Here is a 57,224-nt window from a genome sequence, read left to right as displayed (position 1 = left end):
AGCCATGCAAAACATGAATGTATTATTATTTTGTTTTCGTAATAGTAAATAGCCTTTAATCAGGATATATTGCCAAATAATAAAGGCTGCTAACATCATCGCTTGCTTTGGCTTATCAGAGAAGATAATGGCAAGCATCACTAATGTTAGAACGGCATTATATTTGCGCAACATTTTACCTTTTAATCCAGCTATAATAGTAGGTATTAATAAAATGCCCACTATGGCGAAAAAATAAAATGATCCGTATGCGGTCATGCTGTAACCTCACTCAATAATTTTTTGCGATCTACCTTTCCATTTGGTGTCATTGGAATAGAAGATTGATACATGAATTTTCTTGGAATCATGTAATTTGGTAATCGCTCATTGAGTTCTTTTTTGATTGCAGATGTTAATTTGAATTCTTTTTCAAACGAATGCTCTCCTGGAACAACAACCGCTAATAAGTAATCGTACTTCTCACCTTTTTTAATTGGAATGATGACAGCTCCTTCTACGTAAGAGCAGCCACGAAGGTGATGTTCAATTTCTTCTAATTCCATTCGATAACCATGTAATTTAATTTGGAAATCAAGACGACCATTATAGAAAAGAAGACCATTTTCTACATAGCCAGCATCCCCCGTTTTGTAGGCACGTTCACCATCAATAATTGTGAATGCTTTTTCTGTTAATTCAGGGCTTCCTAAGTACCCAACACTTACGCTTGGGCCAACAATTACGATTTCACCTTTTTCACCATCGGGTGCGATCGTACCATCTTCTTTCATAATAAGAATGCGGCAATCAGATTTACAATAGCCAACTGGAAGTGATTGATATGTATCAACAACTTCTTTTGTTACATGAATGCCTGTGACAGCTACAGTAGCTTCTGTTGGACCGTACGTATTCATAATTGTTGCTTTCGGGAACCGCTCAATTAGTTTTCTTGCTACGTCATTTGATAATACTTCACCGCAGAATAAGAATGTTTTCATGTTTGGTAGCATACCTTCAGAGAAAGATGGCTCCATTAAACACATTTCTGCAAAAGAAGGTGTGGATGTCCATACTTGAACATCAGATTGTTCTAAAGAAGCAAATAAGTCTTTTGGACGTGCAATCATATCTTTATCAATTGCCCAAAGCGTACCACCTGTTACTAAAGATGGGTAAACATCCATCACAGATAAATCGAATGAGAAAGGTGCTTGGTTTAAGAATACTTGCCCCGTTTGTAAGTTGAAGTCTTGGACAGCCCATTTTGTAAAACTGCTAAGACAATTATACGTAATTTGTACACCTTTTGGATTACCTGTGCTCCCTGATGTGTAAATAATGTAGAAGTTTTCATCATCTTTTACCGCATGAGTAGGGTTTGGTGTTTCTCCTTTATGAGTAAAGAGAATATCTTTTAAGTTGTTTTCAGATATAATACGAACTGGTAAATCAGTTACTGCTACTTCAGCTGGTGATAGAAGTAATTTCGCACCAGAGTTTTCAGCAATACGCTGTACACGATCAATTGGAATAGATAAATCTACTGGAATATAAGCGTGGCCAGCTTTTACACATCCTAAAAAGCTAGTGATCATCTCTGGCTGCATATGGCCATAAACCATAATTGGTGAGCGATCATCTGCATACTCAGAAGAAATCCAATGAGCTAATGCATCAGAGTCTTCCTTTAATTGTTTGTACGTAATTTTCGCATCTCGCCAAACGAAAGCGGTTTGGTCAGGAGTTTCAATTGCCCACTTTTCGATTTGTTCTAATAACTTCATAACGTTCCCACCCTAAAATTCATTGTAAATAAATGTGCTTGTGTTTGTATCATGGAAACCATACAAATAAAGCAAAGTAAATAAAATTGCAAGGTAATAAAAAGTTTTTGCAACCCATTGTACGAGTGGTCGAGACCATATCTCTTTTAATCTTTCCATGTCTTTCCCTCTCTTATGAAATAGTAACTATATGTAGGTATCTTATCCTACTTTGTTGTGAAAAAAACAAAATTCCACATTTTAGGTAAATGTAAGAAAAAAGGCCCTTTTTTGATAGTAGCACTAAATACTAAAAAAGAAAATCCCTAACTTAGTAATTATAGTACATTCTATATGAATTTGTAATGGATTTTTTAGAAGAATAAGGGAGTAAATAAAGTGTTTTTTTTGCAAATAAATATCTTACAAGGAAATGAAGAAAGGGTAGTGAAATAAGAAATGTAATGGATGAAAAGGGGGTATCAAGAATGGCGTTAAATAAAAGGTGGCGGGCATATGTTTTAGAGGAAAATATTATAAAGTGGCGGAGGCATATTCACCAATTTCCTGAACTCTCATTTCAAGAAAAAAAAACGTCACAATTTATATATGATACATTGTGTTCATTTTCAGCTTTTGAGGTGACGAGACCGACGACATATAGTGTAATGGCAAAGAAAAAGGGAAAGAATAGCGGAAAAGTAGTAGCAATTCGTGCAGATATGGATGCTTTGCCGATACAGGAGGAGACGTTTAAATCATATGCTTCCGTTACCTCAGGAGTCATGCATGCATGCGGGCATGATGCGCATACCGCTATTTTATTAGGTACAGCCGAAGCAATAGCGAATATGAATGAAGATTGGGACGGGGAAATTCGCCTTTTATTTCAACATGCAGAAGAAGTGTATCCGGGCGGTGGACAGGAAATGGTGAAGGCTGGTGTCATGGACGGTGTGGATTATATTATTGGCTTACACGTTATGTCTGGATTAGAAACGGGAAAGATTGGGATTGTATATGGACCAATGATGGCGGCTCCTGATGTATTTACAATAGAAGTAAAAGGAAGGGGAGGCCATGCGGCTAGACCGGAAGAAACGATAGACCCAATCGCAGTTGGTGCACAAGTTATTACAAACTTACAACATATTGTATCTAGAAATACAAGCGCTTTTATGCAAAGAGTTGTTTCTGTAACACAATTTCATGGGGGAGCAGCGGATAATATTATTCCTGATGCAGCATATTTAATGGGGACAGTTCGCACTTTCGATCAAACCTTGAGAAAAGAAGCAGAGGAAAAGATTGAGCAAATTGCTAAGGGAATTATAGAGGCGCATGGTGCCGAGTATACATATACGTATCGATATGGGTATGATCCGGTCATCAATGATACGTTTATTACACAAATAGTAGAAGAAAGTGCGGTAGAGTTGTTTGGAAAAGAGGGAATCGTAAAACTTGCTCCCTCGATGGGGGGAGAAGATTTCTCAGCATATTTACGAAAAGCACCAGGCTGTTTTATCAAATTAGGAACTGGTAATGAGAAAATCAAGACTTGTTATCCTCATCATCATCCAAAATTTGATGTGGATGAATCAGCTTTAATCAATGGGGTAGAGTTATTTTTACAAACAACGATGAAATTATTAAAAACGTAAAAGAGTATGTAGAACTTGTATGTCTTTATTTACGGAGAGAAGTTTTAAAATGATTGAAGTTTCATCTTACAGCGTACAAAAAAAGGCAACTGCGATTAACGCAGTTGCTTCTATTTCTTTCCGTTAGAGAGGGCTGAGAAAGAACTATGCTCATTTGTAGTATATGAATAGTTGACGGACAAGCTTGTACTTTTTCATTATTTTTTAAAAAATAATTATTGACTTTGATAATCACTATCAATTAACCTAATAGTATAATTGATAGTGATAATTATTATCGTTTATGTGAATGGATGGGGAAAATATTTCGCCTTGGACAAAGGAATTTAAAAATAAACATATAGAATGGCAACAGAATGTAATTCATGCTGAATATGTAGATGAGAAGAAAACAAATAAAACAGAAAAGATACATAATCAAGGGAGAGAGTCAGTTGAATAAATTTGTAATGATTTTTGCAAGTATGAGTGGAAATACAGAAGAAATGGCAGATCATATTGCTGGAGCAATTCGTGAAGCAGGAAATGAGATTGAAGTAATTGATATTATGGATACACCAAAAGCTTCTATATTAGAAGAATATGATGGGATTATTTTAGGGGCATATACATGGGGAGATGGTGACCTTCCTGATGATTTCTTAGATTTCTATGATGAAATGGAAGAAATTCAATTAGCTGGTAAAAAAGCAGCGGTATTTGGGTCGTGTGATTCTGCTTATCCGAAATACGGAGCAGCTGTTGATATTTTAGAAGAAAAATTACGAGAGCGCGGTGCGGAAGTTGTAATAAAAGGGCTAAAAGTAGAATTAACGCCGGAAGATGAAGATGTAGAGAAATGCCTTCAATTTGGTTCTGAGTTTGTAAAATATCTTTCTTAATGGCGAGAGGGAGATGAAGATGGGTGCAGGGGAAAATAGCAATTAAAACAATGACAGATTATCATTTATATGATTTTATGCGTTGTCCACATAAGTTTTATTTTCGTCATATAAAAAGAAGAGAACCTTCTTCCTTTGAATGGCAACAGATGGTGCAATCGATTGTAAATCAAATTATTTGTGAGTACTACAAATCACCAATTGAACAACAAACAACAGTGCGTTTGTTACAACTATTAGAAAGACATTGGGGGAAAGTACGTATTGGAATGTTTGCTTCGAAAGCGGAATATTATATTATTCTTGCCAAGCTAACAGATCATCTATTAAAGTTTGTAAAAGGTGAAGCGAGTAAGACACCGCCTTTATTTTTATATGAAAAGCTGCAAACTTATATGGAGGAGTTAGGTATACAAATTGCATTGACTTTTGAAGTAGGCGAGTGGTCTGAAAAATCATTTGTCATCAAAAAATATGTTGTTGATGCAAATGAAGAGATGCTTACTCTTTGTAAGAAGTTAACAGCTGTTTTTAGCTATAAAGCTTTTGGTATTCTTCCAGAAAAAATTGAAATTGTTAATTTAATAGAAGGAACTAGACATAGCTATGTTCCGAAAGAGCAAGATAGGATAGATGGGATGGACGATTTATATAGAATGAAAGAAATGATACAGCAACCCGAACAGTATACAGACCGTATATTTCGTTCTGAATGTATGGGGTGTGCTTTCCGTATTGACTGTAAAGTAGACGAGGTGCAAGAGGGGACGGAACAGAAAAAAATTATATTACACTGAGGGATGCAAAATTGCATCCTTTTTGTATTGACATGAAAAGCTTTTCATTATTTACGATATATAGGTAGGGGAAACTTCATAGTGGGAGGGTTAATTCATGACAAATGAAGCGAAGGTGTTTCAATGGTTAAAAGAACAAAAAGCTCCATTCTCTATTCAATTACAAATTTTGCAGGCGTTTCAGATGTATAAATTAATTGTAGAAATGGATAAAAAATTAATGCTATATGAGGAAATGGAGAATAGGGAAAGAAGTTAATTCGTTCCCTGAAGTATCATTTGTAATTTTCTTCGATTTTTTTGTATCTCCTGTTCATTATTGGCTTCAAAGCTATGAATAAGGTTATGAAGCAACGGACTGTATTGATAAAATTGTATGACTCGTTTTAAGAAAGATGAATCATGATGAGGAGTGAGGTTACAGTATTGTTTATATATGGCATCTGTAAATTTACTACCAAAGTCATTATATAATCCAGCGAAGTCAAAGGCAGGATCTCCAATTTGAGCATCACCAAAATCGATAATACCAGCAATGCTTCTCTTCTCCTCATCAAATAAAATGTGACGGTGTGTAAAGTCAGCGTGGATTATTGTTCTTTTGAAATCAGATGCATGCGTATGTTCAAAAAAGCCCTCGAATAAATAATCAAAAGTTTCTCTTTCTAGTGATGTAAGTGTGAGAGCGAGATAATCATGTAATTTCTTTTGAATTTCTTTCCAATATGAGATAGGCTTTTCAGAAGTAAACTTCCATCTTACAGCATCTTCTATTGGGATGGTGTGTAAAGAAGCAAGAAAAGTAGCAACCTGTATAATAACTGTTTCACGCTCTTGTGTAGTCAATTTTTCTATTACTTTTGTAGTTAATGGTTTTCCATGAATGAGTTTATAGTAACTGCAAACTGGAATGGAATCTGATTTGTTGTTATATAAAGTGTTGTACTGGGGGATTTTTAGCTTTTGTACGGATTGAGAAAGTACTTCACATAGCTGTTTTTCGCGAGGTATACGCTCTGCATACTCGGATTTACGTGGGAAGCGGAAGAGCCATTCATTATTAATAATAATCGCTACATTATCCCATCCGTTCTCATTTTGTTCATAAGAGTGTATGGTGGTATTCGGTAGTGCTTGTTGTATATATTGCCTGTAAGAGTACATATGATTTTCCTCATTTCTCCTTTAGATAGGTTAACTTTATAATAACAGAATTTTCTTTTTATGTGATAATATAAGGGAAATGATATAAAGAAAGGGTATATGATGCGAAATAAAAACAAGAGAATAGTAATGATGATATTATTCGTGTGTATTTTGTTTTTAGGAATTTATAAAATGCAAGTCTTTGTGAAATTTAAATCGAAAAGTGAGTATCAAATATCTGAAGAATTAAAGAGAAAAGAAATACAACAGCTCACTTTTGATGAAAAGAAAAGAATCGGAGAGTATCTGGTAACCGCTCAATTATCGGTCTTTGCTATTCATGATAAAGAAGAGATAAAAAGGATAGGTATAGAAATATTTTCGGGAGATTATACAGGGGATGGCTATGGAGAATTAATGAGAAATTATTACCCAAATCGTTTTCAAGATTTAAAATATAAATTTGTGAATAAAGAAATACGTGAAGAATCGGATGAAAGCTTTACGTACAGTGCTACAGCTCATGTTTCAGGTATTGAGAATGGAAAAAGAGATGAAATGGGAGTGGATTATAAACTAAAGGTTGTAAAAGAAAATAATATGTTTAAGATTAAGGAGCAGCAGCAACATGTAGAATAAAATGTCCCTAAAAAGTAGGGACATTTTTTGTGTTCTCACAGTTCTTTTAGAAAAGATTGAGGATTGTTTTTCCATATAAATCTCCATCCATTAAAAGTAGACGAATATAATGAGTACGAGTAATATTGCCCCGAAAATACTAATTCCAATTAAAAAAGAAGTATTTTTATATTGAGGTGGTTTATGAACATCTTGTCTATATCCAGGTGAGATTTCAGGAGCAAACTCTTCGTCATAGTGCTGCTTTTGTTTCTTTTCATCCATAGATTTACACCTTTCTTTTTCCTTATGTTACACGTTTAAGGAGGAACTATGCATGAAGAAAAAGCCACTTTAATTAGTGGCTTTCTTGTGATGTATATTTACGTTGTACTTGAAAAAGACGAATAAGTAAGAAGGTAGCTCCAAATGCAAGCCCGATAATAAGACCAATCCAATAGCCTTTCGCTGCCCAAGAAGTATAGGTTGCCAATATATAACCGAGTGGTAGACCGATAATCCAGTAGGCAATAAGTGTCATAATGAGAGCCATATTCACATCTTTATAGCCGCGGAGTGCCCCTTGCACGGGAGTAGCGATTGCATCTGAAATTTGAAATAAAATGGCGAAAATGAGAAATTCTTTTGCCAAATCATGAACAGCAATATCTGTTGTGTAAATAGAAGCAATTTGATCGTCAAAGACAAAGAGTAGGATAGAATATAATAAGGAAAAAGCAAGTGCCAAACCAATTCCGATAAAACTATATTGTTTGGCATTTGTATAACGATTTGCTCCAACTTCAAAACCAACCGCAATTGTCATAGCCATCGCTAAACTTAAAGGTGTCATATATAAAAGTGAAGCAAAGTTCATAGCTGCTTGATGTGCAGCGATTGTTGTCGTATTAAAATTACTCATCATAAGTGTTACAGCAGCGAAAATACTCGTTTCAAAAAAGATGGCAAAGCCGATAGGTACCCCAAGTTTTAATAATTCTTTCCAACTTGACATAGAAAGTCGGTATAGGTGCCTAAATATGTTGAAAGATGCAAATGGTTCTTTTGTACGGATAATAATAATCGTAATAAGTAAAATACACCAATAGGTTGCGGTAGAAGCAATTGCTGCACCAACGCCGCCTAGTTTTGGGAAACCGAAATTTCCAAAAATAAATACGTAGTTTAAAATGACGTTAATGGGTAAGGAAAGCAATGTAATAATCATTGTTGTACGTGTTTTGCCTAGTGCATCAATAAAACTACGTAATACAGTATAGACAAATAAAGGAATGATACCAATTGCAATAATACTTAAAAATTGAGCAGCAATGTGTTCAACCTGCTCCTCTAAATGCATGCCATTTAGAATTGGTGAAACGGCAAAGAAACCGACTAAAATAACAAGTAAACTAACTCCAATTGCTAAATATACGGCTTGTATGACAATGTGAGGAACCTGATCTTTTTGTTTGGAACCAACAAGTTGAGCAATAATAGGCGTAGTAGCTATTAAAATTCCTGTTAATCCAGTACTAACGGGAATCCATATGCTTGTTCCGATTGCGACGCCAGCTAAATCAGTAGCACTTGCATGTCCTGACATTGTTGTATCAAAAAAGCTCATTGCAAATAAAGACATTTGTGTTACAAAAATCGGAAAGAATAGTAATACAAATTGTTTTATTTTTTGTAAGAATGAATGGGTTTCTTTCATAAAATCTCCTTTCCATATAAAAACAAACTCTTATTATCATACAATTTAATCAAAAAATAGAAAAGAAATACGCGTATGTTCCTGTGAAATAGAGGAAAAAAAAGATGCACTTTGGAAAAGGATAAGGTATTATGATAAGGTGTGAAAAAAGTATATATAAGGTATTAAGGAGGCACTATTTGTGGCTGATTGGTTAATTGGTTTAATCATGGGAGCTGTTGAAGGATTAACGGAGTTTTTACCGGTTTCATCAACAGGCCATATGATTTTAACAGGACATTTAATTGGATTTGAAGATGATAGAGCGAAAGTATTCGAAGTCGTCATCCAATTAGGATCGATTTTAGCAGTCGTTGTTGTATTTTGGAAACGTTTATGGTCATTAGTTGGAATTGGAAAAGTAACAGAAGGGCCATCTTTAAATTTATTACATATCATTATCGGTATGATTCCAGCAGGAGTACTTGGCGTGTTATTCCATAGTACAATTAAAAAAGTTTTATTTGGACCAGGACCTGTTGTTATTAGTTTAATCGTTGGTGGTATTTTAATGATTGTTGCTGAGAAATTTTCAAAACCAAGTACAGCAAAAACATTAGATGAAATTACGTACAAACAAGCATTTACAATAGGGATGTTCCAATGTTTAGCCCTATGGCCAGGATTTTCACGTTCTGGATCTACAATTAGTGGTGGATTACTAGCTCGTGTATCTCATACAGCAGCTGCTGAATATACATTTATTTTAGCGGTACCGATGATGGTTGCAGCGTCAGGGTTAGATTTAATTAAAAGCTGGGATGTATTAAGTTCAGCAGATATTACATTGTTTGCAACTGGCTTTATTACAGCTTTCCTTGTAGCAATGCTTGCGATTGTTTCATTCTTAAAATTATTAGCTCGTGTAAAGTTAACACCATTTGCTTATTATCGCTTTATTTTAGCAGCGGTGTTCTATTTCTTCATTATGCGATAAAAAAACTGCCATTTGGCAGTTTTTTATTTTACGATTTTTTTAATCATATCTTCCATGACATGTTCCCAAAGTGAAGTGTCATCAGCTAATGTAGCACGGAAATTCGCATACATTTCTTTCTGTTTTTCTTCGAATTGTGGGTCATCTTTTTCAGGTAACGTAGCACGCATAGAAGTTACTAATTCTTGCACTTTTGGAGCGCGTGGCCCCCATACTGCTTGTTCTTTTCCATCTTTATCAATGAAAATAAAGATTGGAATAGCACGTGCTGTTCCGTTCGTTAAATATTGATCCATTAGTTCTAAATTTTCATCACGGATAAGTAAGCTCATTTCAATATTGGACACTTCACAAATACGCTTCATAACAGGTACGCAAAGAAGTGCATCTCCGCACCAATCCGCTGTTAATACAATAACGCGCCATCCGTCATTTTGGCGCTCTTCTAAAATAGGGAGCAATTCATTTGGAATTAAAAAGTTATTATAAATATGTAGCAATTCATATTGGTTTACAGTCATGTTATTTACGTATGCATCAAAGGACATGCCTTTATCAGCCCATTGTTGTAATGTCATATGTAACACCTCTTTCGTATATTATGCTGTTATTGTATCAATTTTCATAGAGAAAAGCTTGTAATCTTACTTGTTCTTTTTCTTATCATCAGGCCATATTTTATCCAAAATGAAAAAGGCAAGAATAATAAGTAGCTCTCCTTTATTTGAAATTGTAACACTTTCCATCCAATCATCTGCCGTATGAATTGCAATCCAACTAATTGAAATTTCTATAAGAGATAACACGGAAAAGGTTATCCATTTTGCTGTGTGTGTAAGTAAGGGGGTTAATAGTACTTTGAAAAATAACGTTAAGAAATTACTAATCCAATCTAGTATAAGAATTAATACAAAAAAGAGAAGTAGTGCAGTTCGCGATGAATATTCTACACCGATAAGACGGAAAATACCGACATAGACAAAGAAAATAAATGCGCAAGCAAGAAATATAAGAATAGCAATCGTGCTGATAGTAATTATTTTATCTTTTCTACTAAAATCGGAAAAATTTTTTTCATCTGCGTCCATAATAAACCTCCAAACTGTTTTATACATATAAGGGAAATATTCTCAATTCGTTATAACAATGTATGTTTTATTAGAAAATAAAAAGGGTGCGATAAATCGCACCCTTTTGTGGCTGATGTGAGTTTCAGCATGTGAAAAAAGCAACCGATATCATTTATTTCCAAATAGATAATAAATGATACCTAATCTAGCGAATGTGTTATAAAGGATTATATTGGGAAAAAAGATGACAAAATGTAAGATATAAGGTAATATAATTAATAAAGTTTTTATTTAACTATATGAAACAAAAAGGAGATGTCATCGGTGTCTCATAATCGTGAACAATTAATGGAAAATTTATCTGCAAATGTTTTTGCTATGTTTCGTTCATTGCGTAATGATATTGGAAAAATTTTTGGAGATTACATACCATGGAATGAATTTCTCGTACTCCGTATATTAAATCGTAATGACAAAGAGATGGTTTCTCGCGTTGCGAACGAATTGCATGTGTCAAATAGTCATATTACAGCTGTTACAGAGAAGCTAATTAATAAAGGCTTCGTGACGCGTTCTCGTTCTACATCTGATCGCCGTGTTGTGTATTTAGAAATTACGGAACAAGGAAAAGAGCTAGTTGCAAAAATGGAATTTGCGAAAAAACAGTATTTACAAGAAAGATTTTCGGCTTTATCTGAAGAAGAGATGCATGTAATGATATCTATCTCAAAAAAACTGATATAAAAAGAACTATGATGAACTATGTTTAGTAGAAAAACCTTCCTTGTCTTTGGGAAGGTTTTTTATTTGCTCACTATTTTCTTCATCTCCACTGCTTATCAACTCTTACGAATCGGACTTTTATGGACAGTGAATCTCCCGCTTAACTTCTTTGTTTTTGGTAGAATTTTGAGTCTGACGCTGACTCCCTTAATATAGCAGGATGAATTGAAAAAGAATTTCATGATTTTTTAAGAAGAATGTAATGTGTACGATTGAGATTGAAAAGACATACTACCAATAGGAAAGGAGGAAGGAAGATGACAAATCGTAATGGTAGTCAAGGAAGTGGAAATCAAGGATCACCCAAAACAGGACAATTTCAACAGGAGTTTAGTTCTGAATTTGTAACAGGTAATGATAATAAAGGGAAAGAATATCGTTCGAAAAAAGGAAGTAAATCAAGAAAGGAGTGAATATATTCACTCCTTTTCTTATGAAGCAGCTGAGCTATCCGTATTATATTTATTTTCTGATTTAGATACGATCATCGCGCAGATTGCATCGCCAGAAATATTAACTGCAGTTCTTGACATATCGAGAATACGGTCAACTCCAATAATTAAGGCAATGCCCTCTACTGGAAGATTTACTTGATTTAAGACCATCGTTAACATGACAAGTCCAACGCCAGGTACACCGGCAGTTCCAATACTTGCTAATACGGCTGTTAACACAACCATAGCTAATTGAGCCATTGTAAGTTCTACCCCATATACTTGAGCGATAAAGACCGTAGCAACTCCCTGCATAATGGCAGTGCCATCCATGTTAATGGTAGCGCCAAGTGGTTGTACAAAAGAACTAATTGATTTTGAAACTCCCAGTTTTTCTTGTGCGGTTTTCATAGCAAATGGTAAAGAAGCATTAGAACTGGATGTACTGAATCCAATCGCCATAACAGGTCCAAAATGCTTGATGAAGCGAACAATGCTTTCTTTAGCGAATACTTTTAATAAGCCTCCATATACAAATACACCATGAATGATAAGTGCCAGCATAACGACAATCATATACTTGAACATTGCAGCGACGCCTGCAAGACCCATCTGGCCGACGGAAGAAGCAAGCAACCCAAATGTTCCAATTGGAGCAAGTTTCATAACGAGATTAACAAGATACATCATTAATTCGTTGCCCTGTTCAAGTAATGAGTGAATACCTTGAACTCGTTTTCCAAGAATAGCAAGCCCAAGTCCTATTAATACGGCAAAGGTAATGATTTGGAGCATATTTCCATCTGCCATAGCTTTAGCTGGATTATCAGGTACAATATTGAGAAGTGTATCCACAATAGAAGTTTCAGCTTTTGCGCCTTTATAGGAAAGATCCTCTGTTTTAAATCCCCCACCTTTACCTGGTTGAATGAAGAGTGCGAGCGCAACAGCGATAGAAATAGCGACTGCTGTAGTTGTTAGAAAAAAAGAAATTGATTTTACACCGATTCTTCCAAGCTGTTTTGGGTCTCCAAGACCAGCTGCTCCAAGCGCAATTGAGATAAATACAACTGGAACAACGAGCATTTTAATAAGTCGGATGAATAGTTGCCCGATTGGGTTAAATACATATTGGTTTAAGGGTGTGAAGATAGATGGGGCGTATAAATTTAAGGCAAGACCGACGATAAGACCGAGTGCAAGTGCAAGTAAGATTGCTTTTGTTTGCTTCAATAAAATCCCTCCTTGTTTTTTGGAAATACTTTCTATTTTATTGTACCGAAAAAGTATGTTATTTGACAATATTTTCTGAAAATTATTAATATTATTTTTTTATTTCGGATAGATATATTGTGATAGACGTTCTGTTATTCTTGTTTGCTAATATATAGAAAAATATGAATATGAACTGTATTTTAGAATAAGAAATAGACCATCTTGCTGTTGCAAGATGGTCATGGGAGGGGACAATTTATGTCAATTTAAATTAGGGATGGAAAGCTGTTCGAGACACTGGGGAATGTCTCATAATTAGGGAGGAACAGCTTTGATAGTTTTAATATAAAAGATAGATGTGGCTTCAATGTGAACTTGAAGTGAAAGATGTGGGGATTTTAAACGGATCATAGGAAAAGTAGAAAATAGGTAATGAATTAGTAGGAGATCGATTAAGGTGAATAAAAAAATAGACCATCTTGCTGTTGCAAGATGGTCATGGGAGGGGACAATTTATGTCAATTTAAATTAGGGATGGAAAGCTGTTCGAGACACTGGGGAATGTCTCATAATTAGGGAGGAACAGCTTTGATAGTTTTAATATAAAAGATAGATGTGACTTCAATGTGAATTTAAAGTGAAAGGTACGAGGATTTTTTGATGAACTTAATTTGACAGAAACACATAATAATATTTTCATCGCGGTAAAAATAGAGCAAGAATTGTGTATGAAAACTTTTTCGGAAATGCATTTCAATAGGAAAATAAAAGTTGAAATCTATAAAAAAAAGGATTATGCTCAACTATATTATGAGAGTATAAAGATTCATTCACGGGAATGAGTTCCCTCTAGAAGGTGGGAAATTGAAAAAAATATATGATTAGCGCATAAATATAGGAGTTACTTCATTAAGGGAGTTAGTGAGATGGAAGCAACAATAAAAAAAGGATTGTACAATCGTTTAATCCGATTCAGTCCGCCTCAAATTTTAGCAATGGGCTTCTTTTGTTTAATTATTGCCGGGGGAATGCTATTAAAACTACCGTTTGCGACAAAAGAATCGATTAGTTGGGTAGACGCATTTTTTACAGCAACATCGGCAGCGACGGTAACGGGTTTAGGCGTTGTAGATACGGCAAGTACGTTTACAATGTTTGGTCAAATTGTCATTATGTTATTAATTCAAACAGGTGGGCTTGGATTAATGACGATTGCTATTTTAATTGTGTGGGTATTAGGAAAGAAAATTGGATTGCGTCATCGATTATTAATTGGAGAAGCATTTAACCAAACGAATATTGGTGGTCTTGTAAAGTTAGTGAAACGTGTTTTTATTTTTTCTATTTGTATCGAATTCATAGGGGTTGTTTTTTTATCTATTCGATTTATTCCGGAATTTGGTTTTGGAAAGGGACTATATTATAGTATCTTTCACGTTATTGCGGCTTATAATAATGCTGGATTTGCTCTTTGGCCAGATAATTTAACACGCTATGTAGGAGATCCTATTATTAATATCGGGATTTGTTCTTTAATTATTATAGGTGGTTTAGGTTTTACAGTATTAATTGATATATGGTATAGCCGTAGTTTTCAGAAACTATCACTTCATTCGAAAATTATGATTGTTGGAACAGTAGCTCTTAATGTTATTGCGATTATTGTCATTTTCTTATTGGAGTATAATAATGTGAAAACATTAGGACCTTTATCTTTAAACGAAAAATTATGGGCCTCATTCTTCCAAGGAATTACCCCAAGGACTGCAGGGTTTAATACAGTTGATTATGGGGGAATGGAAGAATCGTCAATTTTATTTACGATGATTTTAATGTTTATCGGTGCAGGAAGTGTTTCAACAGGTGGGGGAATTAAGTTAACGACATTTGTTATTTTAATTACATCGGTTGTAGCCTTCTTTAGAAAGAAAGAAGACTTTATTTTATTTCGTCGTACAATTAAAATGTCGACGGTAACGAGAGCATTGGCGATTGCTGTTGCTAGCCAAATCCTTATTTTTGTAGCCGTATTTTTGCTGATGTTAACAGAGGACTTTAGTTTCATTCAATTGCTATTTGAGACGATTTCTGCATTTGGTACAGTCGGATTATCAATGGGGATTACAGCGAAGTTATCAGCTATTGGAAAATGTATTATTATGTTTGTTATGTTTTGTGGATTAATTGGTCCGTTAACACTTGTTTTTTCTCTGGCGCGGCCAGCAAAACAAAAGATCCGTTATCCATCAGAAGATGTTTTTACAGGATAAGGTATCTCGCAAAGTGCGAGATACCTTTTTTCTTTAAAAGAGTGAAAATAAGAAGCCAATAATCGCCATACGGAATAAGAGTGCAACAAGTGCAGCAATACCACCTACAATAGCAGCGATACTACCAGTTACAGTAGCACCGCGATTATAAGCGTAAATGCCAAGTAAAACAGAAACAAGACCAAAAAGTGTAGGGAATGTAAAGAGAGATAATACAGCAAGAGCAAGTGCAATAAAACCAGCAGTTGATCCTGCTGTTTTTGATTTTACTTCGTCTTTATCACTATAGTTAATATGCTGAGGAGTAACCTCTGCTGCATACTCTTCTTTATAATCCGCTTCTTCAGTTCTATGTCGTTCATCAAATTTATCAGTCAAAATAATGTCTCCTTTCATAACAAGGTTCATTAATAGTATGTATATCTTTTTCTTTTTTATCCAGTTAAGAAACAGATCGTTTTGCCATTGTTTGATTAGGCCGGATGGGAGGGGATTTATCCTGATTTTATCCCGCTATTTGCGGGCAGTAAGACTCCCACCTCAAAATTCAGAGAGAACCGAGGAAGATAGGTGGGGGANNATTAAAGTTTCACTTTATCGTATAGGTTGAAGAAAGTTGATAGTAGATTGTTGTTTTTTATAAATTGTAAAACTTGGTATGAGTTCCTCTATTTTGGAAAGTATAAAAAAGAATTAAGAGGAAAAAGGTGGTTTAACTGATGGAACATCCAATTGAAAACTTAATGAAAACAGCAATGACAAATTTAAAAGAGATGGTTGATGTGAATACAATTGTCGGAAGCCCTGTTTCAACAGCGGACGGAAAAGTTGTTTTAACTGTCTCAAAAGTTGCTTTTGGGTTTGGTGCAGGGGGAAGTGACTTTAAAGGAGAACTGTCTGTAGGGAAAAATTTGTCAGGGCAAGGACAACAAAAAGAGATGAAACAAGGGCATCCGTTTGGAGGGGGAAGTGGTGCGGGAGTTTCCATCAATCCAGTCGCGTTTTTAGTAGTAGGATCTGGTGGTGTACAAGTGTTACATTTACATAGTGGTACACACTTGATTGAAAAGGCACTTAATACAGTTCCTAGCACTGTTGATAAGTTTGTAAACGGTCATTAAAAAGTGAACTTGCATTTTTTAGGAATTATGATATATTAGGAAAAGTGTGCTTAGGGCTAATGAATATAATTGAAATGTAAATATATATAGGATTTGTGAAATAAGGGAGAGGTAGTTATGATTAACATCAAGAATTTTACTGTCGGCTTATGTATGTTAGTAAGCGGATTTGTTGTTTATGTAGTAAAAGAAAAAGCACCATTCTAAAACAGACAGATCATGATGTCTGTTTTTGTTTTGTTAAAATAAACATTGACGAATTGGTTATTAAATGTTAATATTATATTTCGTGTCTCGGTCATATCTAGTATATATTGGATATTTCTTATAAATGTAACGTGAAAAGTTTGCGAAAGATCGGGTAATTTTATCAACAACTTTTGTGAACAAACCCTAAAAGTTATATTTATAAGCTTATACACATACTAGTGTATCAAGGAACGGTCAGAGGAACCGTGTTGATGAGAGAGAGGTAGGGCTTTCATCCAGTATATGTTACTTTCCCGTTAGGTGAATATAAAAAAAGAAGTCTCCTTTTTATTTAAAAGGAGACTTCTTTTTTTTGATAGGTTACATATAGTCGACGCGCTATATTTCATTAGTCGTTATATACACCAGTTAGCATTTGACTTACGAATTGATCGTTTAATTGATCTTGGGAAGATTCATCATTTGCTTGAATATCAATTGAGGCGATGAAGTTGTTGTTTTGTTGTTCGTTTGGATACACCTCTACGTAATTGTTAAATTTACATAAACCTTTCGTGTCCATTAAATCAAATAGTTGTAACATTTCTACTACCTCTTGTCTTGTTCCTTTAATTTGTACACACGCCATGTTATTTTCCTCCTTCATTTGATAATTTATTTTTTTACAATAGGATTATGAAAGTGACATGAAAAATATGATTGTTATTTTTATACAATGTTAGTTTGTTTTCCCCCCTCTGCCATCAAAATTCGTTTTTATTTCCGTATATACGAAAATGAACATGCGTTTATTGAATACAATAGATTCGCACCATTTGACAAAAATCCTTCTTCTAAACAAATATTTTTTAGAGTGAAAAATGACGAAAAAAAATTTTTTGACATTTTGTAAACGTTAACAATGTTGATAAATCAATATAAACGAGGATATGTATAAAATTAAAATTTAAAATTTTCTAAAAATTAACTTGATTTATTTAAAAAGGAGAGTAAACTAGGAAACAATAAAAAATTCACAGAACATAGGGGGCGCTTTTAAGTGAATGAGCAATGGATTTTCTTAAATGGAGAGTTTGTTCCAAAAGACGAAGCAAAAGTTTCAGTATATGATCATGGTTATTTATATGGTGATGGGGTGTTTGAAGGGATTCGTGTCTACAGTGGCAATGTCTTCAGGCTTAAAGAACACCTTATTCGTTTATACGAGTCAGCAAAATCCATTATGTTGGAAATTCCATACACGTTAGAAGAAGTAACAAATATTGTTGTTGAAACAATTCGTCAAAATAAGCTAACGAATGGGTACATCCGTTTAGTAGTATCACGTGGAGTTGGGAATCTTGGATTAGATCCTGATTCTTGTTCGAAACCGAATGTTGTTGTAATTGCGGAACAATTATCTTTGTTTCCGGCTGAATATTATGAAAAAGGGATACCTGTTGTGACGGTTGCGACGCGTCGTAATCGCCCAGATGTATTAACACCACAAGTAAAGTCTTTGAACTATTTAAATAATATTTTAGTTCGTATTGAAGCAAAACTGGCTGGGGTACAAGAAGCGCTTATGTTAAATGAGCAAGGTTATGTTGCAGAAGGATCTGGTGATAATGTTTTCATTGTAAAAGGAAATAAATTAATTACACCACCAAGTTCTGCTGGGGCATTAGAAGGTATTACAAGAAACGCTATTTTGGAAATTGGAGAAAAGCTTGGATATGACGTAAGAGAAGAATTATTTACAAGACACGATGTATATGTAGCTGATGAAGTGTTTTTAACAGGAACTGCAGCTGAAGTAATTGCCGTTACGACAGTTGATGGAAGAACGATTGGGTCTGGAAAGACGGGTTCACATACAAATCGTCTTTTAGAAGAGTTTCGCAAGTTAGTTGTAGAAGATGGGGAGAAAATTTACGAAGAAAATAAAGTTGGATGATAGAAGTGTAATGGATTATAAATTTGTAAAGCGTTGATAGGGAGGAGTAGTTGATTGTGAAGCCTCACAGAGAGTCGGTGGTTGCTGGAAACCGATGGTTCACGTCGACGAACATCGCCCTTGAGTGCTAAGCTGAAGCGTTTGTCTAGGCTTAGACGGTAGCTCCGTTATTAGCTAGACTCATCCCCTGAGTCACTGAGGCAAGAAGTATTCTTGCAAAGAAGGGTGGTACCGCGAAATCTTTCGTCCCTTCAGCACATAGCTGGAGTGTGGACGTAGGATTTTTTTATTGCATAAAAAGTTTTTAAGGAGGGTTAAAAGAGAGATGTCTTCGAAAACGGAAGAGAAAATGGCAACCGGTGCACAGCTGTTGTTAGAGGCGTTAGGAAAAGAAGAGGTAGAAGTTATTTTTGGTTATCCTGGAGGGGCTGTTCTGCCGCTATATGATGCGATTTATGACTGTGAAATTCCTCATATTTTAACGAGGCATGAACAAGGAGCGATTCATGCAGCAGAAGGCTATGCACGGGTTACCGGAAAACCAGGTGTTGTGATTGCGACAAGCGGTCCAGGGGCAACAAATGTGATTACTGGTCTTGCAGATGCGATGATTGATTCGCTGCCGCTTGTTGTTTTCACAGGTCAAGTAGCAACAACGTTAATCGGAAGCGATGCTTTCCAGGAAGCGGATATTATGGGGCTTACGATGCCAGTAACAAAACATAATTATCAAGTGCGCAGTGCATCGGATTTACCGAGAATTATTAAAGAAGCATTTCATATTGCACAAACGGGCCGACCAGGACCAGTCGTTATTGATCTTCCTAAAAATATGGTAGTAGAAAAAGGAGAACGATGTAGTGATGTGCAGATGGATTTACCAGGGTATCAACCAAATTATGAACCGAATCCATTACAGATTAACAAATTATTAAAAGCGATTAATGTTGCGAAAAAACCGCTGATTTTAGCTGGGGCGGGTGTATTGCATGCGAAAGCCTCGCAAGAATTAACAGCTTTTGCACGAATGCATTGTATACCTGTGGTGCATACACTTCTTGGACTAGGGGGATTTCCACCAGAAGATGAATTGTTTTTAGGAATGGGAGGAATGCATGGTTCGTATACAGCGAATATGGCCTTGTATGAGTGTGATTTACTCATAAATATCGGAGCAAGGTTTGACGATCGTCTTACTGGAAATTTAGAGTATTTTGCTAAAGGCGCTACGGTTGCACATATTGATATTGATCCAGCAGAGATTGGAAAAAATGTTCCCACAGAAATTCCGATTGTGGCCAGTGCGAAACATGCTTTAGAGGCACTGCTCGAGTGTAAGGAGAGAAAAGGAAATCATAGTACATGGCTATCACTTTTAAAAAGTAGAAAAGAACAGTATCCATTCTTCTATGATCAAGATTCTGAAGAGATTAAACCGCAAGCGGCAATTGATATGTTATATGAAATCACAAAGGGAAGAGCAATTGTCACAACTGACGTTGGTCAACATCAAATGTGGGCTGCTCAATATTATCCGCTTAAAGACCCAGATAAGTGGGTGACGTCAGGCGGACTTGGTACGATGGGATTTGGTTTTCCAGCTGCTATTGGTGCACAAATTGCAAAACCAAACGAATTAGTTGTAGCAATTGTTGGTGATGCGGGCTTTCAAATGACATTACAAGAACTGAGTGTATTGAAGGAACATTCCTTGCCAGTTAAGGTTTTGATTTTAAATAATGAAGCGTTAGGGATGGTAAGGCAGTGGCAAGATGAATTTTATAACCAAAGATATTCTCATTCGTTACTCTCTTGTCAACCAGATTTTGTAGCATTAGCCCATGCATATGGCATAAAAGGGGTGCGAATTGAAAATCCGTTACTTGCGAAGGAGCAGTTACAAGAAGTAATCAATTTGCAAGAGCCAGTTGTTATTGATTGCAGAGTATTACAGTCTGAAAAAGTTATGCCGATGGTTGCTCCAGGAAAAGGGGTTCACCAAATGGAGGGGGTGAAGGAACAGTGAAAAGGATTGTTACGGCGACCGTTCGAAATCAAAGTGGGGTTTTAAATCGAATTACAGGTGTTATGACTAGAAGGCATTTTAATATTGAAAGTATTTCTGTTGGACATACAGAGTCATCCGATATTTCACGAATGACATTTGTTGTTCATGTTGAAAGTGAACAACAAGTGGAGCAGTTAATAAAACAGCTTCATAAACAAATCGATGTGTTAAAAGTATCTGATATCACAGGAGAAGCAATGATTGCAAGGGAGCTCGCTCTTATTAAAGTAGCGACAACGAGTGTATCAAGGGCAGAATTGTATAGTTTAATTGAACCGTTTCGAGCCGCTGTAATAGATGTTGGGAAGGATTCCATCGTCGTGCAAGTAACAGGTACGCAAGAAAAGGTAGAAGCATTAATTGAACTCTTACGCCCATATGGCTTAAAAGAAATTGCAAGAACAGGCGTTACTGCATTTACGCGTAGTATGAAAAAACAAGATAAACAAATTATGTTAATTCATTAATCATTTAAATATAGGGGGAGAAAGAAAATGGCAAAAGTTTATTATGAGAAAGATGTAGCGGTAAATGTATTAAAAGGGAAAAAAGTGGCGATTGTTGGATATGGTTCTCAAGGGCATGCTCATGCACAAAATTTACGCGATAATGGTTTTGATGTAGTAGTTGGATTAAGGCCAGGGAAGTCATGGGAAAAGGCGAAAGAAGATGGTTTTTCCGTATATCCAGTTGCAGAGGCAGCAAAGTTTGCTGATGTAGTCATGATTCTACTTCCAGATGAACTGCAACCGGAAGTATATGAAGCAGAAATTGAACCGAATTTACAAGCTGGAAATTCATTAGTGTTCGCACATGGGTTTAATATTCATTTTAATCAAGTTACACCACCAGAAGATGTAGATGTATTTTTAGTAGCGCCGAAAGGACCAGGACATTTAGTACGTCGCACATTTACTGAAGGCGGAGCTGTTCCAGCTTTATTTGCTGTATATCAAGATGCTACTGGAACGGCAACTGAAAAAGCACTGTCTTATGCAGATGGAATTGGAGCAACGAGGGCTGGAGTATTAGAAACTACATTTAAAGAAGAAACAGAAACAGATCTATTTGGAGAACAAGCTGTGCTTTGCGGAGGTGTTACTGCACTTGTAAAAGCAGGATTTGAAACATTAGTAGATGCTGGTTACCAGCCGGAACTTGCCTATTTTGAATGTTTGCATGAACTGAAACTTATTGTTGACCTTATGTATGAAGGTGGACTTGAAAATATGAGATATTCTGTTTCTGATACAGCACAGTGGGGAGATTTTGTATCAGGACCACGCGTTGTAACAGAACATACGAAGAAAGCGATGGGTGAAGTGTTACAAGAAATTCAAGATGGTACATTTGCAAAAGGGTGGATTGCGGAACATAAAGCAGGTAAACCACATTTTCATGCAACAAATGCTAAGGAGAATGAACATCAAATTGAAGTTGTTGGACGTAAATTACGCGACATGATGCCGTTTGTACAACCGAAAGTAAAGGTGGAGGTTAAATAATATGAAACAGATTTTGTTCATGGATACGACGCTTCGTGATGGCGAACAATCACCCGGAGTCAATTTAAATGAACAAGAAAAGTTACAGATTGCCAGGCAGTTAGAAAAACTCGGAATTCATGTAATGGAGGCGGGGTTTGCGGCAGCTTCTGAAGGTGATTTCCATTCAGTGAAACGTATTGCAGAAACGATCAAAAATGCTTCTGTTATGAGTCTAGCAAGGGCAAAGGAAAGTGATATTCAAAGAGCATATGAAGCAGTAAAAGGTGCGGTATCTCCGAGATTACATGTTTTTTTAGCAACGAGTGATATTCATATGAAATATAAGCTTTGTATGTCAAAAGAAGATGTGTTAGATAGTATTCATCGCTCTGTCACTTTAGGGAAATCTTTATTCCCGACAGTGCAATTTTCGGCAGAAGATGCAACGAGAACGGCGCTTCCTTTTTTAGCAGAAGCTGTAGAAGTTGCGATTCGTGCTGGAGCGGATGTTATCAATATTCCTGATACAGTTGGTTATACGAACCCAGAAGAATACTATTCTCTCTTTAAATACTTACAAGAATATGTTCCTTCATATGAAAAAACTATTTTCTCTTGCCATTGTCATGATGACCTTGGTATGGCGGTAGCAAATTCATTGGCGGCTATTGAAGGAGGCGCACTGCAAGTAGAAGGTACAATAAATGGAATTGGAGAGCGTGCGGGCAATGCTGCTTTAGAAGAGGTAGCGGTAGCTTTGCATATTCGGAGAGACTATTATGAAGCTCGGCCTTCTATGGTATTGAAAGAGATTAAAACAACAAGTACATTAGTAAGCCGATTAACGGGTATGATCGTTCCGAAAAACAAGGCGATTGTTGGCGCGAATGCATTTGCACATGAATCAGGCATTCATCAAGATGGCGTATTAAAAGAAGTAACAACATATGAAATTATTGAACCAGAACTAATTGGTGAATCGCAAAATTTATTTGTACTTGGAAAGCATTCTGGTCGTCACGCTTTTACTGAAAAAATGAAGGAACTTGGTTATGATTTTACAGAGGAAGAGCGGGATATAGCATTTCGTGCATTTAAGAGATTAGCAGATCGTAAAAAAGAGATTACGGAAGAAGATTTACGCGCATTAGTGCTAGGAGAAACAGCATTTCTAGCGCAGCAGTATAACATTAAACAACTGCAAGTGCATTTTGTTTCAAACAGTACGCAATGTGCAACAGTTGCACTGGAAGATGCGGAAGGTAATCTATACGAAGATGCAGCAACAGGAGCAGGAAGTATTGAGGCAATTTATAATGCAATTCAAAGAATTTTAGGATTGGAATGTGAGTTAGCAGATTATCGTATTCAATCCATTACACAAGGACAGGATGCATTGGCTCATGTTCATGTTGAATTAAAAGAAGGAACTCATCAAGTTGCAGGATTTGGTGTTGCGCAAGATGTATTAGAAGCATCGGCAAGAGCCTATGTGCATGCAGCAGGGAAATTAAAGGCTTTGCTATTGCTTGCAAAATAATGTTTGAGAAGTGGGGGATCTCCCCCGCTTCACTTAATAAAATTCAGAATAATCAGTTAAATATAAAAGGGGTGCTGATCATTGGAAAAACGTATTGTTTGTTTAGCGGGTGATGGTGTTGGACCAGAGATTATGGAGAGTGCAAAGAAAGTATTAAACATGGTAGAAAGATTATATGGTCACCACTTTTATTTACAAGATGAACCATTTGGGGGATATGCGATTGACTCGTGCGGGCAACCGTTGCCGTCAAGAACCTTAGCTGCATGTTTAGCAAGTGATGCCGTATTACTAGGTTCAGTTGGTGGGCCACGCTGGGATGAAGCGAAAGAAAGACCAGAAAAAGGATTGCTGGCGCTTCGAAAAGGACTTGGTGTATTTGCGAATGTTCGTCCTGTCACTGTAGATGCAGCAACCGCTCATTTATCCCCATTGAAGGCGGCCGATGAGGTGGATTTTGTTGTTGTTCGTGAATTAACGGGTGGGATTTATTTCTCCTTTCCGAAAGAAAAAACAGAAGAGGTAGCAACAGATACGCTTACCTATCATCGTCATGAAATTGAGCGCATTGCTTCTTACGCTTTTCAATTGGCGAGTAAACGTCGTAAAAAGGTCACTTCCATTGATAAAGCAAATGTTTTAGAGTCGAGTAAACTTTGGAGAGAAGTAACAGAAGAAGTAGCGTTACGCTATCCGGATATTGAACTTGAACATATTTTAGTAGACGCAGCGGCTATGGAATTGATCCGTAACCCAGGAAGGTTTGATGTTATTGTAACAGAGAATTTATTTGGTGATATTTTAAGTGATGAGGCCTCTGTATTAGCAGGCTCGCTCGGGATGCTTCCATCGGCAAGTCATGCGGAGAATGGTCCTTCACTGTATGAACCAATTCATGGATCAGCGCCAGATATTGCAGGGAAAAACAAAGTGAATCCAATTGCGATGATGCGTTCAGTTGCGATGATGCTCGGACAATCTTTTGAATTAAGAAGAGAAGGAGAAGCAATCGAAGAAGCGATTTTCGCAGTCCTTCGATCAGGGAAATGTACAGCTGATATAGGTGGGAATGAAACAACATCTTCTTTTACGAAGTGTGTACTACAAGAAATGGAAGAACAAGCATTAGTAGGGAGAGGGAGATAATGACGAAAAGATTACTAGATAAGCTGTGGGAAAGACACGTTGTTACGACAAATGAAAATGGATTAGATTTATTGTATATCGATCTTCATCTCGTACATGAAGTGACATCGCCGCAAGCCTTTGAAGGCTTGCGGCTTGCAAATCGGAATGTTCGGAGGCCGGATTTAACATTTGCAACGATGGATCATAATATTCCAACAAAGGATGTTTGGAATATTACAGATCGTATTGCGAAGCAACAATTAGATACGCTTCGTGAAAATTGTAAGCAATTTAATATTCCATTAGCGGATATTGATGATGAAAATCAAGGGATTGTCCATGTTATTGGTCCGGAACTTGGACTAACGCAACCGGGAAAGACCATTGTATGTGGTGATAGTCATACGGCAACGCATGGAGCTTTTGGAGCGCTTGCCTTTGGAATTGGTACAAGTGAAGTCGAGCATGTACTAGCGACCCAAACATTGTGGCAAAGAAAACCAAAAGCAATGGGGATTGAATTAAAAGGGGAATTACCAAACGGGGTATATGCAAAAGATATTATTTTACACCTCCTAGCTACATATGGGGTAGCGGTTGGAACTGGATATGTGATGGAGTTTTACGGAGAAGCAATCACAAATATGGAAATGGAAGAGCGCATGACACTTTGTAATATGGCGATTGAAGGCGGGGCAAAAGCAGGGATTATTGCGCCAGATGAAAAAACATTTGCTTATGTAAAAGGGCGTGAGTATGCGCCGGAAGAATTTGATTTGGCTGTAGCGAATTGGAAGGAACTTTATACTGAGTCAGATGCAATATATGATACTCATATTTCGGTAGATGTTGCTCAATTAGCACCATATGTAACATGGGGAACAAATCCAAGTATGGGTATGCGTATTGATGAACAGTTACCGGAAACACGTGATGAAAATGATGAACGAGCTTTTGCATATATGGGGCTTAAATCAGGGCAAAGTGCATTTGAAATTCCGGTTCAACATGTATTTATTGGTTCTTGTACAAATTCCCGTTTATCAGATTTAGAAATCGCCGCAGCTGTTGTAAAAGGAAAAAAGGTAAAAGAAGGGGTGCGAGCACTTGTTGTACCAGGATCCAAAAGAGTGCGAAAAGCAGCGATGGAGAAAGGGTTGCACCATATATTTGAAAAAGCAGGATTTGAATGGAGAGAGCCTGGGTGTTCTATGTGCCTTGGGATGAATCCAGATCAAGTGCCAGAAGGAGAACATTGTGCATCTACTTCCAATCGGAATTTTGAAGGGCGACAAGGGAAGGGTGCGAGAACACATTTAGTTAGTCCTGCGATGGCAGCGGCCGCAGCACTTTATGGTCATTTCGTTGATGTGAGAAAGGAGAGTTATGATGGAGCCATTTCATATTCATAAAGGAACTGTTGCTGTACTAATGAACGATAACATCGATACAGATCAAATTATTCCAAAACAATATTTAAAGAGGATTGAACGAACGGGTTTTGGGGAATTTTTATTTGATGAATGGCGTTATAGGGATGATAGGAAAGAGAATCCTAGTTTCCCACTAAATGCACCTGAACGAAAAGGTGCAAGTATACTCATTACAGGTGAAAATTTTGGCTGTGGTTCATCACGAGAGCATGCGCCATGGGCACTTGCTGACTATGGGTTTCGTGTTATTATCGCGGGGGGATTTGCAGACATTTTTTATATGAATTGTACGAAAAATGGCATGCTACCAATCGTTATGGAAAAAGAAATGCGTGAAAAATTAGCAGCTATTGATTCAAGAGACGTCATCGAAGTCGATTTAGAGAATGAAGTAATTACAACTTCGTTACACCGTTTTCACTTTACGATTGAAAAGATGTGGAAAGAAAAGCTATTAAGCGGTTTAGATGAAATTGGGATTACACTTCAATATGAACGAAAAGTTCAAGAATATGAACAAAAAATAGCTCGCTAGTTTTTTAGCGAGCTGTTATAAAAAATACATATAAGGCTATAATTGTGTTTACATTCTGAATTTTGTGTTATATACTATGTGAAAATAAGAGGAGAAAGGGAGTAAAGATTATGTTTACATTACAATCTATTAATCTTACACAACTACATCATCATACATAAACCCTTGAACCTAGCGTGAACAACGTGTAGGTACAAGGGTTATTCCCGTTGTACCTACACCCTATGAAAGGGCCTTGTAGGTATTTTTTCTACAAGGCCCTTTTTTATTTTGTTCGCGATTGCTATGGTAGGCCATACACTAAAAGAGGAAGTGTACTCATGAGAGCTTAAAGGAGTGTGAATTGATATGACAAAATGGAAGCGAGCAAATCCAGATGGAACAAGAGATTATGTTTTTGAAGAGTGTACGTTAATAGAAGAAGTTGAACAAAAATTAAGACGTACTTTTTTAGAAAGGGGTTATGAAGAAATTCGGACACCCACAATTGAATTTTATGATGTTTTTGCTTTTCGTAACAGGCCGATAGATGAAGAGAAAATGTATAAGTTTTTTGATCAGCAAGGGCGGATTATCGTTTTGAGACCTGATATGACAATTCCTCTAGCAAGGGTAATGGGAACACTCAGAGAGGATTTGGCTTTGAAGCTAACATATAGCGGGAATGTATTTCGAGCAAATGAATCATTATCTGGGAAATACAATGAAATCATTCAAACAGGGATTGAAATAATCGGGATTGATAATATACGTGCTGAAATTGAATGTATTGTAAGTGCAATTCATGCTCTTCAAGCTGTAGGGATTCAGTCTTTTACAATAGAATTGGGGCAAGTTCAGTTATACAAATGTATTGTTAAAAAGCTGTCATTTGGAGAAGAAGAGGAGTCGCTCTTACGTACGTATATTGAAAGTAAAAATTATGCAGAGCTGTCTCGTTTTTTACAAGAAAAGAATTTAGATCGAAGTGATGAAACGGTACAGTTACTTGAAAAATTACCAAGATTATTTGGAAACCTTGAAGTGATTGAGGAAGCGGAAAAACTTGCTTCAAACCATGAGATGAAGCAAGCGATAGCCAGAATAAAAGAAATCTATAAAACGATTGAAAAATTAGGATATGGTTCATATATATCAATCGATCTTGGGATGATTCAACATTTGCATTATTATACAGGAGTTATTTTTAGAGGTTATATATATGATGTTGGAGGAGAAATTGTTAGTGGCGGAAGGTACGATGAATTGCTTAGTAACTTTGGAGAACCAATGCCAGCGGTTGGTTTAGCTGTACAGGTAAACCAAATTGTACGGACATTACAAGAGCAGCAAAAAACGTTCAATCGAAAAAAATTAGATATGATCATTCATTATTCATTGGATATGATAGCCGAAGCAGAAAGGCTATGTGGTTTACTTCAGAAAGATGGATGGAAAGTAGAATTATCTATGTTTGAAAATTTGCAAGATACGTTTTATTTTGCGAAGAAAAATGGAATTATAAAAGTAATTGAAGCGACTGGAAAAGCATTAGTGGAATATGTATGGAAGGAAAAATGGGTAATACAGAAAGAAGGGGAATCTTCATGCGTAACATTCAAATTGCGTTAACAAAAGGAAGATTGGAAAAGCATGTCATTCCACTCTTTGAAAAGATTGGGATCGACTGTACGGAGTTGATGGATAAAGGAAGAAAGCTTGTATTTCAAAGCGCCAGTATGAATGTTTCCTTTATTCTAGTGAAAGCAGTAGATGTTGCGACTTATGTAGAACATGGTGTTGCAGACATTGGGATTGTCGGAAAAGATATTTTAATGGAATATGAGAAAGATATATACGAAATGGTCGATTTAGAAGTAGGGTGTTGTAAGTTTTGTGTCGCCTCTATCCCAACATATAACCCGAAAGGTTATCGGAAAAAGAGAATTGCTACAAAGTATCCACATATTACTTCCAATTATTTTCGAGATAAAGGTGAAGATGTAGAGATTATAAAAATAGAAGGTTCTGTGGAAATCGCTCCATTGCTCGGTTTAGCAGATGCAATCGTTGATATTGTAGAAACAGGAAAAACATTACAAGAAAATGGGTTGATTGTATTTGAAGAAATGTATTCAATCTCAGCTCGCATGATTGTGAATAAAGCTGCTTTAAAAACAAAAAAAGACGAAATATTCGATATTATCAATAAGATGGAGTGTGCAATTACTTCAGGTACATGCAAAGGGGGATTGTAATGGAGATTATTTATGGAGAGTATACAGAAGTGTTGAAGAGAATAAAACAGTTAAGAGAACAGGCTAATATAATAGAAGAAACTGTACAAATAGGCGTAAGAGAAATTGTAGAGCGGGTAAGAAAAAGGAAAGATGAGGCACTATTTTTTTATACCAAAAATTTTGATGGAATTGAATTGCAAAAGTTACGTGTTGCAAAAGAAGAAGTTGAAAAAGCGAGTAAATATGTAGATATTTCATTTCTAGAAGCGTTGCAAGAAGCGAAGAAAAATATTATTTCATACCATGAAAAACAAAAAAGACAACCTTTTATAGATTGTGAGGACGAAGGTGTGATTCGTGGTCAGTTAATTAGACCATTGAAAACGGTTGGTGTATATGTACCAGGAGGAACGGCATCTTATCCATCTTCTGTACTTATGAATGTGTTACCTGCCAAAATTGCTGGTGTTCAGAAAGTGGTAATGGTCACACCGCCAGGGAAAGAGGGAGTAGATCCACATATTTTGGCAGCTGCTGAAATTGCTGGTGTAGATGAAGTCTATACAGTAGGTGGGGCGCAAGCGATAGCAGCATTAGCATATGGGACGGAATCGATTCCGAAAGTTGATAAAATTGTCGGTCCAGGGAATATATATGTGGCTTTTGCAAAACGTGAGGTGTTTGGAGCGGTTCATATCGATATGATTGCAGGGCCATCTGAAATCGTCGTGATTGCTGATACAACTGGGAATGCATCTTTTATCGCAGCGGATTTGTTATCTCAAGCTGAACATGATGTGAGAGCAACAGCGATTTGTATTACAACTTGTATCGAACTTGCAAAAGAAGTAGCAAAGGAAATAGAAGTGCAACTTCAGGCATTACCAAGAAGTGAAATAGCTCGAGAATCAATAGAAAGAAATGGAGCGGTTGTCGTTGTTCCTTCGCTAGAGCAGGCGTTTCAGTTATCGAATGAAATAGCACCGGAACATTTAGAGTTACACATCAATGAACCGATGAATGCATTGAGCTATATTAAACATGCTGGCTCGATTTTTATTGGTCCATATGCACCAGAACCGCTCGGAGATTATTTTGCAGGCCCCAATCATGTATTGCCAACAAGTGGAACAGCACGTTTCTTTTCACCGTTATCAGTAGATGATTTTGTGAAAAAATCAAGCTTTGTATCCTATACGAAAGAAGCATTACAAAACGTTCAACATCATATTACAACACTTGCGGATAAAGAAGGATTACATGCTCATGCAAGGGCAATCCAAATTCGGTTTGAGGAGGAGAAATAATGCGTGAGGCAAGTCAAGTGCGGGGGACAACAGAAACAAAAATTAAATTGAGTTTACAACTAGATGAAAGTGCAAATGTGTCTATTCAAACAGGTGTTGGCTTTTTTGATCATATGCTAACTTTATTTGCAAAGCATGGGAGATTTGGTTTGCAAATTGAAGCAGAAGGTGATGTGTTTGTTGACGCTCATCATACTGTTGAAGATGTTGGAATTGTACTTGGTAATTGCTTAAAAGAGGCACTGCAAAATAAAGAAGGTATTAACCGCTACGGAGCAGCCTATGTACCAATGGATGAGGCTTTAGGTTTTGTAGCGATTGATATAAGTGGGAGGTCTTATCTCGTTTTCCAAGGCGAATTAAAAAATCCTAAGCTAGGAGATTTTGATACAGAATTGACAGAAGAGTTTTTTAGAGCGGTTGCCCATGCAGCAAATATCACATTACACGCTCGTATTTTATATGGAAGTAACACGCATCACAAAATTGAAGCATTATTTAAGGCGTTTGGACGCGCACTGCGTGAGGCGGTAGATAAAAATGACAACATTACTGGTGTAAATTCTACGAAAGGACTGTTGTAATTGATTGCGATTGTAGATTATGGGATGGGGAACATTCGGAGTGTTGAACAGGCACTAACGCGTATTGGTGCAGGACATATTGTAACTGATGATAAAGAAAGAATATTACAAAGTGACGGTGTGATTTTACCTGGAGTGGGAGCTTTTCCAAAAGCAATGGTTGCCCTGCAGGGAAAAGGTCTTGTTTCAGTGATTCAAGAAGTTGGAGTGCAAGAGAAACCACTTCTTGGGATTTGTTTAGGGATGCAACTTTTATTTGAAGAAAGTGAAGAAATAGAGAGAACAAAAGGGTTAGGTTTGTTACCAGGAGTGATTCGCAAGCTGGAAGTTCCTTATAAAATACCGCATATGGGCTGGAACCAATTAAAGAAGAAACGGGAAAATGAGTTGTGGAATGGCGTTGAAGATGGTTCATTTGTGTATTACGTTCACTCTTATTATGCAGATTGTCCAAGTGAAGTTGTATGTGGTAGTAGTGACTATGAGATTGATATTCCAGGTTTTGTAGCAAAAGGGAATATGTTTGGAGCGCAGTTTCATCCAGAAAAAAGTGGTGATATTGGGATACAAATATTAAAAAATTTTAAAGGAGTGGTAGAATCATGGAAATCTTCCCAGCTATCGATTTAAAACAAGGACGGTGCGTCCGACTATATCAAGGAGAGTTTCAAAAGGAAACAGTCATGAATGAAAATCCAGTTGCGCAAGCGTTATTGTTTGAAAAATTAGGAGCAAGAACATTGCACATTGTTGACCTTGATGGAGCGGTGGCTGGTCAATCGATGAATCTTTCTGTAATTGAAAATATATGTAAAGCAGTTCGAATTCCGGTTCAAGTAGGCGGAGGAATACGTTCTCTTGAAACAATTGAAAGGTTATTGTCAGTAGGAGTAGAAAAAGTCATTTTAGGGACGGCAGCATTATACGATCGTTCTTTTTTAGAAGAGGCAGTTCGTTTATATGGAGAAAATATTATTGTTGGTATTGATGCGAAAAATGGTTATGTTGCAACGAGAGGTTGGCTTGATGTGTCTGAAATTTCTTACATTGAACTCGCGAAGGAAATGGAAAATACCGGTGTACAAACGATTGTTTTTACCGATATTGCAAAAGACGGTACGTTAGAGGGACCAAACTTTGAGCAATTGCAATTACTACAGAAGGCAGTGGACATTCGTATTGTTGCATCGGGGGGAGTTTGCTCACTACAAGATGTACAAAAACTAAAAAATATGAATGTATATGGTGTGATTATTGGAAAAGCGTTATATGAAAAAACAATTGATTTAGAAGAGGCGTTGCAGGTGACAAAGATATGTTAACGAAGCGAATCATTCCATGTTTAGATGTGAAAGGTGGCCGCGTTGTAAAGGGTGTCAAATTTGTAGGATTACAAGATGTGGGAGATCCTGTTGAGATAGCTGATTTGTACAATCAAGCAGGTGCAGATGAAATTGTTTTTTTGGATATTACGGCGACGCATGAGGGAAGAAAGACGATTGTAGATGTTGTAGAGAGAGCTGCGTCAAAGTTGTTTATTCCACTTACAGTTGGGGGCGGGATTTCAACTGTTCAAGATATGTACGCCTTGCTAAGGGCAGGAGCTGATAAAGTTTCACTTAATTCAGCTGCAGTGCGAAATCCAAAGTTAATTCAGGAAGGCGCTGAACATTTCGGTTCGCAATGCATCGTGATAGCAATTGATGCAAGAGAAGTACGTGGAAATAAATGGCACGTATATGTAAACGGTGGACGAATGGATACGGGAATGGATGCTATACAATGGGCAAAGCAAGTAGAAAAATTAGGTGCGGGTGAAATTTTACTTACGAGTATGGATGCAGATGGTACGAAGGACGGATATGATCTTCGTTTGACAGAAGTCATCTCTAAAAGTATTTCTATACCAGTAATCGCATCGGGCGGATGTGGAAATGCTGAGCATATCGTAGAAGTATTTCAAAAAACATCAGCAAGCGCAGCTTTAGCGGCATCTATTTTTCATTATGGTGAATCGACTGTTCCAGAAGTAAAGAAAAAATTACAAGAAGCAAAAATTGAGGTGAGATTATGACGCCTGATTTCTCAAAAGGATTGTTACCGGCTGTTGTGGTAGAAGAAAAAACAAAAGAAATTTTGATGCTAGCATATATGAATGAAGAGGCGTATCAAAAAACGTTAGAAACAAAGAAAACATGGTTTTATTCGCGTTCTCGGCAAACGTTATGGAATAAAGGAGAAACGTCAGGGCATGTGCAGCATGTGCAATCACTTTATTTAGATTGTGATCAAGATTCGATTGTCATTATTGTTAAGCAAATAGGACCAGCTTGTCATACAGGAGAGAAGACATGCTTTCATTATAAAATCATATAAGGGGGAACTGAAGGTGGAAGACGTACTGAAGTCTTTATATGAAACTATTAGACAACGTAAAGAAAATCCAATTTTAGAATCATATACAAATTACTTATTTACAAAAGGTGAAGATAAAATTTTAAAGAAAATAGGGGAAGAATGTACAGAAGTTGTAATTGCTGCGAAAAATGATAATAAAGAAGAGCTTGTAAAAGAAATGGTCGATGTCATCTATCACTGTTTTGTTTTATTAGTTGAAAAAAATGTTTCGTTAGACGATGTGTTAGAAGAAGTAAAAGAGAGACAAGGACAGCTTTCGAAAATAGGGGAACGAAAAGAAATTGATACATTGTAAGGGGGAAAGTAAATGAAAGTGGACTATCATCTTCATTTAGAAGAAGGGCCGTATTCAATAAGGTGGCTGGCGAAAATTAATGAATCACTAGAATTTTTTCAGCCTCTTAAAGAAGAAAAACATTCGATTGAATGGCTTATGAAAACGCAAGACCGTTTAAAAAAACGTGTGCAAGAAGGACCGTTTACAGCAGAATGGATTGATTTTTATTTAGAAGAAGCTGTGCGGAAAGGCATAAAAGAAGTAGGAATTGTTGATCATCTCTATCGTTTTTATGAGGCAAAAGAGTATTACGAAAAATATGTAGATATTAGTGATTCGAAGCTAGGTTATTTGCAGAAAGAATGGTTAGAACAAGTGCGAGTAACATCGATTCACGATTTTACAAAGGCAATCCAAGAAGCAAAGGAGCGCTGGAGAAAACGGGGAGTCGTGCTGCGTCTTGGGATTGAAGCGGATTATTTTATTGGTGGCGAGCAGGAGTTAGAAGGTTTGTTGGCATTAGGTGATTGGGATTACGTCATTGGTTCAGTACATTTTATTGATGGATGGGGATTTGATAATCCAGATACGAAAGAATACTTTGAAAACCATCAGCTACATACATTGTATGATGTGTTTTTTGCAACAGTTGAAAAAGCTGTTCGTTCGAGATTGTTTGATATTGTAGCGCATCTTGATAATATAAAAGTATTTAATTATCGATTAGATGAAAATGTTCAGATTCCATATTACGAAAAAATTGCTAAGGCATTAATAGAAACGAATACAGCAACAGAAGTAAATGCGGGATTATATTATCGTTATCCTGTTCAAGAGATGTGTCCAAGTCCGCTTTATTTGCAAGTATTAGCGAAATATCAAGTGCCAATCACTCTTTCGTCAGATGCTCATTATCCAATTGATTTAGGAAATTATGTCGAGCAAAATGTGAAAACATTACGTAATCATGGTATCTCTCATGTAGCTACATTTGAAAAACGAGTGAGGAAGATGCAACTGCTTGAAGTAGAAACAATAACTGTTTTAAAGTAAAAAATGATTTTGTGATGAAAATCTTTCTTTTTGTTCAAAATAAGAAAGAATGATAAAGGAGGGTTTGAAATGACAAAACAACAAAATAAACAGAACTTACAAGTGACGAATCAAAGCTATACTTCCCAAACGAACGAGGAAGTCAATTCTGTGACCCAAGAACAAATTAGTGATACGGTGGCAGAAGGGACAATTGATGCGAAACTTGGAAAACAATCGAGTGAAGAACAATAAGTAAAAAGGGGAGATAAATATCTCCTCTTTTCTTATGAGAAAAAGTGTCAGTTTTCAAAACTATAATCAAATTTCTTGGCTTTTTTAACTTAGATTTCTTACAATATACTATAGGGAAATTCCTATTTTTTAATAGAAGAGGTGCTTAGTAATGGCAAAAATATTAGTAGCAGGAAATATTCCAGAAATCGGATTACAGTTATTACAAAACCATGAAATAGAAATGTATGACAAAGAAGAATTAATTAGTAACGAAGAATTAGCAGAGCGTATTGCGGGTAAAGATGCGCTGTTAAGCTTACTTTCTACAAAGGTAACAAAAGAAGTCATTGATGCAGCACCTGATTTGAAAATCATCGCTAACTACGGTGCAGGTTACGATAATATTGATTATAAGTATGCGCTGGAGAAAGGAATCGCAGTTACCAATACACCAAAAGTTTCAACAGAAGCAACAGCGGAGTTAACGTTTGCTCTTCTTTTAGCGGCTGCAAGACGAATTCCAGAAGGAGATACGTTGTGTCGTACAGTTGGATTTAATGGTTGGGCACCACTCTTTTTCCTTGGCAGAGAAGTATATGGGAAGACAATCGGGGTTATTGGTCTTGGAGAAATTGGAAAAGCAGTTGCGAAACGTGCAAAGGCATTTGGAATGAATGTGATTTATACAGGCCCAAATCGTAAGCAAGAGGTAGAAGCAGAATTAGATGCAACGTATGTAACATTAGACGAGTTATTGCAAACAGCAGATTTTATTACAATTAATTGTGCGTATAACCCAAGTCTGCACCATATGATTGATGAAGAACAATTTAAAATGATGAAGAAAACAGCATATATTGTAAATGCAGCGCGTGGTCCTATCATGAATGAACTAGCGCTTGCTCATGCGTTAGAAACAAATGAAATTGAAGGGGCGGCTCTTGATGTGTTTGAGTTTGAACCGAAAATTACAGAGAAATTAAAAGGATTGAAAAATGTTGTTCTCACGCCGCATGTAGGAAATGCAACGTTTGAAACACGTGATGCTATGGCTGAAGTGGCAGTTCGTAATATTTTAGCTGTATTAGAAGGAGAAGGACCCGTAACACCTGTAAATCAAAAAGTATTAGTTACAAAATAAAGAAAGAGCCTTCNNGAAGGCTCTTTCTTTATTTTTCTTTATTTGCTCGTTTTTTATGAGAAGGTCTGTGCCTAATAAATTGAGATAACATATACAAAATATAAAGTGGGATGGCAATAAATAAAAATACTGACATGTTGCCAAAGCTTGTTCTATACATTGTGACAATAATTCCAATTAAAAAGAGTGTAACAATAATACTATATCGTGGAATTGGTACATCTTTTAAACTTGGGATGCGAATACGACTTACCATTAAAAATGCAAACGTTACAAATACTGTAATGAGGACAATTTTTGGAATGGTATGTGAAAATAGTGTTAAGAAGGCAACGAGTCCTCCTGCTGCAGTAATAGGAACGCCAGTGAAATACTTCATAGAAGTCGAGGAAGGCGTTACATTAAATCGTGCTAAACGATATGCTCCGAACAGAGGGAATAATCCTGCTATGTATAGTCCGATAATTCCATAGTTGGAAAAAGAAGTGTAGTACATTAAAACTGCCGGTGCAGCTCCAAATGTGACAACATCTGCTAGTGAATCAAGTTCTTTCCCCATTTGTGAATCCACGCGTAATAAACGAGCAACCCGACCATCAAGACTATCTAACATCATCCCGATTAGTACTAAAATAGCAGCTGATTTATAATACCCTAAAGATGCGTAGCCGATTGATAAAAATCCACTGTATAAATTTCCGAGCGTAAATAAGTTTGGAATTGCTGCTCTATACAAAATCTGATCCCTTGCTTTCTGTAATAAATTCTTAATTAGTGTATGAAAAGTTACTTATTTTATCATACCATAAATTTCTTACCACGTACGAAAAAATTACCATTTTGTGAAAGATTTCATAAAGTAAAACCTCATATAGTAATGTGTTTCATGAAGGTGAGTTTCAGGAGTAGTTTATCCTTCGTTTAGCTTTTTTATTTTGACTAACCTTGAGTCACAGGGCGAAAACACCCGCTTATGGAAATAAAAGGTGACTCGTACTTTCGATTATGAGATGAGTGTGTTTATCTGTACTTGGATACGTTCTCTCGTTTGAAAAGGAATGTATGAATTGTATTCATATAGATACGATGTGGATAAAAAGATAAAGATGTAGGTAAGAAAGAAGCACCTTCAAATTGTTAATATTCGAAGATGCTTTTAAGGTTATTCAAATTTAGTTATCATCGATCCTGTTTTGTATTTATTGTTAGGATCAAACCGTAATAAATCTCCATAAATAAGCTTATCAGAATAAGTTAATTCTGTTTTCGCTTTTTCAATATATGGCTGGCAAATTGCTAAATCAATTGGTTCACCTGTGCTCTTTTTATAGCACATATTTTTTGTGTAAACATAATCGTTTGTTACAAAACTACCATCACGCATAATCATAAGCGGGTCTTCGCTTTTCGTAAATAAATCAGTACCAAATTCAATAGATTGGTTTGTTTTAATACCGAGTAAATGAAGTAATGTTGGTTTTAGATCAATTTGTCCAGATACTTTGGAAATCGTTTTCCCTTCTTGACCGGGAACATGAATAATAAGTGGCACACGTTGCAGCTGCATCGAATCAAATGGCGTTATAGATTCCTTACCGAGGAATTGTGCCATAGCAGCATTATGATTTTCAGAAATTCCATAATGATCTCCATAAATAACAATAACCGAATTATCGTATAATCCTTCTTCTTTTAATTGATTGATAAATAGTTTAAGAGCTTCATCTGTATAGCGAACGGTTGGGAAATAACGATTTAATACATCGCTCTCAGAATTATACTCATTAATATATTGATCTTCTGGATTTAAAAGAAATGGAAAATGATTTGTTAATGTAATAAATTTTGTATAAAACGGTTGTGGTAAAGATTTAAGTTTTGGAATTGATTGCTCGAAAAATTCTTTATCTTTTAATCCCCAACCAACAGACATTTGTTCTGTTCCGGTATAATCATTTAGGTTAAAGTAACGATCATATCCAAGTGCTGGATACATTACATCTCGATTCCAAAATGTTTTATCATTCGAATGGAAGACAGCAGAATAGTATCCATGTTCCTTTAACTGCTCAGGAGTTGCTGTGTACTCATTATTTGCATGAGTAAAGAATACAGAGCCACGATCTAATGGGTAGAGTGAATTTTCCACAATAAATTCGGCATCAGATGTTTTTCCTTGTCCAGTTTGATGATAAAAGTTATCGAAGTAATAACTTTCTTTTATAAACTGATTTAAAAATGGAGTGATTTCTTTTCCATTAATTTTCTTGTTGATTACAAAATTTTGTGTTGATTCCATGGAAATTAAAATGACGTTTTTTCCTTTTGCAGCTCCAAATAAATTTTTATCAACTTTTGTATCTTTTGAGTTTACATAATTTTCAATTTCAGAAAAACCGTCTCCACTTGCAAATACACGCTCTGTAGAAGATTTAGACTGAAGTGTAAGATCAAATAGATGATAGGTGTATAAACCTAGGTTTTTCACAACAGTTTGACGGTCAAAAGAATGTGAAAACAACTGAGGCTTATGAACGACAGCCACGGTAATTTGCAATGCGAGTAAAGCTGTTACACCACTACAGAAGCTTCGTTTTTCAGATCGTGATAGCGGTGTGCTATCACAAAAACTTGGGAATTTACGCGAAAGGAACATTAGAATAATTGTATCTGTAAATAGAAGTAATGTTTTGTACGTAAATAGTTCTTTAATGCTTGTTCCTAAATCCGCCATATTATTTGTTTGGAATAGTACAGGAAATGTGACAAAGTCATTATAAAATCCATAAAACATCGCGTTTCCAAATAAAATAAATGACAGCAAAAAGCTGATGCCAATAATAAGGCGATTTCGATATTTTGTTGCAAATAAAGCTAGGCCAAAAAATAAAAGCAATGAAGCAATTGGATTAAATAAAAGCATCATTTCTTCGAAGAAGCTATCAATTTTAATATCGAAGGCTAGCTTGTACACAATATATGTTTTGATCCATAATAAAACGACTGCAACAAGTGCAAATCGTAATTTTGGAAACAAATGTTGTAACATAATATACTCCTCTCTTATACGTATGACAGTTCTAGTGATTGTACTTTCATGAATAGAAGTTTCACTTTATATATACGAACAGCCTTATATGTTTATGATTATTATACTACGTGTACTATTATACGAGAACAAAACGGAATTGTGGATGCTTTTTGTAACAATCGATTAGAAAAAGAGAAGTGGGAGACAATAAAGTGAAACTTTATTAAATGGATGGTCTGTATAATCCGTTGATTTAAATCGCACGATAAAAACGTTTTGTAAGGATATGGAGGTTGTAATGAGAAAGTTATTTTGTTTAGCACTATGTAGTGTTTTTATATTATTTGTTTCTCCAGCAGCGATGGCAGCACAATATGATGTGCCTTTGGTAGAAGATGCACTCTATTCTGTATTATTTCCGAAAATAAATGTTGCAATTGAAAAGCATTATGGAAAACTAAAGCCATATGATTGTCCAAAAATTGTGAGTCTAAAAAAAACCTACAGTGGTACATATTTATTTCAAGCTGTCATTGAAGTAACAAAATATGAGGCTGGGATAGGTGGGAAAGTACTTCCGCCATTTGAAAAAGTTAGTATTACATTTAACAATGATGAAGGAGAGTGGATTGTGCAAAAAATAGATATAAAGCGCTTACCAAATGGTACAAAATTAAATTGTAAAAAACCAATATAAAAAAATGTTTGACAAATAATTTATTCGTTTGGTATTGTTAATACCAATATAAGATGTTTGAAAATTAAATAGACTTACCTCATCTACTCTCAAAGGTAGAGGCCGCGATAGGAAAGAGTAAGCTATGGGAGATTCAGTGGAATCTTTGATCATAGATTGAAAGGGACTATTGCCGAAATATAAGAGTGACCACCTCATTCATATATTGGGACTACATTGAATAAATGTAGTACTGTCATAAGATTTTATTTTATGGAGAGCTATTTGGAGATGTTGATGCGGTTTCTTATTTGAGAAGATAACAACTCGTTTATTTTTTCATGATACATTATTCCTAATAAGAAACGCGTGTGAACATTGTTCCGCGCGTTTTTTGTTTACCTAAAAGCGTGCTGCAATGAATAGAAGAAGATTGGGGTTATGAGTTTTAGAGGAAATAAGGGAGGAATTCAAATGTATTTACACGGCACAAGCCGAATCAATGACCAAGGACACTTAGAAATTGGAGGATGCGATACAACGCAGCTAGCGAAACAATATGGAACACCGCTTTATGTATACGATGAGACTGCTATTAGGGAAAAATGTCGCGCATTTCATCGTGCATTTCAGGAAAGTGGGTTCTCTTATCAAGTAGCGTATGCAAGTAAGGCGTTCTTGTGCATGGAGATGTGCCGAGTGGCTCGTGAAGAGAATATGTCATTAGATGTTGTTTCTGGCGGGGAATTATATACGGCTTTGCAAGCTGGTTTTCCTGCATCACGTATTCATTTTCATGGTAATAATAAAACAGAAGAAGAGATTGTAATGGCACTTCAGGCGAACATTGGTTGTTTTGTTGTAGATAACTTTTTTGAGATGGAGATACTGCATGATTTAGCAGAACAGTATGGGAAAAATGTTAACATATTAATTCGAGTTACACCTGGAGTAGAGGCGCATACTCATGAATATATTACAACAGGGCAAGATGATTCGAAATTTGGTTTTGGGATTTCAACTGGTCAAGCAATGCAGGCAATTCAAATCGCACTAGAGAAATCAAATTATAATGTATTGGGAATTCATTCGCATATCGGATCGCAAATTTTTGAAACAGCAGGATTTGTTCGAGCGATTGAAGTATTGCATCATTTTCTAGAAGAGATAAGAGAACAGACTAGTTATGTTGCAACGGTGTTAAATGTCGGTGGAGGTTTTGGAATTCGCTATACGGAAGCTGATACACCACTTACACTTGAAACGTATGTGCATGCTGTAACTGAGGTTGTTAGAGAACAATTTACAAAAAATAATTATCCTCTTCCTGAAATATGGATTGAACCAGGGCGTAGTATCGTTGGGGATGCAGGAACAACAATTTATACCGTAGGAGCTGTAAAAGATATTCCAAGCATTCGCAAATATGTGTCAGTAGATGGTGGAATGACGGATAATTTAAGACCAGCTTTATATGGAGCGCGTTATGAGGCAATGCTTGCAAATAGAGGAAGAGAAAATGCTAAAGAAGTTGTCTCGATTGCTGGAAAATGTTGTGAGAGTGGCGATATGCTTATTTGGGATATAGAGTTGCCGCAAGTTATTTCGGGCGATCTATTAGCAATTTCTTGTACAGGAGCATATGGATATTCTATGGCTAATAATTATAATCGTATTCGCAGACCAGCTGTAGTGTTTGCAAAAGGCGGGACTTCACAAGTTGTTGTTGAACGTGAAACATATGAAAATATAATTGGGAACGATCGCATACGTATAAAAGAGCTTGTTTAAGTGATAAAGTGAAACTTTAATCAGTGGGGATCTTACTGTCCGTTAATGCGGGGTAAAAAGGAATTGTTCAAATTGAACAATTCCTTTTTAAAAAAAATATAAAATATATCGGAAAACTAGGATTGAAAAAAATCAGAATTATGATAAAATACAAATACAAAGCTTATCAAGAGAAGCGGAGGGAACTGGCCCGATGAAGCTCGGCAACCTGCTTATAGGAGCAAGGTGCTAAGTCCAGCAAAATGGCATCCATTTTGAAAGATAAGGTAAAATATATTACCGAACAGTCTTTTCGAAATGGAAAAGATTTTTTTTATGAATAAAAAGGGGGGCTGTTCGTGGGAGTGCGTGGACATTTTGACGAAGTAGCTGAAAAGGTTCAAGCGATGCTTGCTGATATGAAATATGGTTCTATTACAATTGTTGTGCAAGATGGAAAAGTGATTCAGCTTGAAAAAAGTGAAAAAGTACGCTTAAAGTAAAAAGCGCTGACTAGAAAAACTAGAGGCGGTTTTAATCTATTTTATTAGGTTAAAACCGTCTTTTTGCGTTACAGGGGGAAACGATATGTTGACGTATGAAGTGTGGAAAGAGGACTTTGTTTCTTTTTCTGAGGAAGATGAAACAAAGGGCGCGTTGCCAGTCTTAGAGTGGGCGTATAAACATTATGAGGATAATATTGTATACGCATGTAGCTTTGGTGTAGAGGGAATGGTATTACTGCATTTAATAAACCAAGTAAATCCATCTGCAAAAGTTGTATTTTTAGACACAAATGTTCATTTTCAAGAAACATACGATTTAATTAAACGAGTGCGTGAAAGGTTTCCGGATCTCGAAATTATCGAAAAGCAACCTTCGCTTACGCTTGAAGAGCAAGCAAAAAAACATGGAGATAAGCTGTGGGAACATAATCCCAATCTTTGTTGTAGATTAAGAAAAATTTTACCGCTTGAAGAATCTTTAGCGAATGGAAAAGCGTGGATATCAGGGCTAAGAAGGGAACAATCAGAAACGCGTAAATATACAAAATTTATCAATCAAGATCATCGCTTTCAGTCTATTAAAATTTGTCCGCTTATTCATTGGACATGGAAGGAAGTCTGGCGTTATGTATTCAAGCATCATTTACCTTACAATCCACTGCATGACGTCGGGTATCCAAGTATAGGGTGTGAAAAATGTACGTTGCCGGTAGGTGATGGAGGAGATTCAAGGGATGGACGATGGGCTGGAAAGATGAAAACGGAATGTGGGCTTCATGATCAATAAGGTCTAAATTCATTTTAATACATTTCAAAGAGGAGTGCCGGAAGATGAGTGAAACAAATATATTAGTAAATCGTGTTGATGAAACATATGACACTAAAAATATTGTAAAAGAAATCGAATTAGACAAAATTGCGTTAAGTGATTTAGAGCTTCTTGCGATAGGGGGTTATAGCCCGCTTACTGGCTTTTTAGGAAAAGAGGACTATCAATCTGTAGTAGAAAACATGCGTTTAGTAAACGGTGATGTATGGAGTATACCTATTACACTACCGGTAACAGAAGGGCAGGCAGAACAATTTCAAATTGATGAAGAGGTTCGTCTTGTTAAAGAAGGAATCACGTATGGTGTTATTCAAATAGAAGATATTTTTACACCGGATAAAGAGAAGGAAGCATTGCTTGTTTATAAAACGACTGATACTGCCCATCCAGGTGTGAAAAAATTATATGATAGACCGAATATTTATGTTGGGGGAACAATTACGCTTGTAAAGCGTTTTGAAAATGATAAGTTTTCTTCTTATCATCTAGATCCAAGCGAAACGCGTGCAGAATTTAAAAAGCGAGGCTGGAAAACAATAGTGGGCTTTCAAACGAGAAATCCTGTTCATCGTGCGCATGAATATATTCAAAAGTCTGCGCTGGAAATTGTAGACGGCTTATTTTTAAATCCACTTGTTGGTGAAACGAAATCAGATGACATCCCAGCTGATGTACGCATGGAAAGTTATGAAGTGCTTTTGAAAAATTACTATCCAAGTGACCGTGCCTTTTTAAGTGTTTTTCCAGCAGCGATGCGTTATGCAGGACCGCGCGAGGCGATATTTCATGCACTGGTTAGAAAGAACTTTGGCTGTACACACTTCATCGTCGGGCGTGATCATGCTGGGGTAGGAAATTACTATGGTACGTACGAAGCGCAAGAGATTTTTACGAATTTTACAGTAGAAGAGTTAGGGATTACACCGCTCTTTTTTGAACATAGTTTTTACTGCACGAAATGCGAAGCGATGGCTTCTACGAAAACATGCCCGCACAGTAAAGAGGACCATGTTATTTTATCTGGTACAAAAGTACGGGAAATGTTACGAAATGGAGAAATTCCACCAAGTACATTTAGCCGTAAAGAAGTCGTAGAAATATTAATTCGTGGGTTGCAAAAAGAAGTCGTTACAAAATAAGGAGAGAATGGGATGGGGACAAATATAACTTGGCATGCAGCATCTGTTTCAAAAGAAGAAAGACGAAAGAACGGTGGCCATCACAGTTTTGTACTTTGGTTCACGGGGTTATCAGCTTCTGGAAAATCAACAGTAGCAAATGCGGTTGCTAGGAAACTGTTCGAAAAAAATATTGGGAATTATGTACTTGATGGCGATAATATTCGTCATGGTTTGAATAAAGATTTAGGGTTTTCCGAAAGTGATCGAACAGAAAATATTCGCCGAATTGGTGAAGTAGCAAAGTTATTTGTGGATCAAGGGACGATTGTACTCACAGCATTTATTTCTCCATTTCGAGTGGATCGTCAGCAAGTCAGGGATATTCTTGAAAAAGACGAATTTATTGAAGTGTTTGTAAAGTGCCCAATAGAAGAATGTGAGAAGCGTGATCCAAAAGGGCTTTATAAAAAAGCGAGACAAGGTGATATTAAGCAGTTTACTGGTATTGATTCGCCATATGAAGAACCTGTAGAGGCAGAAGTAGTAGTAGAAACACATCTTTATTCAATCGAACAATGTGCAGAACAAATTATCGGTTACTTACAAGAGCGTAGCTTTATATAGGGGGAGTAAAAATGAGTTATGAAAAAGCATGGGCAAACAATGAAAAGTTAAATGCTACAGAGAAAAAGAAATTAGAAAAAGACGGCTTAGAGATTTTCAAAGCGATTCCGTACTATGCTGAAAATGGATTCGACTCTATTCCGAAAGAAGAGTGGGATTCCTTTAAATGGGCAGGTTTATATTTACAGCGCCCAAAAGAGGCAGGATATTTTATGATGCGTGTGAATATTCCTTCTGGTATTTTAACAAATGAACAAGTCGAAGTATTGGCTTCGATTGCAGAAGATTATGGTCGTGATGTTCTCGATATTACAACGAGACAGGCGATTCAATTTCATTGGCTTGAAATTGGCCAAATACCAGACATTTTTAATCGTTTAGAAAAAGTGGGATTATCATCAGCTGGAGCTTGTGGCGATATTACAAGAAATATTATTGGAAATCCGCTTGCTGGTATCGATGGTGATGAATTATTTGATACGGCGCCAATTGTAAAAGAAGTATATGAGTTCTTTCAGCATAATGAAGAGTTTTCGAATTTACCTCGAAAATTTAAAATGTCAATTAGCACAAATGTATATAATGCAGCAAATGCCGAAATTAACTGTGCTGCCTTTACTCCAGCTACAAAAGAAATTGATGGAAAAACAGTGGAAGGCTTTCATTTACGAGTAGGCGGGGGATTATCTGCTCGTCCGTATTTAGCGCAGGAGTTAGATGTATTCATCCTTCCAGAGCAAGTAAAATCAGTAGCGATTGCAATTGCGACAGTTTTCCGTGATTTTGGATATCGTGAAAAACGACATTTAGCACGTTTGAAATTTTTAGTTGCTGATTGGGGTGCAGAAAAATTCAAAGAAAAATTATTAGAATATACAGAGCCTTTACATGATAAAGGAAACGATGCTTTCAAAGGATGGAACGCAGGTTATTTTTACGGTGTTCATAAGCAAAAACAAGGTGATTTATCATACGTTGGCTTTAACGTACCTGTTGGTCGCCTGCATTCTGAGGAGTTGTTTGAAATTGCTAGAATTGCGAAGCAGTACGGAAATGGCGAGATTCGCACATGTAATTCGCAAAATTTTATTATTCCAAATGTTCCTGAGGAAAATGTTGAGGCACTTTTACAAGAACCATTGTTTGAATCGATTTCAGCAAAACCAAAATCATTCATTGGATATGCAGTTTCTTGTACGGGAATTGAGTATTGTAATCTAGCATTGGTAGAAACAAAAGCGCGTTTACGAAATATTGCCGACTATTTAGATACACAACTTGTACTTGATGTACCAGTTCGCATTCATATGACGGGATGCCCAAATTCATGTGGTCAAAGGCAAATTGCGGATATCGGATTACAAGGCGTGAAATTGAAGACGAAAGAAAAAGGAATTGTTGAAGCGTTTGAGATTTATGTAGGGGGTACTTTATTAGATGGTGGTGTCTACAATCAAAAGTTAAAAGGAAAGATTGATGGGGAAGACCTTCCAGATGTTCTTGTATCGTTTTTAACATACTTTAAAGAACATAAACTGCCAGCTGAAACATTTTTTGAGTTTGCAGAACGCGTTGGAGTAGAAGACTTACAATCTGTATTAAATACAATTTTAGAAGAAGTGATTGCATCTTAGGAGGGAGCAATATGGATTTGTATCGTTTTGAAGCAGTGTTGGTAAATGGTGTTGTTCCAGTAGTAGTTGTTGCCCAAAGTGAGGAGCAGGCATTTAGACTTGTTGAGGTAGAATTGGAAAAGTATTTTTTACCACTGCCAGAAGTGAAGGAAATCTCTCTGCATGAAAAAAAGAAGATTCGAAAAGGTGCAGGTTTTGTTATTCATGAGCAGGAAACACTGTAACAAAAAAATGAAACGGATTTGAATTATAACTTCCATTCGTAATAGGGATGGAAGTTTCACTTTATAGTAGAAATGAGGAGAAATGATGGGAAAAGTATATATTGTTGGTGCAGGGCCGGGAGATCCGGAATTAATTTCTGTAAAAGGAGTCAAATGTATTAAGCAAGCAGATGTTATCTTATATGATCGTCTTGTAAATAAAGAGTTACTTTCTTATGCGAAGCCAGATGCGGACTTAATATATTGTGGAAAACTACCAAACTATCACACGATGAAACAAGAAACAATCCATGCTTTTCTTGTTAAATATGCGAAAAAGGGAAAAATCGTAACACGTTTAAAGGGCGGAGATCCGTTTGTATTTGGAAGAGGTGGTGAAGAAGCGGAAGCGTTAGCAAAGCATGGCATTCCGTTTGAAATTGTACCTGGTATTACAGCTGGAATTGCTGCTTCGGCATATGCGGGAATTCCTGTAACTCACCGGGATGCGAGCGCAAGTTTTGCTATTGTAACAGGTCACCGAAAAGAAGGTGCTGAAGAAGAAGTGAAGTGGGAAAACTTAGCGAAAGGTGTTGACACGCTTGCTGTTTATATGGGAGTAAGCAACCTTCCTTATATATGTGAACAACTGCTGAAACATGGAAAAGGGGAAGAGACACCAGTTGCTATTGTGGAATGGGGCACTACATCATCTCAGCGAACGATTACAGGAACGTTAGGAACGATTGTAACGATTGCTGAAAAAGAGCAGATCCAAAATCCAAGTATGATTGTAATTGGAGAAGTTGTTCGTTTTCGTGAAAAAATCCATTGGTTTGAACAGCAAACGAACATTACGTATCCGGTAAGCGGAGTGTTATAAAATGAAAGCTGTATTATATGTATGCCATGGAAGTAGGGTGAAAGAGGCGAAAGAAGAAGCGATTAGTTTCGTTTCTTCTTGCATGAACCGTGTATCAGCTCCTATTCAAGAAATATGTTTTTTAGAACTAGCACAGCCTGATATTTCAGAAGGTTTCGCTAATTGTATAAGAAAAGGAGCGACAGAAATCGTTGTTATTCCGGTTTTCTTATTAGCGGCAGGACATGTGAAAGAAGATATTCCAAATGAACTTCAAAACATGCAAAATAAATATCCTCACATTACAATTACTTATGGAAATCCGTTTGGTGTGTCGGAATCACTCGTATCCGCTGCGTATGAGGGGAGCGGTATTAAAGAGTATGAAAGTGGAGTAACTTTATTGCTTGTGGCAAGAGGGAGTAGTGATCTTGGGACGTTACAAGATATGAAACGTATTGCTTTTTTGTTTGAAAAAGAGGAGAAAATTAAAAAGGTAGAAGTATGTTATTTAGCTGCGGCAGAGCCTAGGTTTGAGGAAAAATTAAAAGAAGTTGCAAAGCGAAAAGAGGAGAATGTTGTCATTCTACCTTATTTGCTATTTACAGGCTTATTAATGAGACACATTATGAAGGAGGTACGCGGATACCATTTTACAAATATATATGTAAGTCCTTATTTAGGGAAAAACCGTGTATTTCAAGAAAGATTAATTCAGAAAACGGAAGCAATATTAAGGGGAGATGAGTATGTATCCACTTACAGTAAGAATTGAAAAGAAACGTGTTGTTGTCATAGGTGGTGGCAAAGTGGCATCATTTAAAATCACTCCTTTACTGAAAGAAGGAGCAGATATAGTTGTAGTGAGTTTTGAATTAGATGCAAGTTTAGTAAAGCTTGTAGAATCTAAGCAGATCCGTTGGTTTCAGAAAGAATATGAAAAAAGTGACATTGAAGGAGCCTTTTTAGTAGTAGCGGCTACAAGTGACACAAAATTAAATGAATCGATTGCAAAAGATGCGTCATCCAATCAGCTGGTTAATGTAATTACCAATCCAGAAAGCGGAAATGTTCATTTTCCAGCAGCGATTCATCGAGGAAAGCTTAATATTGCCGTTTCTACTGGGGGGGCAAGTCCAAAACTTGCGAAAAAAATTAGGGATGATATTGCGGCGAAATACGATGAGGTGTATGAAATTTATCTTGATTTTTTATATGAAGTAAGAATGAACGTGAAGAAATTGTCTCTAGAAAAAAGAAAGCAGAATCGTTTATTACAAGAAGTATTGAAGTCTGAGTATATTCAAGATCAGCAAAAAAGAGAAAGATTTTTACAAGAGCTAGATGAGAGGTTATTTGTAGAATAGGGTATTGTTTGTTTTATCCTGCTATTCGCGGGCAGTAAGACCTCCACCTCAAGGTTCAGAGAGAAAGCAATGTCCAGCTGTAGGGGCTAAAATATCCAGCCGCTAAAGCTCCCTCGGACGAGGCAAAAAGCACCTCTCTGTTGGGAGCGCGGGCGGCCTACGATTTTGAACGAGCCGCTTCCGCTTTTCTAAAGAAGATAGGTGGGAGATGCCCGATTAATGGAGGATAATAATCAGTGGGGGATGAAGAAAACCCCACTGATTAAATTGTTCTTTACAAATATAGCAATCTGCTCTATAATCACAAGTAACTTCAATAGATGAAATCGATGAGCAAGAAGAGTACGTATATTTGATGCGTTCAGAGAGCTGGGGGAAGGTGTGAGCCCGGTACGATAAAATATACAGAATGGGCTTGCGAGAGGTATGCTGAACAGATTAGTAGGCAACCCGGGTTCCGCCGTTAAAAGGATAGGGTATCGGAATGTTTCCTGTACCTGAACAAGTGGGATTGTTTAATCCAATCGAGGTGGTACCACGGTATTCTATTACATATATCGTCCTCTACATGCATAGTAGCGTGTAGGGGACTTTTTTATTTTCTAAAGGAGGTGGGCGAGTATGAAATGAAAGTGTATAATTAAGAAAAATATAAATATTCAGAAAAGGAGAAATTACGATGAAAGAAACACAGCAATGGACATCGAAAATTGGTTTTGTACTCGCAGCAGCCGGAGCCGCAGTAGGACTTGGAGCAATATGGAAGTTTCCATACGTTGCAGGTAATGGCGGGGGAGGAGCGTTTTTTCTAGTCTTCCTATTATTAACATTATTTATTGGTATGCCTCTTCTTTTGGCAGAATTTGTTATTGGTCGTAGTACGCAAAAAGAAGCGGTTACTGCATATAAACTGTTAGTACCAAATAGTAAATTATATCCATGGATTGGTCGTATGGGGGTTGTCACTTGTTTTAGTGTATTATCCTTTTATAGCGTCGTAGGTGGATGGATTTTATTATATTTATATTATAGTGTGACAGGAAACTTTTGGAGCGGAGCGATGGAATACGGAAAATTGTTTGAACAAACAATTTCCAATCCTGCTAGTGCAGTAGGTGCACAGTTAATCTTTATGCTTTGCACTATTTTTGTAGTAAGTAAAGGTGTAGAAAAAGGGATCGAAAAGGCAAGTAAGTATATGATGCCTCTATTATTTATTTTGTTTATTGCTATTATTATTCGTGCACTTACACTTGATGGGGCATGGGCTGGTGTTGAATTTTTCCTAAAACCAGATTTTTCAAAACTAACAGCGGATACCATTTTGTATGCAATGGGACAATCATTCTTTTCCCTAACTGTAGGTGCGTCGGTAATGGTAACATATAGCTCGTATTTAAAGAAAGAAGAGCATTTAGCAAAATCTGCAACATCAATTGTGAGTTTAACAATTTTTATTACAGTGCTTGCGGGACTAGCAATTTTTCCAGCGATCTTTGCATTAGGAGTTAAACCAACAGAGGGACCAGGTTTGCTGTTTATTATTCTTCCAGCTGTATTTGCGAAAATACCATTCGGACAATTTTTCTTTATTATGTTTTTAATTTTATTCTTCTTTGCAACGTTAACTTCTGCAATTTCAATGCTTGAAATTGTTGTTGCATCTGTAGCCAAAGATAATGAGAAAAAACGTCCATCAGCATCATTTATTATTGGATTACTCATTTTTGCTGTTGGAATTCCATGTGCTCTATCATTTGGAGTTATGAGTGATGTAAAAATCTTTGGGAAAACATTTTTTGACTTAGTGGATTTTGTAGTAAGTAATGTATTGTTGCCGTTAGGGGTATTAGCAATTTCGTTGTTTGTACCAAATAAAATGAGTAAAGACCTATTAATGAAGGAATTAGAAGTGACAGAGACGAAAGGAAAGCTATTATTTAACGTGTGGTTTTTCTTACTGCGCTATATTATTCCAGTAACGGTAGTGATTGTATTTTTAAATGCAATTGGTGTGTTTAAAATGTTTACAAAATGAGCGGGGGATTTTTCCCCGCTTTTTTAATTTGTTTTTTGGTTTTGTAGTAAACGATTGTATGCTTTGAAAGCTACAGCTGCTGCAATAAATGAACCAATTAAAAAAATAGTCGAACCACCTAATGTAAATAAGCGCCCAATAAATGTTTCTCGTGCTTCTTGTAGTTCTTCATTCATGCTTATATCCCCCAGATGAATAGGCATTTTGTTTTAGTCTATGTAAAATGCCTACAAATTGTTAAAAGGAGATTACTTTTCAATAAAAAAACTCGGTATGCACCGAGTTTTTTTATAATCCGATATATGGAGAAGGGTCAACTGCGTTCGTTTTACCTACATTCCACTCACCGATATGAAGTTCAAAATGTAAATGTTGTCCGAAAGATTGACCGGTATTTCCCATAAATCCTAATTGTTCACCTTGTTTTATAGTTTGGCCATTGGATACAGAGCGACTGCTCATATGAGCGTATACTGTTGTATAGGTTGTGCCATTTATACGGTGCGATAAATATACGACATTTCCGTAACTAGATGACATTTCAGAGCGGATTACAACCCCGTCAGCAGCAGCGTAAATAGGTACTGTTCCAGAAGCGGCGATATCGATGCCTTTATGATTATCTAAAGAACGAGCGCCAAATCCAGATGTTTTTGAACCTGCGGCTGGTTTAATAAAACCGCCTTTGTTTGTAATATCTGCTGCAGAAGCAGTTGGAGCAGATTGTGTTTGTGCGGTTGCTTTTTTTGCTTCTTCAGCTTTTCGAGCCTCTTCAGCCTTACGAGCTTCTTCAGCTTTTTTCTCTTCTTCAATTGCTTTTTGAACAGCCAGGCGTTGATTTTCTAAAATGCTATTAGATTCTTCTAAACCTTCAATCTCAGAATCTACCTTTGATACTTTAGCGTGTAAATCGCTAATCAGTACTTGTTGGTCTTGTTGGTTTTTTTGAAGTTCTTGCTTTTTTTGCTCTAATTTTTGCTTAGATTCGTTTAGTTGCTGTTCTTTCTTTTCAACCGCTTCTTTTTCCGTTTTTACAGTTTCTTGATCAGTTGTTTGCTTTTTTACAATTTCCGTATCGTTGTTTAAAATCAAGCTAACAGAATACATATTATCAATAAGGTCTGCAAAATTGTTTGAGTTCATCAATACTTCAGTTACGATATTTGTTCGAGGTTTTTCTTGCATGGATTGAAGTCGTTGTTTAATGACGTCCTGACGAGTGTCAATATTTGTTTGCAATTGCTCAATACTTTTTTTCTTTTCTTCAATTGTTTGTTGTGTTTTGCTAATCTCTGTTTCTGTATCGTGTAAATCAGCTTCATTTTTATTAATAGAAGCTGTTAGCTCATCAATCTTTTTTTGTAAGTCTTGTATTTCTTGTTCCATTTGTTCTTTTTCTGCTGTTTTGTTTTGTAAATCTTGTTGATTACCCTCTAATTCGGACTGAATATTAGATAATTTATCTTGACTTGTTTCTGCATATGTAACTGAATGTAATGGAGAAACAAAAATAGCACTTGCTGCTAATACGCTGAAAGCGACGTATTTCTTTTTCATAGTTGTCTAGCTCCTTTCCCTATGATGTATATATCATAATTGGAAGAATGCTGTCTATTCTTGTAATCATAATGTAATGAAAGTTTTATAAATGTACTATGAATTGTCGGAAATGAGGTAATTTTTGTATATTATGTCGTGTAAAAGGGAGATAGAAGAGTCTCGCAAAAAGTAGGTATGAATAGTTAAGGGATCGTTTTCATGTTAGGTTTTCTGACATGGATTTTGTTTTTGTCAAGAAAATTATTTGCATTCACGCAAACTTATTTTGTTGTCAGATTTCGTTTTTTGATTTATGATTTTTAACAGGGACAAAAAATGTAGTGAATTGTCGAATAATATGTAATACTCTTAATTTCTTGGTTTTATAGAAAAAGAGAAATGTAGAGTTAGAGCATCTAAGAAGGGGGTTGCAGCAAGTATGAAAAGAATTGGACTTGCATGGCAAATTTTAATAGGGCTTGCGCTTGGTATTGCAGTAGGGGCGATTTTTTATGACAATCCGGCAGTAGCGAAGTACTTACAACCAATTGGTGATATTTTCATTCGATTAATTAAGATGATTGTTGTACCGATTGTTGTAGCAAGCATCGTAGTTGGTGTTGCTGGTGTAGGTGACATTAAGAAGCTAGGACGATTAGGTGGAAAAACGATTCTTTATTTTGAAATTATTACAACAATTGCAATTGTTGTTGGCCTACTGATCGCGAATATTTTCCAACCAGGAAAAGGCGTTAATATGGATGAGTTAACAAAGTCAGATATTTCTAAATATACACAAACGACAGAGCAAGTGCAGAGTCACTCATTTGCTGATACATTTGTAAATATTGTTCCGACAAATATTGTGAAGTCGTTAGCTGAGGGCGATATGCTCGCTATTATTTTCTTCTCAGTGTTATTTGGTTTAGGGATTGCAGCAATCGGTGAAAGAGGAAGACCGGTTCTTCAATTTTTCCAAGGTGTAGCGGATTCAATGTTTTATGTAACAAACCAAATTATGAAATTCGCACCGTTTGGTGTATTTGCTTTAATTGGTGTAACTGTTTCTAAATTTGGTCTTGCTTCATTAATTCCATTAGGTAAACTAGTGATTGTTGTTTACGGAGCGATGATTTTCTTCGTTGTAGTTGTATTAGGAATTACAGCGAAAATATTTGGTATTAACATTTTCCAATTCTTTAAGATTTTAAAAGACGAGCTTATTTTAGCGTACTCTACAGCAAGCTCAGAGACAGTTTTACCAAAAATCATGGAGAAAATGGAGAAATTCGGTTGCCCGAAAGCCATTACATCTTTCGTTATTCCGACGGGTTATTCATTTAACTTAGATGGATCTACGTTATATCAAGCAATTGCAGCCATTTTCTTAGCGCAAATGTACGGTATTGATTTATCAATCTCAGAACAAATTACATTATTACTTGTATTAATGGTTACATCAAAAGGAATCGCAGGTGTACCAGGCGTATCATTCGTTGTATTATTAGCAACATTAGGTACAGTAGGCATTCCGGCAGAAGGCTTAGCATTTATCGCAGGTATTGACCGCATTCTAGATATGGCTCGTACAGCAGTTAACGTAGTAGGTAACTCTTTAGCAGCTGTTGTTATGTCTAAATGGGAAGGTCAATATGACGATGCAAAAGGACAAGCTTATTTAAAAGAACTTTCCAATAAACAGCAAGCAGCTTAATTGCTAATGAATAAAGCCCTCACGATAGAGTGAGGGCTTTTCTGTATAGAGAAGGGAGAGGGAATAATGAAACGAAAGTATGGGGATGGTTCTTCTTGGAATCGATTAATAGAGAAAACATATGAAGTAAAGGCAATAGAAAAAGGTATGTTAGGTATATTGCGTATACAAAAGGTAAAAGAACCGAGTTATAAGAAATATAATGATCGAGAGCTTTGTATTGTAGATGCTGGTTATACGTGGGTGCAGTATTTTATAAGCGATAAGAACTTTGCTATCACAGCTATGCTAAATGAAAAAAAAGAACTCGTACAATATTATATTGATGTAGCTAAAAAGTTTAAAATAGATGGAAGTGGTATGCCTTATTTCGACGATTTATACTTAGATGTCGTATTACTATCTAACGGCGATCTATATTTGTTGGATGAAGATGAATTAGAAGAGGCATATGTAGCTAGGGATATCTCGGAAGAAGAATATAATGTAGCGTGGGATACGGCGAAGTGGCTTATCGAAGTAATTGAAAAAGACGAGTTTCCTTGGATTGCAATTTTAGAAAAAGAAATTCAAAAATTAAAATGAATATTTTTCGTTTGTGATGCTTGATTTATTCGTGTTTTTGTATAAATACAAAAAAATACCAGCTATTTTTGTATAAATAATAATTGACTTTTGATTTGTAAGCGAGTAAAGTTAGGGAAGAAATTATTATTAAAAATAAAATATGAAACCTTCTTATAAAGAGAGGCGGAGGGACTGGCCCTACGATGCCTCGGCAGCGGACTCATAATGGAGTGCTGTGCCAAATCCAGCAAGCGTGTGCTTGAAAGATGAGGAGAGTGTTTCTTATAGATGTATAGGACCTCTTCTTTTTTGGAAGAGGTCTTTTGTTATTCGTTAGAAAAGGTTTATAACTAGGGGAGAGATGATATTTTGAAACAAACGAGAGGAAACGGCTTAGCATTATTGCCACTTGTTATATTTTTAGCGCTATTTATTGGCTCTGGAATTATTACAGGTGATTTTTATAAATTGCCGATACTTGTAGCGATTTTAATTGCTGTGGGAACGGCTTTAGTGATGAATCGCAAGGAAAGTTTTACAGTAAAAGTTGAACGGTTTGCTAAAGGGGCTGGCAATCCAGATATTATGATCATGGTATTAATCTTTGTGCTTGCGGGTGCGTTTTCTGAAACAGCGAAAGGAATGGGTGGGGTTGATTCTACAGTCAACTTAGCATTATCTATTTTACCGCAAGGGTTTATCGTTGCTGGCATTTTTGTGATAGGTGCGTTTATTTCGTTAGCAATGGGAACTTCGATGGGAACGATAGCGGCACTAGCACCAATTGCAGTCGGTATTAGTCAGCAAACAGATATTTCTATTGCATTAGCAATGGCAACAGTTGTTGGCGGAGCGATGTTCGGTGATAATTTATCATTTATTTCTGATACAACAATTGCAGCTGTTCGTTCGCAAGGAACAGAAATGAAAGATAAGTTTAAAACAAACTTTTTAATTGTGTTGCCAGCTGCGATTATTACAATTATATTGTTGGTTGTCCTTACATCAGGAAATCATTCAGAAATCAAAACTCATACGTTTGATTGGATAAAAATATTGCCGTACGCAGGGGTACTTGTTACAGCTTTACTTGGATGGAATGTACTTGTTGTATTAACTGGTGGAACAGTTCTATCGGGTATGATTGGTCTGATTGATGGGAGCTATACATTAACGAGCTTCTTTAAAAGTGTGACAACGGGAATTAGTGGAATGATGGAACTCGTATTACTGGCGATTTTAATCGGTGGAATGGTTGAACTTATTCAATATAATGGTGGTATCCAGTATTTAATGAACGTATTGACGCGTAATATCCGTTCGAAAAAAGGTGCTGAATTTGGAATTGCTGGTTTAGTTAGTATGACGAATATGTGTACTGCTAATAATACAATTTCTATTATTTTTACTGGACCACTGGCAAAAAATATTGCAGATCAATATGAAATTGATCCTCGAAAATCGGCGAGTGTGTTGGATCTATTTTCATGCTGTGTACAAGGGTTAGTCCCATATGGGGCTCAAATGTTAACGGCGGCAGGTTTTGCAGCATTGTCACCGGTTGAATTGTTACCATATGCATTTTATCCAATTTTAGTTGGGGTTTGTGGTGTAGTTTCTATCTTAATCGACTTTCCGCGTTTTTCGAAAGTAGCGGAAAAAAAGCAATATCATAAAACAGCTTAATGGAAAAGTAGTTGAAAACGCTCAGAGAATAAATTCTGAGCGTTTTTTTATAGATTTTTTTTCAAATAGTAGTGTTTGTGATCTCTTCCTACATTATCAAGAATTCCGAACACTTGATAACCGTGCTTTTTATAGAAGTCCAATGCTTGAAAACTTAACGTATCCACTTTTATGAAGTCACACCCTTTTTCTAAAGCGATTTTTTCTGCTTCTAATAATAACTTAGAACCGTATCCTAATTTACGGATGTCTTCATCAAGTATCAAGATATGAATTTCTAGCCAATTCCAGCAAACTTCACCTAACAGTCCTCCGCGAACTTTTTTATTTTCATCTTTCAGAACGAAATGAATTTTTGAGTACCTTCCTCTTAAGTCTGGTGGGAAATGTTGCAAATTATATTCGTAAAGTGCATGATTGATATCATTTTTATCTGTCGCACTCATTTCTTGTGTAATATGTAGATTCATGAAAAAGATGTCTCCTTTTATTTGGGTATAGTAGTGAGTATGAAATATGTCATATGAATCGAATCATATGAGTACCTTCAGTTGTTATTTAGGTAAAGACAATGGGATGTACAGAGAAGGTATATAGCCTTTATCGTTCATTTTAACATAATTTTCTTAATAATAAATCTTTTGTTGGTGAGATTGATTGAAAACTCGAATAGATAGAGGGCGTATTACTTTTTAATTTTCGTGAATTTTAAATGGAACATAATCATGTGAAGGAGCAAAAAGGCTTTGTTTTTATATCGTACCTTTGCTCATAAAGTGAAATGTCAATTAGTGGGGTTTCTTCATCCCTACTGATTGTTAACCATCACCAATCGGGATAAATATGGAATTTACAAAAGGCTGAATGCGACTCGGTCTTAAGTCTGAGTTGAAAACGGTTCTTAAGCTCGTTATGGAAAAACGGAAAAATAGTTAAGATAAGAGTATCAAATCGAAGGGAGGCGAGCACAAGATGAAACAATTTTTAGCGTTTATCGCAGCCGGTATTTTGGCTTTAATTGCTCTTGGTAGTCTTGCCGGTATTGTAGGCTTTGCAATTGGAGCA

62 protein-coding genes, 1 pseudogene, 3 riboswitches and 2 other annotated features (1 of these 68 running past the window's edge) are annotated in these 57,224 nt (G+C 36.3%); of the genes and pseudogenes, 47 read left to right on the top strand and 16 right to left on the bottom strand.

Annotated features, from left to right (window positions below; translation table 11 throughout):
• The 3 genes in view from dltB to CN373_RS22190 are tightly spaced (at most 12 nt apart) and all read right to left on the bottom strand, a layout consistent with a single transcriptional unit that may run on beyond the window.
• On the bottom strand, nucleotides 1–258 hold the beginning of the coding sequence (gene dltB / locus CN373_RS22200; protein WP_000127957.1) for a D-alanyl-lipoteichoic acid biosynthesis protein DltB. The gene continues 909 nt to the left of window position 1, outside the view; 258 of the gene's 1,167 nt are visible here — the first part of the coding sequence; it begins with the start codon at nucleotides 256–258; its stop codon lies beyond the left edge, outside the window.
• Entirely contained in the window at nucleotides 255–1,769 is a 1,515-nt protein-coding gene (gene dltA / locus CN373_RS22195) for a D-alanine--poly(phosphoribitol) ligase subunit DltA (RefSeq protein ID WP_098360162.1), read from the bottom strand. Before dltA ends, dltB begins: the two co-directional genes overlap by 4 nt.
• Before the next feature lie 12 nt (nucleotides 1,770–1,781).
• Nucleotides 1,782–1,928, bottom strand: coding sequence for a teichoic acid D-Ala incorporation-associated protein DltX (locus tag CN373_RS22190; RefSeq protein ID WP_000440294.1), 147 nt, complete (start codon nucleotides 1,926–1,928; stop codon nucleotides 1,782–1,784).
• A 308-nt stretch (nucleotides 1,929–2,236) separates the two neighbouring features.
• On the opposite strand from CN373_RS22190, the gene CN373_RS22185 reads away from it, so the two are divergent.
• The 4 genes from CN373_RS22185 (at nucleotide 2,237) to CN373_RS25650 (ending at nucleotide 5,349) form a co-directional block, all read left to right on the top strand.
• Nucleotides 2,237–3,412 (top strand): M20 metallopeptidase family protein, encoded by a 1,176-nt coding sequence (locus CN373_RS22185; RefSeq protein WP_098360161.1) that lies wholly within the window; start codon nucleotides 2,237–2,239, stop codon nucleotides 3,410–3,412.
• Between the two features lie 434 nt (nucleotides 3,413–3,846).
• The gene (locus tag CN373_RS22180) at nucleotides 3,847–4,293 is read left to right on the top strand and encodes a flavodoxin (protein ID WP_098360160.1); all 447 of its coding nucleotides are present in this window, start codon (nucleotides 3,847–3,849) and stop codon (nucleotides 4,291–4,293) included.
• 23 nt (nucleotides 4,294–4,316) lie between these two features.
• Nucleotides 4,317–5,090 carry a hypothetical protein gene (locus tag CN373_RS22175; RefSeq protein ID WP_098360159.1) on the top strand — a complete coding sequence of 258 codons (774 nt, stop codon included), beginning with the start codon at nucleotides 4,317–4,319 and terminating at the stop codon, nucleotides 5,088–5,090.
• A 97-nt stretch (nucleotides 5,091–5,187) separates the two neighbouring features.
• Nucleotides 5,188–5,349: a hypothetical protein gene (locus CN373_RS25650; protein ID WP_000180412.1), complete on the top strand. Its 162-nt coding sequence runs from the start codon at nucleotides 5,188–5,190 to the stop codon at nucleotides 5,347–5,349.
• Here CN373_RS25650 and CN373_RS22165 read toward each other — a convergent pair.
• Nucleotides 5,346–6,254 carry an aminoglycoside phosphotransferase family protein gene (locus CN373_RS22165; RefSeq protein WP_098360158.1) on the bottom strand — a complete coding sequence of 303 codons (909 nt, stop codon included), beginning with the start codon at nucleotides 6,252–6,254 and terminating at the stop codon, nucleotides 5,346–5,348. The genes CN373_RS25650 and CN373_RS22165 overlap by 4 nt on opposite strands.
• Nucleotides 6,255–6,383: 129 nt before the next feature.
• On the opposite strand from CN373_RS22165, the gene CN373_RS22160 reads away from it, so the two are divergent.
• Nucleotides 6,384–6,875 (top strand): biotin transporter BioY, encoded by a 492-nt coding sequence (locus tag CN373_RS22160; protein ID WP_240519121.1) that lies wholly within the window; start codon nucleotides 6,384–6,386, stop codon nucleotides 6,873–6,875.
• A gap of 90 nt (nucleotides 6,876–6,965) precedes the next feature.
• Here CN373_RS22160 and CN373_RS22155 read toward each other — a convergent pair whose 3' ends face one another.
• Nucleotides 6,966–7,139, bottom strand: a complete 174-nt coding sequence (locus CN373_RS22155; protein ID WP_098360157.1) for a 2-isopropylmalate synthase — start codon at nucleotides 7,137–7,139, stop codon at nucleotides 6,966–6,968.
• 73 nt (nucleotides 7,140–7,212) lie between these two features.
• Entirely contained in the window at nucleotides 7,213–8,571 is a 1,359-nt protein-coding gene (locus CN373_RS22150) for an MATE family efflux transporter (RefSeq protein WP_098360156.1), read from the bottom strand.
• A 181-nt stretch (nucleotides 8,572–8,752) separates the two neighbouring features.
• Here CN373_RS22150 and uppP point away from each other — a divergent pair, with 181 nt between their 5' ends.
• Entirely contained in the window at nucleotides 8,753–9,547 is a 795-nt protein-coding gene (gene uppP / locus CN373_RS22145) for a bacitracin resistance undecaprenyl-diphosphatase (protein ID WP_000796260.1), read from the top strand.
• Between the two features lie 23 nt (nucleotides 9,548–9,570).
• Here uppP and CN373_RS22140 read toward each other — a convergent pair whose 3' ends face one another.
• Nucleotides 9,571–10,125 (bottom strand): thioredoxin family protein, encoded by a 555-nt coding sequence (locus CN373_RS22140; RefSeq protein ID WP_000175058.1) that lies wholly within the window; start codon nucleotides 10,123–10,125, stop codon nucleotides 9,571–9,573.
• A 66-nt stretch (nucleotides 10,126–10,191) separates the two neighbouring features.
• Nucleotides 10,192–10,635 carry a YrvL family regulatory protein gene (locus tag CN373_RS22135; protein WP_098360155.1) on the bottom strand — a complete coding sequence of 148 codons (444 nt, stop codon included), beginning with the start codon at nucleotides 10,633–10,635 and terminating at the stop codon, nucleotides 10,192–10,194.
• 306 nt (nucleotides 10,636–10,941) lie between these two features.
• Between CN373_RS22135 and CN373_RS22130 the strand changes: the two genes are divergently transcribed.
• Both CN373_RS22130 and CN373_RS22125 read left to right on the top strand, forming a co-directional pair.
• On the top strand, nucleotides 10,942–11,361 hold the full coding sequence (locus CN373_RS22130) for a MarR family winged helix-turn-helix transcriptional regulator (protein ID WP_000019183.1): 420 nt from the start codon (nucleotides 10,942–10,944) through the stop codon (nucleotides 11,359–11,361).
• Between the two features lie 296 nt (nucleotides 11,362–11,657).
• Entirely contained in the window at nucleotides 11,658–11,813 is a 156-nt protein-coding gene (locus CN373_RS22125) for a hypothetical protein (RefSeq protein WP_000184937.1), read from the top strand.
• An 18-nt stretch (nucleotides 11,814–11,831) separates the two neighbouring features.
• On the opposite strand, the gene CN373_RS22120 is transcribed toward CN373_RS22125, so the two are convergent.
• On the bottom strand, nucleotides 11,832–13,067 hold the full coding sequence (locus tag CN373_RS22120) for a dicarboxylate/amino acid:cation symporter (RefSeq protein WP_000814823.1): 1,236 nt from the start codon (nucleotides 13,065–13,067) through the stop codon (nucleotides 11,832–11,834).
• A gap of 908 nt (nucleotides 13,068–13,975) precedes the next feature.
• Between CN373_RS22120 and CN373_RS22115 the strand changes: the two genes are divergently transcribed.
• Complete coding sequence (locus CN373_RS22115; protein WP_000388432.1) at nucleotides 13,976–15,319, top strand: TrkH family potassium uptake protein; 1,344 nt, start codon at nucleotides 13,976–13,978, stop codon at nucleotides 15,317–15,319.
• A 33-nt stretch (nucleotides 15,320–15,352) separates the two neighbouring features.
• On the opposite strand, the gene CN373_RS22110 is transcribed toward CN373_RS22115, so the two are convergent.
• On the bottom strand, nucleotides 15,353–15,715 hold the full coding sequence (locus CN373_RS22110; protein WP_111901926.1) for an imidazole glycerol phosphate synthase: 363 nt from the start codon (nucleotides 15,713–15,715) through the stop codon (nucleotides 15,353–15,355).
• 323 nt (nucleotides 15,716–16,038) lie between these two features.
• Here CN373_RS22110 and ytfJ point away from each other — a divergent pair, with 323 nt between their 5' ends.
• Nucleotides 16,039–16,440, top strand: coding sequence for a GerW family sporulation protein (gene ytfJ / locus CN373_RS22105; RefSeq protein WP_098360154.1), 402 nt, complete (start codon nucleotides 16,039–16,041; stop codon nucleotides 16,438–16,440).
• Nucleotides 16,441–16,557: 117 nt separating this feature from the next.
• Nucleotides 16,558–16,647 (top strand): hypothetical protein, encoded by a 90-nt coding sequence (locus tag CN373_RS22100; protein ID WP_000608217.1) that lies wholly within the window; start codon nucleotides 16,558–16,560, stop codon nucleotides 16,645–16,647.
• Nucleotides 16,648–17,038: 391 nt separating this feature from the next.
• Here CN373_RS22100 and CN373_RS22095 read toward each other — a convergent pair whose 3' ends face one another.
• Nucleotides 17,039–17,278, bottom strand: a complete 240-nt coding sequence (locus CN373_RS22095) for a DUF3911 family protein (RefSeq protein ID WP_000752515.1) — start codon at nucleotides 17,276–17,278, stop codon at nucleotides 17,039–17,041.
• 411 nt (nucleotides 17,279–17,689) lie between these two features.
• On the opposite strand from CN373_RS22095, the gene ilvE reads away from it, so the two are divergent.
• From ilvE to CN373_RS21990, 20 genes are all read left to right on the top strand, one after another.
• Nucleotides 17,690–18,586, top strand: coding sequence for a branched-chain-amino-acid transaminase (ilvE, locus tag CN373_RS22085; protein WP_001005478.1), 897 nt, complete (start codon nucleotides 17,690–17,692; stop codon nucleotides 18,584–18,586).
• 24 nt (nucleotides 18,587–18,610) lie between these two features.
• Nucleotides 18,611–18,840 (top strand) — a binding site (T-box leader).
• A 71-nt stretch (nucleotides 18,841–18,911) separates the two neighbouring features.
• A complete protein-coding gene (gene ilvB, locus CN373_RS22080; RefSeq protein ID WP_098360153.1) occupies nucleotides 18,912–20,612 on the top strand; it encodes an acetolactate synthase large subunit in 1,701 nt (566 codons plus the stop codon).
• The gene (ilvN, locus tag CN373_RS22075) at nucleotides 20,609–21,121 is read left to right on the top strand and encodes an acetolactate synthase small subunit (RefSeq protein ID WP_000822945.1); all 513 of its coding nucleotides are present in this window, start codon (nucleotides 20,609–20,611) and stop codon (nucleotides 21,119–21,121) included. The genes ilvB and ilvN overlap by 4 nt, the downstream gene beginning before the upstream one ends.
• 27 nt (nucleotides 21,122–21,148) lie before the next feature.
• Nucleotides 21,149–22,159, top strand: coding sequence for a ketol-acid reductoisomerase (gene ilvC, locus CN373_RS22070; protein ID WP_098360152.1), 1,011 nt, complete (start codon nucleotides 21,149–21,151; stop codon nucleotides 22,157–22,159).
• 1 nt (nucleotide 22,160) lies between these two features.
• Nucleotides 22,161–23,681: a 2-isopropylmalate synthase gene (locus tag CN373_RS22065; protein WP_000809572.1), complete on the top strand. Its 1,521-nt coding sequence runs from the start codon at nucleotides 22,161–22,163 to the stop codon at nucleotides 23,679–23,681.
• 81 nt (nucleotides 23,682–23,762) lie between these two features.
• On the top strand, nucleotides 23,763–24,827 hold the full coding sequence (gene leuB, locus CN373_RS22060; protein ID WP_098360151.1) for a 3-isopropylmalate dehydrogenase: 1,065 nt from the start codon (nucleotides 23,763–23,765) through the stop codon (nucleotides 24,825–24,827).
• Entirely contained in the window at nucleotides 24,827–26,221 is a 1,395-nt protein-coding gene (leuC, locus tag CN373_RS22055) for a 3-isopropylmalate dehydratase large subunit (RefSeq protein ID WP_000166836.1), read from the top strand. The genes leuB and leuC overlap by 1 nt, the downstream gene beginning before the upstream one ends.
• The gene (gene leuD / locus CN373_RS22050) at nucleotides 26,199–26,777 is read left to right on the top strand and encodes a 3-isopropylmalate dehydratase small subunit (protein WP_000433137.1); all 579 of its coding nucleotides are present in this window, start codon (nucleotides 26,199–26,201) and stop codon (nucleotides 26,775–26,777) included. The genes leuC and leuD overlap by 23 nt, the downstream gene beginning before the upstream one ends.
• Nucleotides 26,778–27,125: 348 nt before the next feature.
• Nucleotides 27,126–28,388, top strand: a complete 1,263-nt coding sequence (gene hisZ / locus CN373_RS22045) for an ATP phosphoribosyltransferase regulatory subunit (RefSeq protein ID WP_000170285.1) — start codon at nucleotides 27,126–27,128, stop codon at nucleotides 28,386–28,388.
• Nucleotides 28,364–29,014, top strand: coding sequence for an ATP phosphoribosyltransferase (hisG, locus tag CN373_RS22040; RefSeq protein ID WP_001244466.1), 651 nt, complete (start codon nucleotides 28,364–28,366; stop codon nucleotides 29,012–29,014). The genes hisZ and hisG overlap by 25 nt, the downstream gene beginning before the upstream one ends.
• Complete coding sequence (gene hisD, locus CN373_RS22035; RefSeq protein ID WP_000402936.1) at nucleotides 29,014–30,303, top strand: histidinol dehydrogenase; 1,290 nt, start codon at nucleotides 29,014–29,016, stop codon at nucleotides 30,301–30,303. The genes hisG and hisD overlap by 1 nt, the downstream gene beginning before the upstream one ends.
• Complete coding sequence (gene hisB, locus CN373_RS22030) at nucleotides 30,303–30,887, top strand: imidazoleglycerol-phosphate dehydratase HisB (RefSeq protein WP_001206301.1); 585 nt, start codon at nucleotides 30,303–30,305, stop codon at nucleotides 30,885–30,887. Before hisD ends, hisB begins: the two co-directional genes overlap by 1 nt.
• Nucleotides 30,888–31,517 (top strand): imidazole glycerol phosphate synthase subunit HisH, encoded by a 630-nt coding sequence (hisH, locus tag CN373_RS22025; RefSeq protein ID WP_000560643.1) that lies wholly within the window; start codon nucleotides 30,888–30,890, stop codon nucleotides 31,515–31,517.
• Entirely contained in the window at nucleotides 31,490–32,209 is a 720-nt protein-coding gene (hisA, locus tag CN373_RS22020) for a 1-(5-phosphoribosyl)-5-[(5-phosphoribosylamino)methylideneamino]imidazole-4-carboxamide isomerase (RefSeq protein ID WP_000402317.1), read from the top strand. Before hisH ends, hisA begins: the two co-directional genes overlap by 28 nt.
• A complete protein-coding gene (gene hisF, locus CN373_RS22015) occupies nucleotides 32,203–32,961 on the top strand; it encodes an imidazole glycerol phosphate synthase subunit HisF (protein ID WP_000956434.1) in 759 nt (252 codons plus the stop codon). Before hisA ends, hisF begins: the two co-directional genes overlap by 7 nt.
• A complete protein-coding gene (hisI, locus tag CN373_RS22010) occupies nucleotides 32,958–33,263 on the top strand; it encodes a phosphoribosyl-AMP cyclohydrolase (protein WP_000186704.1) in 306 nt (101 codons plus the stop codon). Before hisF ends, hisI begins: the two co-directional genes overlap by 4 nt.
• 13 nt (nucleotides 33,264–33,276) lie before the next feature.
• Nucleotides 33,277–33,600, top strand: coding sequence for a phosphoribosyl-ATP diphosphatase (hisE, locus tag CN373_RS22005; protein ID WP_000390411.1), 324 nt, complete (start codon nucleotides 33,277–33,279; stop codon nucleotides 33,598–33,600).
• 12 nt (nucleotides 33,601–33,612) lie between these two features.
• On the top strand, nucleotides 33,613–34,635 hold the full coding sequence (locus CN373_RS22000; RefSeq protein ID WP_000861859.1) for a histidinol phosphate phosphatase domain-containing protein: 1,023 nt from the start codon (nucleotides 33,613–33,615) through the stop codon (nucleotides 34,633–34,635).
• Nucleotides 34,636–34,704: 69 nt separating this feature from the next.
• Nucleotides 34,705–34,869, top strand: coding sequence for a DUF4025 domain-containing protein (locus CN373_RS21995; RefSeq protein ID WP_000166332.1), 165 nt, complete (start codon nucleotides 34,705–34,707; stop codon nucleotides 34,867–34,869).
• Nucleotides 34,870–35,020: 151 nt separating this feature from the next.
• On the top strand, nucleotides 35,021–35,992 hold the full coding sequence (locus CN373_RS21990) for a 2-hydroxyacid dehydrogenase family protein (RefSeq protein ID WP_001062868.1): 972 nt from the start codon (nucleotides 35,021–35,023) through the stop codon (nucleotides 35,990–35,992).
• A gap of 28 nt (nucleotides 35,993–36,020) precedes the next feature.
• On the opposite strand, the gene pssA is transcribed toward CN373_RS21990, so the two are convergent.
• Nucleotides 36,021–36,728 (bottom strand): CDP-diacylglycerol--serine O-phosphatidyltransferase, encoded by a 708-nt coding sequence (gene pssA / locus CN373_RS21985; protein ID WP_000285427.1) that lies wholly within the window; start codon nucleotides 36,726–36,728, stop codon nucleotides 36,021–36,023.
• A gap of 426 nt (nucleotides 36,729–37,154) precedes the next feature.
• Nucleotides 37,155–39,041, bottom strand: a complete 1,887-nt coding sequence (locus tag CN373_RS21980) for an LTA synthase family protein (RefSeq protein WP_098360150.1) — start codon at nucleotides 39,039–39,041, stop codon at nucleotides 37,155–37,157.
• Nucleotides 39,042–39,321: 280 nt separating this feature from the next.
• On the opposite strand from CN373_RS21980, the gene CN373_RS21975 reads away from it, so the two are divergent.
• The 12 genes from CN373_RS21975 (at nucleotide 39,322) to CN373_RS21915 (ending at nucleotide 50,653) form a co-directional block, all read left to right on the top strand.
• A complete protein-coding gene (locus CN373_RS21975) occupies nucleotides 39,322–39,720 on the top strand; it encodes a DUF3888 domain-containing protein (protein ID WP_001228375.1) in 399 nt (132 codons plus the stop codon).
• A gap of 88 nt (nucleotides 39,721–39,808) precedes the next feature.
• Nucleotides 39,809–39,991, top strand: a riboswitch (Lysine riboswitch).
• Between the two features lie 182 nt (nucleotides 39,992–40,173).
• Nucleotides 40,174–41,490, top strand: coding sequence for a diaminopimelate decarboxylase (lysA, locus tag CN373_RS21970; protein WP_000280631.1), 1,317 nt, complete (start codon nucleotides 40,174–40,176; stop codon nucleotides 41,488–41,490).
• A 160-nt stretch (nucleotides 41,491–41,650) separates the two neighbouring features.
• Nucleotides 41,651–41,758: riboswitch (SAM riboswitch) on the top strand.
• Between the two features lie 70 nt (nucleotides 41,759–41,828).
• Complete coding sequence (locus tag CN373_RS21965; RefSeq protein ID WP_000538904.1) at nucleotides 41,829–41,972, top strand: YezD family protein; 144 nt, start codon at nucleotides 41,829–41,831, stop codon at nucleotides 41,970–41,972.
• A gap of 85 nt (nucleotides 41,973–42,057) precedes the next feature.
• Nucleotides 42,058–42,762, top strand: a complete 705-nt coding sequence (locus CN373_RS21960; RefSeq protein WP_000959028.1) for a phosphoadenylyl-sulfate reductase — start codon at nucleotides 42,058–42,060, stop codon at nucleotides 42,760–42,762.
• A gap of 44 nt (nucleotides 42,763–42,806) precedes the next feature.
• Complete coding sequence (gene sat, locus CN373_RS21955) at nucleotides 42,807–43,943, top strand: sulfate adenylyltransferase (RefSeq protein ID WP_000005271.1); 1,137 nt, start codon at nucleotides 42,807–42,809, stop codon at nucleotides 43,941–43,943.
• 12 nt (nucleotides 43,944–43,955) lie between these two features.
• Nucleotides 43,956–44,549, top strand: coding sequence for an adenylyl-sulfate kinase (cysC, locus tag CN373_RS21950; RefSeq protein ID WP_000537074.1), 594 nt, complete (start codon nucleotides 43,956–43,958; stop codon nucleotides 44,547–44,549).
• Between the two features lie 11 nt (nucleotides 44,550–44,560).
• Nucleotides 44,561–46,183, top strand: a complete 1,623-nt coding sequence (locus CN373_RS21945; RefSeq protein ID WP_000119570.1) for a nitrite/sulfite reductase — start codon at nucleotides 44,561–44,563, stop codon at nucleotides 46,181–46,183.
• Nucleotides 46,184–46,194: 11 nt separating this feature from the next.
• On the top strand, nucleotides 46,195–46,407 hold the full coding sequence (locus CN373_RS21940; RefSeq protein ID WP_000366911.1) for a DUF3906 family protein: 213 nt from the start codon (nucleotides 46,195–46,197) through the stop codon (nucleotides 46,405–46,407).
• An 85-nt stretch (nucleotides 46,408–46,492) separates the two neighbouring features.
• The gene (gene cobA / locus CN373_RS21935; RefSeq protein WP_000521290.1) at nucleotides 46,493–47,269 is read left to right on the top strand and encodes a uroporphyrinogen-III C-methyltransferase; all 777 of its coding nucleotides are present in this window, start codon (nucleotides 46,493–46,495) and stop codon (nucleotides 47,267–47,269) included.
• 1 nt (nucleotide 47,270) lies between these two features.
• Nucleotides 47,271–48,023 carry a sirohydrochlorin chelatase gene (locus CN373_RS21930; protein WP_000648895.1) on the top strand — a complete coding sequence of 251 codons (753 nt, stop codon included), beginning with the start codon at nucleotides 47,271–47,273 and terminating at the stop codon, nucleotides 48,021–48,023.
• A complete protein-coding gene (locus CN373_RS21925) occupies nucleotides 47,998–48,615 on the top strand; it encodes an NAD(P)-binding protein (protein WP_000283326.1) in 618 nt (205 codons plus the stop codon). The genes CN373_RS21930 and CN373_RS21925 overlap by 26 nt, the downstream gene beginning before the upstream one ends.
• Nucleotides 48,616–48,935: 320 nt before the next feature.
• Nucleotides 48,936–49,183 (top strand) — a binding site (T-box leader).
• Nucleotides 49,184–49,294: 111 nt separating this feature from the next.
• A complete protein-coding gene (locus tag CN373_RS21915) occupies nucleotides 49,295–50,653 on the top strand; it encodes a sodium-dependent transporter (RefSeq protein WP_000665443.1) in 1,359 nt (452 codons plus the stop codon).
• Nucleotides 50,654–50,676: 23 nt separating this feature from the next.
• Here the strand turns inward: CN373_RS21915 and CN373_RS25335 are convergent, their stop codons facing one another.
• Together CN373_RS25335 and CN373_RS21910 are read right to left on the bottom strand one after the other, a co-directional pair.
• On the bottom strand, nucleotides 50,677–50,829 hold the full coding sequence (locus tag CN373_RS25335; RefSeq protein WP_001001396.1) for a hypothetical protein: 153 nt from the start codon (nucleotides 50,827–50,829) through the stop codon (nucleotides 50,677–50,679).
• A gap of 112 nt (nucleotides 50,830–50,941) precedes the next feature.
• Nucleotides 50,942–52,210: a murein hydrolase activator EnvC family protein gene (locus CN373_RS21910; protein ID WP_000731517.1), complete on the bottom strand. Its 1,269-nt coding sequence runs from the start codon at nucleotides 52,208–52,210 to the stop codon at nucleotides 50,942–50,944.
• Nucleotides 52,211–52,631: 421 nt separating this feature from the next.
• On the opposite strand from CN373_RS21910, the gene gltP reads away from it, so the two are divergent.
• From gltP to CN373_RS21895, 3 genes are all read left to right on the top strand, one after another.
• Complete coding sequence (gltP, locus tag CN373_RS21905) at nucleotides 52,632–53,906, top strand: glutamate/aspartate:proton symporter GltP (protein WP_098360149.1); 1,275 nt, start codon at nucleotides 52,632–52,634, stop codon at nucleotides 53,904–53,906.
• Between the two features lie 66 nt (nucleotides 53,907–53,972).
• Complete coding sequence (locus CN373_RS21900; RefSeq protein WP_000824681.1) at nucleotides 53,973–54,491, top strand: DUF402 domain-containing protein; 519 nt, start codon at nucleotides 53,973–53,975, stop codon at nucleotides 54,489–54,491.
• Nucleotides 54,492–54,641: 150 nt separating this feature from the next.
• A riboswitch (SAM riboswitch) is annotated at nucleotides 54,642–54,746 on the top strand.
• A gap of 96 nt (nucleotides 54,747–54,842) precedes the next feature.
• Nucleotides 54,843–56,159 carry a Na+/H+ antiporter NhaC family protein gene (locus tag CN373_RS21895; RefSeq protein WP_000815107.1) on the top strand — a complete coding sequence of 439 codons (1,317 nt, stop codon included), beginning with the start codon at nucleotides 54,843–54,845 and terminating at the stop codon, nucleotides 56,157–56,159.
• A gap of 47 nt (nucleotides 56,160–56,206) precedes the next feature.
• Here the strand turns inward: CN373_RS21895 and CN373_RS21890 are convergent, their stop codons facing one another.
• Nucleotides 56,207–56,629, bottom strand: a complete 423-nt coding sequence (locus CN373_RS21890; protein ID WP_001048688.1) for a GNAT family N-acetyltransferase — start codon at nucleotides 56,627–56,629, stop codon at nucleotides 56,207–56,209.
• A gap of 502 nt (nucleotides 56,630–57,131) precedes the next feature.
• Between CN373_RS21890 and CN373_RS21885 the strand changes: the two are divergent.
• Nucleotides 57,132–57,224: pseudogene (locus tag CN373_RS21885) on the top strand (flagellar basal body rod protein); the annotation flags it as partial.

The sequence above is a fragment of the Bacillus cereus genome (genome assembly GCF_002561295.1).
Lineage (GTDB): Bacteria > Bacillota > Bacilli > Bacillales > Bacillaceae_G > Bacillus_A > Bacillus_A cereus_S.
This window is presented reverse-complemented; position numbering and strand designations above follow the sequence as displayed.

Excerpts from the sequence above, each read along its gene's own strand:
- CN373_RS22165 (WP_098360158.1), bottom strand. The coding sequence starts at position 6,254 with ATGTACTCTTACAGGCAATATATACAACAAGCACTACCGAATACCACC.
- CN373_RS21930 (WP_000648895.1), top strand. The coding sequence starts at position 47,271 with ATGAAAGCTGTATTATATGTATGCCATGGAAGTAGGGTGAAAGAGGCG.
- CN373_RS21995 (WP_000166332.1), top strand. The coding sequence starts at position 34,705 with ATGACAAAACAACAAAATAAACAGAACTTACAAGTGACGAATCAAAGC.
- CN373_RS21945 (WP_000119570.1), top strand. The coding sequence starts at position 44,561 with ATGAGTTATGAAAAAGCATGGGCAAACAATGAAAAGTTAAATGCTACA.
- CN373_RS21890 (WP_001048688.1), bottom strand. The coding sequence starts at position 56,629 with ATGAATCTACATATTACACAAGAAATGAGTGCGACAGATAAAAATGAT.
- CN373_RS25650 (WP_000180412.1), top strand. The coding sequence starts at position 5,188 with ATGACAAATGAAGCGAAGGTGTTTCAATGGTTAAAAGAACAAAAAGCT.
- CN373_RS25335 (WP_001001396.1), bottom strand. The coding sequence starts at position 50,829 with ATGAATGAAGAACTACAAGAAGCACGAGAAACATTTATTGGGCGCTTA.
- leuD (WP_000433137.1), top strand. The coding sequence starts at position 26,199 with ATGGAGCCATTTCATATTCATAAAGGAACTGTTGCTGTACTAATGAAC.
- CN373_RS22160 (WP_240519121.1), top strand. The coding sequence starts at position 6,384 with ATGATGATATTATTCGTGTGTATTTTGTTTTTAGGAATTTATAAAATG.
- CN373_RS22115 (WP_000388432.1), top strand. The coding sequence starts at position 13,976 with ATGGAAGCAACAATAAAAAAAGGATTGTACAATCGTTTAATCCGATTC.
- CN373_RS22185 (WP_098360161.1), top strand. The coding sequence starts at position 2,237 with ATGGCGTTAAATAAAAGGTGGCGGGCATATGTTTTAGAGGAAAATATT.
- CN373_RS21900 (WP_000824681.1), top strand. The coding sequence starts at position 53,973 with ATGAAACGAAAGTATGGGGATGGTTCTTCTTGGAATCGATTAATAGAG.
- cysC (WP_000537074.1), top strand. The coding sequence starts at position 43,956 with ATGGGGACAAATATAACTTGGCATGCAGCATCTGTTTCAAAAGAAGAA.
- hisF (WP_000956434.1), top strand. The coding sequence starts at position 32,203 with ATGTTAACGAAGCGAATCATTCCATGTTTAGATGTGAAAGGTGGCCGC.
- CN373_RS21925 (WP_000283326.1), top strand. The coding sequence starts at position 47,998 with ATGTATCCACTTACAGTAAGAATTGAAAAGAAACGTGTTGTTGTCATA.
- CN373_RS21910 (WP_000731517.1), bottom strand. The coding sequence starts at position 52,210 with ATGAAAAAGAAATACGTCGCTTTCAGCGTATTAGCAGCAAGTGCTATT.
- hisA (WP_000402317.1), top strand. The coding sequence starts at position 31,490 with ATGGAAATCTTCCCAGCTATCGATTTAAAACAAGGACGGTGCGTCCGA.
- CN373_RS22190 (WP_000440294.1), bottom strand. The coding sequence starts at position 1,928 with ATGGAAAGATTAAAAGAGATATGGTCTCGACCACTCGTACAATGGGTT.
- hisG (WP_001244466.1), top strand. The coding sequence starts at position 28,364 with ATGCGTAACATTCAAATTGCGTTAACAAAAGGAAGATTGGAAAAGCAT.
- CN373_RS22065 (WP_000809572.1), top strand. The coding sequence starts at position 22,161 with ATGAAACAGATTTTGTTCATGGATACGACGCTTCGTGATGGCGAACAA.
- CN373_RS21990 (WP_001062868.1), top strand. The coding sequence starts at position 35,021 with ATGGCAAAAATATTAGTAGCAGGAAATATTCCAGAAATCGGATTACAG.
- leuC (WP_000166836.1), top strand. The coding sequence starts at position 24,827 with ATGACGAAAAGATTACTAGATAAGCTGTGGGAAAGACACGTTGTTACG.
- hisB (WP_001206301.1), top strand. The coding sequence starts at position 30,303 with ATGCGTGAGGCAAGTCAAGTGCGGGGGACAACAGAAACAAAAATTAAA.
- CN373_RS21940 (WP_000366911.1), top strand. The coding sequence starts at position 46,195 with ATGGATTTGTATCGTTTTGAAGCAGTGTTGGTAAATGGTGTTGTTCCA.
- hisD (WP_000402936.1), top strand. The coding sequence starts at position 29,014 with ATGGAGATTATTTATGGAGAGTATACAGAAGTGTTGAAGAGAATAAAA.
- sat (WP_000005271.1), top strand. The coding sequence starts at position 42,807 with ATGAGTGAAACAAATATATTAGTAAATCGTGTTGATGAAACATATGAC.
- ytfJ (WP_098360154.1), top strand. The coding sequence starts at position 16,039 with ATGGAACATCCAATTGAAAACTTAATGAAAACAGCAATGACAAATTTA.
- CN373_RS22125 (WP_000184937.1), top strand. The coding sequence starts at position 11,658 with ATGACAAATCGTAATGGTAGTCAAGGAAGTGGAAATCAAGGATCACCC.
- hisZ (WP_000170285.1), top strand. The coding sequence starts at position 27,126 with ATGACAAAATGGAAGCGAGCAAATCCAGATGGAACAAGAGATTATGTT.
- ilvC (WP_098360152.1), top strand. The coding sequence starts at position 21,149 with ATGGCAAAAGTTTATTATGAGAAAGATGTAGCGGTAAATGTATTAAAA.
- lysA (WP_000280631.1), top strand. The coding sequence starts at position 40,174 with ATGTATTTACACGGCACAAGCCGAATCAATGACCAAGGACACTTAGAA.
- hisI (WP_000186704.1), top strand. The coding sequence starts at position 32,958 with ATGACGCCTGATTTCTCAAAAGGATTGTTACCGGCTGTTGTGGTAGAA.
- CN373_RS22155 (WP_098360157.1), bottom strand. The coding sequence starts at position 7,139 with ATGGATGAAAAGAAACAAAAGCAGCACTATGACGAAGAGTTTGCTCCT.
- gltP (WP_098360149.1), top strand. The coding sequence starts at position 52,632 with ATGAAAAGAATTGGACTTGCATGGCAAATTTTAATAGGGCTTGCGCTT.
- ilvB (WP_098360153.1), top strand. The coding sequence starts at position 18,912 with ATGTCTTCGAAAACGGAAGAGAAAATGGCAACCGGTGCACAGCTGTTG.
- CN373_RS21975 (WP_001228375.1), top strand. The coding sequence starts at position 39,322 with ATGAGAAAGTTATTTTGTTTAGCACTATGTAGTGTTTTTATATTATTT.
- CN373_RS22000 (WP_000861859.1), top strand. The coding sequence starts at position 33,613 with ATGAAAGTGGACTATCATCTTCATTTAGAAGAAGGGCCGTATTCAATA.
- CN373_RS22135 (WP_098360155.1), bottom strand. The coding sequence starts at position 10,635 with ATGGACGCAGATGAAAAAAATTTTTCCGATTTTAGTAGAAAAGATAAA.
- CN373_RS22110 (WP_111901926.1), bottom strand. The coding sequence starts at position 15,715 with ATGAAAGGAGACATTATTTTGACTGATAAATTTGATGAACGACATAGA.
- cobA (WP_000521290.1), top strand. The coding sequence starts at position 46,493 with ATGGGAAAAGTATATATTGTTGGTGCAGGGCCGGGAGATCCGGAATTA.
- CN373_RS22150 (WP_098360156.1), bottom strand. The coding sequence starts at position 8,571 with ATGAAAGAAACCCATTCATTCTTACAAAAAATAAAACAATTTGTATTA.
- CN373_RS21960 (WP_000959028.1), top strand. The coding sequence starts at position 42,058 with ATGTTGACGTATGAAGTGTGGAAAGAGGACTTTGTTTCTTTTTCTGAG.
- CN373_RS21915 (WP_000665443.1), top strand. The coding sequence starts at position 49,295 with ATGAAAGAAACACAGCAATGGACATCGAAAATTGGTTTTGTACTCGCA.
- CN373_RS22100 (WP_000608217.1), top strand. The coding sequence starts at position 16,558 with ATGATTAACATCAAGAATTTTACTGTCGGCTTATGTATGTTAGTAAGC.
- CN373_RS22095 (WP_000752515.1), bottom strand. The coding sequence starts at position 17,278 with ATGGCGTGTGTACAAATTAAAGGAACAAGACAAGAGGTAGTAGAAATG.
- dltA (WP_098360162.1), bottom strand. The coding sequence starts at position 1,769 with ATGAAGTTATTAGAACAAATCGAAAAGTGGGCAATTGAAACTCCTGAC.
- CN373_RS22140 (WP_000175058.1), bottom strand. The coding sequence starts at position 10,125 with ATGACATTACAACAATGGGCTGATAAAGGCATGTCCTTTGATGCATAC.
- CN373_RS21980 (WP_098360150.1), bottom strand. The coding sequence starts at position 39,041 with ATGTTACAACATTTGTTTCCAAAATTACGATTTGCACTTGTTGCAGTC.